This is a genomic window from Streptomyces sp. NPDC045287 (genome assembly GCF_056432325.1).
Window position 1 is genome coordinate 229,181 of record NZ_JBWKJG010000002.1, and the last position, 57,671, is coordinate 286,851.

General features: G+C 74.1%; 42 protein-coding genes (2 of these 42 running past the window's edge). 17 read left to right on the forward strand and 25 right to left on the reverse strand.

Going from position 1 to position 57,671, the window contains the following annotated elements; genetic code table 11:
* Positions 1–765, reverse strand: the 5' portion of a protein-coding gene (locus tag AC07D6_RS04270) for a beta-galactosidase (protein ID WP_479041840.1). It extends 1,272 nt beyond the left edge of the window; the window shows 765 of its 2,037 coding nt (coding positions 1–765); its start codon is at positions 763–765; its stop codon lies beyond the left edge, outside the window.
* 185 nt (positions 766–950) lie between these two features.
* Here AC07D6_RS04270 and AC07D6_RS04275 point away from each other — a divergent pair, with 185 nt between their 5' ends.
* The 4 genes from AC07D6_RS04275 to AC07D6_RS04290 are packed head-to-tail and all read left to right on the forward strand — an operon-like array spanning position 951 to position 5,186.
* Positions 951–2,276 carry an ABC transporter substrate-binding protein gene (locus AC07D6_RS04275; RefSeq protein ID WP_315878579.1) on the forward strand — a complete coding sequence of 442 codons (1,326 nt, stop codon included), beginning with the start codon at positions 951–953 and terminating at the stop codon, positions 2,274–2,276.
* Positions 2,273–3,232 carry a carbohydrate ABC transporter permease gene (locus tag AC07D6_RS04280; RefSeq protein ID WP_479041842.1) on the forward strand — a complete coding sequence of 320 codons (960 nt, stop codon included), beginning with the start codon at positions 2,273–2,275 and terminating at the stop codon, positions 3,230–3,232. The genes AC07D6_RS04275 and AC07D6_RS04280 overlap by 4 nt, the downstream gene beginning before the upstream one ends.
* Positions 3,229–4,158 carry a carbohydrate ABC transporter permease gene (locus AC07D6_RS04285; protein ID WP_315878581.1) on the forward strand — a complete coding sequence of 310 codons (930 nt, stop codon included), beginning with the start codon at positions 3,229–3,231 and terminating at the stop codon, positions 4,156–4,158. Before AC07D6_RS04280 ends, AC07D6_RS04285 begins: the two co-directional genes overlap by 4 nt.
* Positions 4,155–5,186, forward strand: coding sequence for a LacI family DNA-binding transcriptional regulator (locus AC07D6_RS04290; protein ID WP_315878582.1), 1,032 nt, complete (start codon positions 4,155–4,157; stop codon positions 5,184–5,186). Before AC07D6_RS04285 ends, AC07D6_RS04290 begins: the two co-directional genes overlap by 4 nt.
* 106 nt (positions 5,187–5,292) lie before the next feature.
* Here the strand turns inward: AC07D6_RS04290 and AC07D6_RS04295 are convergent, their stop codons facing one another.
* Together AC07D6_RS04295 and AC07D6_RS04300 are read right to left on the reverse strand one after the other, a co-directional pair.
* Entirely contained in the window at positions 5,293–7,236 is a 1,944-nt protein-coding gene (locus AC07D6_RS04295) for a rhamnogalacturonan lyase (RefSeq protein WP_479041844.1), read from the reverse strand.
* Between the two features lie 269 nt (positions 7,237–7,505).
* A complete protein-coding gene (locus AC07D6_RS04300) occupies positions 7,506–8,546 on the reverse strand; it encodes a DUF6777 domain-containing protein (RefSeq protein ID WP_479041846.1) in 1,041 nt (346 codons plus the stop codon).
* Positions 8,547–8,837: 291 nt separating this feature from the next.
* Between AC07D6_RS04300 and AC07D6_RS04305 the strand changes: the two genes are divergently transcribed.
* Positions 8,838–10,148 (forward strand): streptophobe family protein, encoded by a 1,311-nt coding sequence (locus tag AC07D6_RS04305; RefSeq protein WP_479041848.1) that lies wholly within the window; start codon positions 8,838–8,840, stop codon positions 10,146–10,148.
* A 95-nt stretch (positions 10,149–10,243) separates the two neighbouring features.
* Complete coding sequence (nadE, locus tag AC07D6_RS04310; RefSeq protein WP_315878585.1) at positions 10,244–11,074, forward strand: ammonia-dependent NAD(+) synthetase; 831 nt, start codon at positions 10,244–10,246, stop codon at positions 11,072–11,074.
* A 114-nt stretch (positions 11,075–11,188) separates the two neighbouring features.
* On the opposite strand, the gene AC07D6_RS04315 is transcribed toward nadE, so the two are convergent.
* From AC07D6_RS04315 to AC07D6_RS04325, 3 genes are read right to left on the reverse strand one after another with little or no spacing between them, the layout of a single operon-like run.
* Entirely contained in the window at positions 11,189–12,199 is a 1,011-nt protein-coding gene (locus AC07D6_RS04315; RefSeq protein WP_479041851.1) for a serine/threonine-protein kinase, read from the reverse strand.
* The gene (locus AC07D6_RS04320) at positions 12,196–13,095 is read right to left on the reverse strand and encodes an SH3 domain-containing protein (protein ID WP_479041852.1); all 900 of its coding nucleotides are present in this window, start codon (positions 13,093–13,095) and stop codon (positions 12,196–12,198) included. The genes AC07D6_RS04315 and AC07D6_RS04320 overlap by 4 nt, the downstream gene beginning before the upstream one ends.
* A gap of 6 nt (positions 13,096–13,101) precedes the next feature.
* Complete coding sequence (locus tag AC07D6_RS04325) at positions 13,102–15,573, reverse strand: FHA domain-containing protein (protein WP_479041854.1); 2,472 nt, start codon at positions 15,571–15,573, stop codon at positions 13,102–13,104.
* A 106-nt stretch (positions 15,574–15,679) separates the two neighbouring features.
* Here AC07D6_RS04325 and AC07D6_RS04330 point away from each other — a divergent pair, with 106 nt between their 5' ends.
* The gene (locus AC07D6_RS04330) at positions 15,680–16,567 is read left to right on the forward strand and encodes a glucose 1-dehydrogenase (RefSeq protein WP_479041857.1); all 888 of its coding nucleotides are present in this window, start codon (positions 15,680–15,682) and stop codon (positions 16,565–16,567) included.
* A gap of 60 nt (positions 16,568–16,627) precedes the next feature.
* Here the strand turns inward: AC07D6_RS04330 and AC07D6_RS04335 are convergent, their stop codons facing one another.
* Positions 16,628–17,614, reverse strand: a complete 987-nt coding sequence (locus tag AC07D6_RS04335; RefSeq protein WP_479041859.1) for a YihY/virulence factor BrkB family protein — start codon at positions 17,612–17,614, stop codon at positions 16,628–16,630.
* Positions 17,615–17,697: 83 nt separating this feature from the next.
* On the opposite strand from AC07D6_RS04335, the gene AC07D6_RS04340 reads away from it, so the two are divergent.
* A complete protein-coding gene (locus tag AC07D6_RS04340; RefSeq protein ID WP_315878591.1) occupies positions 17,698–19,089 on the forward strand; it encodes an NADP-dependent succinic semialdehyde dehydrogenase in 1,392 nt (463 codons plus the stop codon).
* A 69-nt stretch (positions 19,090–19,158) separates the two neighbouring features.
* On the opposite strand, the gene AC07D6_RS04345 is transcribed toward AC07D6_RS04340, so the two are convergent.
* A complete protein-coding gene (locus AC07D6_RS04345) occupies positions 19,159–20,142 on the reverse strand; it encodes a glutathione S-transferase family protein (protein WP_315878592.1) in 984 nt (327 codons plus the stop codon).
* 102 nt (positions 20,143–20,244) lie between these two features.
* Positions 20,245–21,066 carry an MmyB family transcriptional regulator gene (locus AC07D6_RS04350; RefSeq protein WP_315878593.1) on the reverse strand — a complete coding sequence of 274 codons (822 nt, stop codon included), beginning with the start codon at positions 21,064–21,066 and terminating at the stop codon, positions 20,245–20,247.
* 190 nt (positions 21,067–21,256) lie between these two features.
* On the opposite strand from AC07D6_RS04350, the gene AC07D6_RS04355 reads away from it, so the two are divergent.
* Complete coding sequence (locus AC07D6_RS04355) at positions 21,257–22,282, forward strand: TrmB family transcriptional regulator sugar-binding domain-containing protein (RefSeq protein ID WP_479041862.1); 1,026 nt, start codon at positions 21,257–21,259, stop codon at positions 22,280–22,282.
* 315 nt (positions 22,283–22,597) lie between these two features.
* On the opposite strand, the gene AC07D6_RS04360 is transcribed toward AC07D6_RS04355, so the two are convergent.
* A complete protein-coding gene (locus AC07D6_RS04360) occupies positions 22,598–24,670 on the reverse strand; it encodes a SpoIIE family protein phosphatase (RefSeq protein WP_315878595.1) in 2,073 nt (690 codons plus the stop codon).
* A gap of 354 nt (positions 24,671–25,024) precedes the next feature.
* Here AC07D6_RS04360 and AC07D6_RS04365 point away from each other — a divergent pair, with 354 nt between their 5' ends.
* Positions 25,025–27,571: an alpha-L-arabinofuranosidase C-terminal domain-containing protein gene (locus tag AC07D6_RS04365; protein ID WP_315878596.1), complete on the forward strand. Its 2,547-nt coding sequence runs from the start codon at positions 25,025–25,027 to the stop codon at positions 27,569–27,571.
* Positions 27,572–27,797: 226 nt separating this feature from the next.
* Entirely contained in the window at positions 27,798–28,823 is a 1,026-nt protein-coding gene (locus AC07D6_RS04370) for a LacI family DNA-binding transcriptional regulator (RefSeq protein WP_315878597.1), read from the forward strand.
* Here AC07D6_RS04370 and AC07D6_RS04375 read toward each other — a convergent pair.
* The 8 genes from AC07D6_RS04375 to AC07D6_RS04410 form a co-directional block, all read right to left on the reverse strand.
* Positions 28,810–29,562, reverse strand: coding sequence for a tyrosine-protein phosphatase (locus AC07D6_RS04375; protein ID WP_479041865.1), 753 nt, complete (start codon positions 29,560–29,562; stop codon positions 28,810–28,812). The genes AC07D6_RS04370 and AC07D6_RS04375 overlap by 14 nt on opposite strands.
* A 120-nt stretch (positions 29,563–29,682) precedes the next feature.
* The gene (locus AC07D6_RS04380; protein WP_315878599.1) at positions 29,683–30,411 is read right to left on the reverse strand and encodes a glycoside hydrolase family 12 protein; all 729 of its coding nucleotides are present in this window, start codon (positions 30,409–30,411) and stop codon (positions 29,683–29,685) included.
* 33 nt (positions 30,412–30,444) lie between these two features.
* The gene (locus tag AC07D6_RS04385; RefSeq protein WP_479041868.1) at positions 30,445–32,682 is read right to left on the reverse strand and encodes a glycosyl hydrolase family 95 catalytic domain-containing protein; all 2,238 of its coding nucleotides are present in this window, start codon (positions 32,680–32,682) and stop codon (positions 30,445–30,447) included.
* A complete protein-coding gene (locus AC07D6_RS04390) occupies positions 32,679–34,655 on the reverse strand; it encodes a beta-galactosidase (RefSeq protein ID WP_479041870.1) in 1,977 nt (658 codons plus the stop codon). Before AC07D6_RS04390 ends, AC07D6_RS04385 begins: the two co-directional genes overlap by 4 nt.
* Complete coding sequence (locus tag AC07D6_RS04395; protein WP_479041872.1) at positions 34,655–36,868, reverse strand: 1,4-beta-glucanase; 2,214 nt, start codon at positions 36,866–36,868, stop codon at positions 34,655–34,657. Before AC07D6_RS04395 ends, AC07D6_RS04390 begins: the two co-directional genes overlap by 1 nt.
* Positions 36,869–37,038: 170 nt before the next feature.
* Positions 37,039–37,956 (reverse strand): carbohydrate ABC transporter permease, encoded by a 918-nt coding sequence (locus AC07D6_RS04400; protein WP_479041874.1) that lies wholly within the window; start codon positions 37,954–37,956, stop codon positions 37,039–37,041.
* Complete coding sequence (locus tag AC07D6_RS04405; RefSeq protein ID WP_479041876.1) at positions 37,953–39,062, reverse strand: ABC transporter permease; 1,110 nt, start codon at positions 39,060–39,062, stop codon at positions 37,953–37,955. Before AC07D6_RS04405 ends, AC07D6_RS04400 begins: the two co-directional genes overlap by 4 nt.
* A 25-nt stretch (positions 39,063–39,087) precedes the next feature.
* On the reverse strand, positions 39,088–40,782 hold the full coding sequence (locus AC07D6_RS04410) for a type 2 periplasmic-binding domain-containing protein (protein WP_479041878.1): 1,695 nt from the start codon (positions 40,780–40,782) through the stop codon (positions 39,088–39,090).
* Between the two features lie 352 nt (positions 40,783–41,134).
* On the opposite strand from AC07D6_RS04410, the gene AC07D6_RS04415 reads away from it, so the two are divergent.
* Together AC07D6_RS04415 and AC07D6_RS04420 are read left to right on the forward strand one after the other, a co-directional pair.
* Positions 41,135–43,990, forward strand: a complete 2,856-nt coding sequence (locus AC07D6_RS04415; protein WP_479041880.1) for a glycoside hydrolase family 3 C-terminal domain-containing protein — start codon at positions 41,135–41,137, stop codon at positions 43,988–43,990.
* Positions 43,991–44,100: 110 nt separating this feature from the next.
* Positions 44,101–46,170, forward strand: coding sequence for a SpoIIE family protein phosphatase (locus AC07D6_RS04420; protein WP_479042334.1), 2,070 nt, complete (start codon positions 44,101–44,103; stop codon positions 46,168–46,170).
* Between the two features lie 102 nt (positions 46,171–46,272).
* Here the strand turns inward: AC07D6_RS04420 and AC07D6_RS04425 are convergent, their stop codons facing one another.
* From AC07D6_RS04425 to AC07D6_RS04455, 7 genes are all read right to left on the reverse strand, one after another.
* Positions 46,273–47,424 carry an aldose epimerase family protein gene (locus AC07D6_RS04425; RefSeq protein ID WP_479041882.1) on the reverse strand — a complete coding sequence of 384 codons (1,152 nt, stop codon included), beginning with the start codon at positions 47,422–47,424 and terminating at the stop codon, positions 46,273–46,275.
* Positions 47,425–47,465: 41 nt separating this feature from the next.
* Complete coding sequence (gene mmsB / locus AC07D6_RS04430) at positions 47,466–48,698, reverse strand: multiple monosaccharide ABC transporter permease (RefSeq protein WP_315878608.1); 1,233 nt, start codon at positions 48,696–48,698, stop codon at positions 47,466–47,468.
* Positions 48,699–48,707: 9 nt separating this feature from the next.
* Positions 48,708–50,270 carry a multiple monosaccharide ABC transporter ATP-binding protein gene (gene mmsA / locus AC07D6_RS04435; RefSeq protein WP_479041884.1) on the reverse strand — a complete coding sequence of 521 codons (1,563 nt, stop codon included), beginning with the start codon at positions 50,268–50,270 and terminating at the stop codon, positions 48,708–48,710.
* Complete coding sequence (gene chvE, locus AC07D6_RS04440; RefSeq protein ID WP_479041886.1) at positions 50,267–51,385, reverse strand: multiple monosaccharide ABC transporter substrate-binding protein; 1,119 nt, start codon at positions 51,383–51,385, stop codon at positions 50,267–50,269. Before chvE ends, mmsA begins: the two co-directional genes overlap by 4 nt.
* Before the next feature lie 3 nt (positions 51,386–51,388).
* Positions 51,389–52,357: a hypothetical protein gene (locus tag AC07D6_RS04445; RefSeq protein ID WP_479041888.1), complete on the reverse strand. Its 969-nt coding sequence runs from the start codon at positions 52,355–52,357 to the stop codon at positions 51,389–51,391.
* Positions 52,358–52,484: 127 nt separating this feature from the next.
* Positions 52,485–53,537, reverse strand: coding sequence for a zinc-dependent alcohol dehydrogenase (locus AC07D6_RS04450; RefSeq protein ID WP_315878612.1), 1,053 nt, complete (start codon positions 53,535–53,537; stop codon positions 52,485–52,487).
* Positions 53,534–54,697 carry a mandelate racemase/muconate lactonizing enzyme family protein gene (locus AC07D6_RS04455; RefSeq protein WP_479041890.1) on the reverse strand — a complete coding sequence of 388 codons (1,164 nt, stop codon included), beginning with the start codon at positions 54,695–54,697 and terminating at the stop codon, positions 53,534–53,536. Before AC07D6_RS04455 ends, AC07D6_RS04450 begins: the two co-directional genes overlap by 4 nt.
* A gap of 260 nt (positions 54,698–54,957) precedes the next feature.
* Here AC07D6_RS04455 and AC07D6_RS04460 point away from each other — a divergent pair, with 260 nt between their 5' ends.
* The 4 genes from AC07D6_RS04460 to AC07D6_RS04475 form a co-directional block, all read left to right on the forward strand.
* The gene (locus AC07D6_RS04460; protein WP_479041892.1) at positions 54,958–55,728 is read left to right on the forward strand and encodes an IclR family transcriptional regulator; all 771 of its coding nucleotides are present in this window, start codon (positions 54,958–54,960) and stop codon (positions 55,726–55,728) included.
* Positions 55,725–56,594 (forward strand): SMP-30/gluconolactonase/LRE family protein, encoded by an 870-nt coding sequence (locus AC07D6_RS04465; RefSeq protein WP_479041894.1) that lies wholly within the window; start codon positions 55,725–55,727, stop codon positions 56,592–56,594. Before AC07D6_RS04460 ends, AC07D6_RS04465 begins: the two co-directional genes overlap by 4 nt.
* A 121-nt stretch (positions 56,595–56,715) precedes the next feature.
* Positions 56,716–57,249 (forward strand): SigE family RNA polymerase sigma factor, encoded by a 534-nt coding sequence (locus AC07D6_RS04470; protein ID WP_479041896.1) that lies wholly within the window; start codon positions 56,716–56,718, stop codon positions 57,247–57,249.
* Positions 57,249–57,671, forward strand: the 5' portion of a protein-coding gene (locus AC07D6_RS04475) for a hypothetical protein (protein ID WP_479041898.1). Its footprint extends 288 nt past the window's final position; the window shows 423 of its 711 coding nt (coding positions 1–423); the start codon lies at positions 57,249–57,251; its stop codon lies off the right edge, out of view. The genes AC07D6_RS04470 and AC07D6_RS04475 overlap by 1 nt, the downstream gene beginning before the upstream one ends.

Here is a 57,671-nt window from a genome sequence, read left to right on the forward strand (position 1 = left end):
GGCGGTCATGAAGTTGGTGGTCACCGGGACGCCGGGGGCGAGGCGGTGCAGGATGTCGCGCTCGCGCACGAAGTTCTCCCGCATCGCGGCGTCGGCGAACCGCTGGTAGTCCAACTGCTGGGCCGGGTTGCACGCGGTGGGGGTGAGGCGCGGCGGGTCGATCTGGTCGAGGTCGCCGTAGCTCTGGCCCCAGAAGGCGGTGCCCCACGCCTCGTTGACGGCGTCGACGGAGCCGTACCGCTCGCCCAGCCAGACGCGGAACGCGGCGGCGCAGGTGTCGCAGTAGCAGGCCGAGACGGGCACGCCGTACTCGTTGTGGACGTGCCACAGGGCGAGCGCCGGGTGGTCGGCGTAGCGGCGGGCCAGCCGCTCGGTGATGTCGGCGGCGGCCGCCCGGTACGCCGGGGAGTTGTGGCAGATCGCGCCGCGCGATCCGAAGGCGAGGCGGACGCCCTCGCGGGTGACCGGCAGCGCCTCCGGGTGCTCGCGGTAGAACCAGGCGGGCGGGCAGACGGTGGGCGTGCCCAGGTCGGCGCGGATGCCGTTCTCGTGGAGCAGGTCGAGGACCCGGTCCAGCCAGCCGAAGTCGTGGACCCCCGGCTCGGGCTCCAGCAGCGCCCAGGAGAAGATCCCAACGCTGACCATCGTCACGCCGGCCTCCCGCATCAGTGCGATGTCCTCGTGCCAGACGCTTTCCGGCCACTGCTCGGGGTTGTAATCCGCGCCGAAGGCGAGTCGTGTCAGGCCCCGGGGTGTGTCCGGCATGGGCTTCTCTCCTGGAAGTTGTTTGGCTGGGAACGTTCACAGGCCCTCCTTCGAGGGTGGAGCCAACATAACCGCACAGCAACAACCATTGACAAGTGTCCTGAATGTTTCTCTACTGTGAACGCTCACAGAAGCATGGCAGGCCCCCGCGACTGTCGGAGGCCCCAGGTCAGGGAGAAACATCCATGCCGTTCACGCTGCGCCGCCGCCTCGTGGCCACAACCGTCGCCGGTCTCCTCGGCGCGACCGCCCTCACCGCCTGCGACTCGTCCGGCGACGAGTCCGCCGCCCCGGCGGAGGCGGGCCCCGCCGCCCTCACCTACTGGGCCTGGGCCCCCGGTATGGACAAGGTCGCGGACCTCTGGAACAAGGGCCCCGGCAAGGAGTCCGGGATCACCGTCACGGTGAAGAAGCAGGCGTCCGGCGACGACCTCGTCACCAAGATCCTCACCGCGGCCAAGGCGCACCAGGCCCCCGACCTGGTCCAGGCCGAGTACCAGGCGCTGCCCACCCTGGTCAGCAACGACGTCCTGGCCGACATATCCAAGGAGGTCGAGGGCGTCGAGGAGAAGTTCGCCCCCGGCGTCTGGCAGCAGGCGACCCTCGGCACGGACGCCGTCTACGCGATCCCGCAGGACTCCGGGCCGATGATGTTCTACTACCGGCAGGACCTCTTCAAGCAGTACGGCCTGACCGTCCCCACCACCTGGGACGAGTTCGCCGAGACCGCCCGCACCCTGAAGGAGAAGGCCCCCGACAAGGCCCTCACCACCTTCTCCGCCAACGACGCCGGCCTCTTCGCCGGCCTCGCCCAGCAGGCCGGCGCCCGCTGGTGGAGCACCGAGGGCGAGAAGTGGAAGGTCGGCATCGACGACGCCGCCACCCGCAAGGTCGCCACCTTCTGGGGCGGCCTCGTCAAGGAGGGCGTCATCGACAACCAGCCGATGTACACCCCCGCCTGGAACAAGGCCCTCAACACCGGCGAGCAGATCGCCTGGGTCAGCGCCGTCTGGGCCCCCGGCACCCTGACCACGGCCGCCCCCGACACGAAGGGCAAGTGGGCCATGGCCCCGCTCCCGCAGTGGTCCGGCGGCGCCCAGGCCACCGGTAGCTGGGGCGGCTCCTCCACCGCCGTCACCAACGACAGCAAGCACAAGGCTGCCGCCGCCAAGTTCGTCACCTGGCTCAACACCGACCCCACCGCCCTCGCCGCCCTGGTGAAGGAGAGCGGGATCTACCCGGCCGCCACGGCCGCGCAGACCGGCGGCGCCCTCTCCAAGGCGCCCGACTTCTTCTCCAACCAGCCGACGTTCTACGCGGAGGCCGCCGCGATCGCCAAGACGACGGCCCCCTCCGCCTGGGGCCCCAACGTCAACGTCGCCTACACGACCTTCCGCGACGCCTTCGCCCGCGCCGCCAAGGACAAGACGGACTTCGGCGCCGCGCTGCGCACCATGCACGACACCACCGTCGCCGACCTGAAGAAGCAGGGTTTCGGAGTCGCCGAGTGACCACCACCGCCCCCCGGGCGAACGCCACGGCCGCCGCCGTCCGCCGCTCCGGCGCACGGCGCGGCCGTAGCGCGCCGTTCGCCTTCCTCGCCCCCGCCGCCGTCCTCTTCGCGCTCTTCTTCGCCCTGCCCATCGGCTACGCGATCTGGCTCAGCCTCCACAAGGTCGAGGTCAAGGGCCTCGGCCTCGGCAAGGGCGCCCGCAGCGAAGTGTGGGCCGGCCTCACCAACTACACCGACGCGCTCACCGACTCCGAGCTCCTCGACGGCGCCCTGCGCGTCCTCGGGTACGGCGCCATCGTCGTGCCCACCATGCTCGGCCTCGCCCTGCTGTTCGCGCTGATGCTCGACGCCGACCGGGTCCGGCTCACGTCCGTCACCCGACTGGCGATCTTCCTCCCGTACGCGGTGCCCGGCGTCATCGCCGCCCTGCTGTGGGGATTCCTCTACCTGCCCGACGTCAGCCCGTTCTACTACGTCCTCGACGCGCTCGGCCTGCCGCAGCCCGACCTGCTCGACGGCGGACCGCTGTTCTTCTCGCTGTCGAACATCGCCGTCTGGGGCGGCACCGGCTTCAACATGATCGTCATCTACACCTCCCTGCGGTCCATCCCCGCCGAGGTGTACGAGGCGGCCCGGCTCGACGGCTGCTCGCAGCTCCAGATCGCGCTCCGCATCAAGATCCCGATGGTGGCGCCGTCGCTGGTCCTGACCTTCTTCTTCTCGATCATCGCGACGCTCCAGGTCTTCGCCGAGCCCACCACCCTCAAGCCGCTCACCAACTCCGTCTCCACCACCTGGAGCCCGCTGATGAAGGTCTACCAGGACGCCTTCGGCAACGGCGACCTCCACGCCGCCGCCGCCACCGCCGTGATCATCGCCGTGGTCACGCTCGCCCTGTCCTTCGGCTTCCTCCGCGCCGCCAACTCCCGCACCCAGCAGGGGGAACCCCGATGACCAGCATCACCGCACGCAAGTCCGCGCCCGCCGCGGGCACCACCCCCGGCGCCGCCCAGGCCCCGCCGCGGCCCGCCGCCGGGCGCCCGCCGCTGCGCCACCGGATCGCACTGCTGCCCACCGCCGCCCTGGTGCTGGGCGCCGTCTACTGCCTCCTGCCGGTCGCCTGGGTCCTGGTCGCCGCCACCAAGTCGGGCCGGGAGCTGTTCTCCACGTTCACCTTCCTGCCCGGCACCGGGTTCACCGAGAACATCGCCGACCTCCACGCGTACCGCGACGGCATCTACTGGCGCTGGATGGGCAACTCCGCCTTCTACGCCGGCTTCGGCGCCCTCCTGTCGACGGCCGTGTCCGCCGTCTCCGGCTACGCGCTCGCCCTGTACCGCTTCCCCGGCCGCGAAGCCGTCTTCAAGGTCCTCCTCGCCGGTGTCCTCATGCCGCCGGTGATCCTCGCCGTCCCGCAGTACCTGCTCCTCGCGAAGGTCGACCTCACCGACAGCTACCTGTCGGTCCTGCTGCCGCTGCTGCTCTCCCCGTACGGCGTGTACCTCGCCCGGATCTACGCCTCCGCGGCCGTCCCCGCCGACGTCGTCGAGGCGGCCCGCATGGACGGCGCGGGGGAGTGGAGGATCTTCACCCGCATCGGACTGCCGATGATGGTCCCCGGACTGGTGACGATCTTCCTCTTCCAGTTCGTCGCCATCTGGAACAACTTCCTCCTGCCGTACATCATGCTCGGCGACGACGAGAAGTTCCCGATGACGCTCGGCCTGTACACGCTCCTCGCCCAGGGCTCCAACACCCCCGCCCTGTACACGCTGGTCATCACGGGCGCCCTGCTGGCACTGCTCCCCCTGATCGCGCTCTTCCTGTTCATCCAGCGGTTCTGGAGCCTGGACCTGCTGTCGGGAGCCGTAAAGTCGTGACCATGAAGCACACGGGGGGGCGGCGCAAGCCGCCGACGATCCACGACGTGGCCCGCGAGGCCGGAGTGTCACGCGGCACCGTCTCGCGGGTCCTCAACGGCGGACACTACGTCAGTCCCGCCGCGCAGGAGGCCGTCAACGCGGCCATCCGCAAGACCGGGTACGTCGTCAACCGGCACGCCCGCTCCCTGATCACCGGCCGCTCCGACTCGGTGGGCTTCCTCCTCACCGAGCCGCAGGAGAGGTTCTTCGAGGACCCCAACTTCAACGTCCTCCTGCGCGGCTGCACCCAGGCGCTCGCCGCGCACGACATCCCCCTCCTGCTGATGATCGCCGGGACGGAGGCCGAACGCCGGCGCATCACCCGGTACATCACCGCCGGCCACGTCGACGGGGTGCTGCTGGTCTCCAGCCACTCCGGCGACCCCCTCGCCGAGCGGCTGCGCGACGCCGGGGTGCCGCTGGTGGCGTGCGGCAAGCCCATCGGCCACACCTCCAAGGTCAGTTACGTCGCCGCCGACGACCGCGACGGCGCCCGCGACATGGTCCGCCACCTGCTGGCGCTGGGCCGCCGCCGCATCGGCACGATCACCGGCCCGCTCGACACACCGGGCGGCGTCGAGCGGCTCGCCGGCTACCGGGAGGTCCTCGCCGAGGCGGGCGTCCCGTACGACGAGCGGCTCGTCGTCACCGGCGACTACAGCCACGCCGGCGGCGAGGCCGGCGCGGCCGAGCTCCTCCGCCGCGACCCCGGCCTGGACGCCCTGTTCGTCGCGTCGGACCTGATGGCCCAGGGCGCGCTGTCCGCCCTCCACCGGGCCGGGCGGCGCGTTCCGGAGGACATCGCGGTCGGCGGCTTCGACGACTCGCCCGCCGCGACGTCCACCGACCCGGCGCTCACCACGATCCGCCAGCCGTGGGACCGCATCAGCACCGAGATGGTCCGCGTCCTCCTCGCCCAGATCGGCGGGGAGGACCCGGCGGCGGTGATACTCCCGACCGAGCTGATCCGCCGCGCGTCCACCTGATCCCCGCCCCCTGCCCCGCCCCGCTGCTCCGCCCGCGCCGCCGGGGCAGCGGGCCGGAACCCGGCCGCCCCGGGCCGCCGCTGCCCCCGCCGGGGCGGGTCGGGTACTAGCTGGTGCCCAGGTAGTAGCCGACCTGCGGCGGCTGGTTGTAGCCGGTGTTCTGCCAGGCGACGCCCAGCCGGTACACCGGGTCGTGCATCAGCGTCGGCAGGCGGAAGTCCGTGGGGTGCGGGGTGGTGTACAGGCGCAGCGCCGTCGAGTCGGCGTCGCGCCAGATCATCTCCTCCCGCCAGTCCCCGAGGATGTCGGCGGACAGCGCCGGGTTGCCCTTGGTCCAGTTGTTGGACCGCGCGGCCGTGTCGTACCAGACGCGGGTCAGCTCGGTGGAGCCGGTGTACTTGAGCACCTGCCCGTAGCCGCTGCCGGCCGTCCCGGACCAGCGGTGGTCGAGCAGTTCGCGGTGCGCGTCGCCGTCCCACCAGATCGCGGAGTTGTACGAGGCGGCGCCGCCGAACGAGGGCACGGCGTCGCTGATCGGCGTGCCGTCCGCCGCGTGGAGGCCGCCGCCGCTGGACCAGCACTCGGCGCCCGCGTGGTCGCGGGTCAGGTCGGCGCAGAGGCCGCGGCCCACGTCCGTGCCGGTGCGCCGCCCCCACAGGACCTGGCCGGTGCGGGCGTCGTGCATCTCGTAGCCGTAGGCGGCGTCGGCGTGCTCGTGCACGTTGAACGACTCCAGGCCCGGCCGCGACGGCAGGAGGTCGCCCACGTGCAGGGCGTCGCCGTGGCCGAGCCCCGTCGTCCACAGGCCGGTCCCGTCGTCGTCGACCGCCATCGCCCCGTACAGGATCTCGTCCCGCCCGTCGGCGTCGACGTCCGCGACCGCCAGGTTGTGGTTGCCCTGCCGGTCGTAGCCCTTGCCGTGGTTGGTGGAGGCGTTCGTGTCGAACTTCCAGCGGCGGGTCAGGGACGTGCCGTCCCAGTCGTACGCGGCGAGGGCGATCCGCTCGTACACGCCCCGGCTGAACACCATGCTCGGCCGTGCGCCGTCCAGGTACGCGGTCGCCGAGAGCAGCCGCCCCTCCCGGTTGCCCCACGTGTCGCCCCAGTCCGCGACGGACCCGCGGGCCGGTTCGAACGGGGCGGAGGCCATGACGCGGCCGGTCCGCCCGTCGAAGACCGACAGGTACTCGGGGCCGCCGAGCACCGCGCAGTTCGCCGCGAGGTGCGAGGCGCCCGGGTCCCCGACGACCGTCCCGGCCGCGTCGCGGGTGCCGTCCGAGGTGCGCACGGCCATCTCGGCCCGGCCGTCGCGGTCGTAGTCGTACACCTGGAACGAGTCGTAGTGCGAGCCGCTGCGCACGTTCGTGCCGAGGTCCACCCGCCACAGGTGGGTGCCGTCGAGCTCGTAGGCGTCGAACAGGGTCGGCCCGGTGCACGTGCCGGAGTTGGCCACGTCCGTGGCGTTCGACGGCACCCACTTGAGGACGAGTTCGTACGCGCCGTCGCCGTCGAGGTCGCCGACGCTCGCGTCGTTCGCGGAGTACGTGTAGGCGACGCCGTCGCGGGTCGTGCCGCCCGGCGGCTTCCGCAGCGGGATGTCGAGCCGGCCGGAGCCCCAGACCGCCGCGTGGGCGGCGGGCTGCTCCACCCCGCCGACGACGGCCCGGAGCTCGTACGTGGAGGAGGCCGAGCCCCCGGTGTCCAGGTGGTTGGTCTTCCCCGTGGTGGCGATGAGCGCACCGTCGCGGTACAGCCGGAACGACACGCCGGACGGGTCGTCGCCGAACATGCGCCAGGTGACGAGGGTGCCGCCGGCCGCCGGGACGGCGACGAGGCCCCGGTCGAGCCGCTCCGCGACGCGCACGGCGGCGGTCGCCCGGACGGCCGCGTCCGGCGGGGCGGCGCCCGCGGCCGGCTGGGGGGCGAGGACGCCGCCGGTCCCGGCCGCGACGGCGGCGAGCAGCGCCCCCGCGACCCGGCCGGCACGGCGGTGCGGGCGGCGGGGCCGGTGGCGGAACGGGAGGTGCGGGGAGCGGGGGGAGGGGGACATCACGCGACCTCGTTGTCGGGAACGGGGGAGTACCCGGTGGTCGCCACCCGCCCCCGGAAGGTTGCCCGGTGAACGGCCCGCCCCAGCCGGCGCTGGAGCCGGGAACCCGGCGCCGAAGCCGTCGAGCACCGGGCCGTCCCCCTGCCGGCCGGCCCGCACGAGCGGATCGGCGACCTCCTGGAAGGCCGTACGGGCCGCCCCACCCCGGCGGGGGCGGGCCCCCGCTCTGGGGCCCCCGCTCTGGGGTCCCCGCTCTGGGGTCCCCGTTCCTAGGGAGCGACGGAGGAGAGGTTCCCGGAACCCGTGCCCGTGCCCGTGTCCGGGGCCGTGCCGCCGGGCGGGGTGTCCGTGTCCGTGTCCGGGGCCGTGCCGCCGGGCGGGGTGTCCGGGTCCGTGCCCGTGGGGGAGCCGTACTGCGGCGGCGTGTCCGGGGACGTCTGCCCGGGGGACTCCTCCGGGGTCGTCCCGCCGTCCGTCGTACCGTCCGTGCCCCGGTCGGTCGGCGTGTCGGTCGGCGTGTCGGTGGGCCTGTCGGTCGGGGTGCCCGGCGGTGCGGTCGTGGACGTGTCCGGCGACACGGGTGGTTTCGTGGTGGCCGGCGACGTGCCGTCCGTCGGCGTCGCCGCGGGAGAGGTCCGTCCGGGGTGCGGGCGCTCGACGCGCTTGCCGGTCTCCACGTCGACGACGGTGAACGTCGGCACGGGCGTCGGCGCGGGCACCACGACCACGACCTCCTCCGCCTGGAAGCCCGGCCAGGTCCGCCCGACCACCTTCTCCGGCCGCTCCACCTGGGGCCGGTCCAGCGGATTGCCGCAGGCGCAGCGCACCCGGGGCACGCCGTACTCGTCGATGAGCACGGCCGTACCGGCCTGGAGCACCGCCTGGTACGGGACCGCCCTGCCGTCCTCGTAGCCGTGGTTCGTCACCAGCGTGTCGAGGCGCAGCTGCACCGACGTCAGGCCGCGCAGGTACGCGGGCAGGCCCTCCGGGGAGGTGCGCAGCACCGACGCGAAGGCGCTCGCCTTGGACCGGTCCCCGTTCAGGTAAGCGATCTGCTTCTCGACGTCGCACACGGCGCGGTCGCCGCTGCCCCCGTACAGCTCGGGCACCGACCCGGCGTACCGGTGGCGCTCCTGCGCGGGCAGCCGCTTCACGGCCTGGTCCTCCGGCGTGGCCGTGCTGGGCGTGAAGCTGTTCGGGGGGCGGTACGAGACGCTCTCCGCGCGCACCGCCTCCGCCTCGCCGGGGCGCGACAGCACCACGGCCAGCGCCACCGCCGCGACGAGGACGCCGACGAGGGAGGCGATCACCGGAACGGACCGCCACCAGGGGCGCCCGCCGCCCGCGCGGTGCGAACCGCCGCCCGCGCCTCCGCCCCCGCCGCCTCCGCCCGGGGGCGGCGGGGGAGCGGCGGGGGGTTGCCCGGGGCCGGTGCGGTCCGGCGCGGGGTGCGAGAGCGGGCCCGACGGGGGGCCCGTGGGGCGGCCGGACGCGGGGTCGGAAGTCACATGCGTACCTTTCTTCCGTTCCGTGCCTATTGTGTGCTCCGTCCGGGCGTCGCCCGCAAGCCGGGAGGCCGGGTCCGCGCCTAGCGTGGCACCGTGAGCAGTCACAGCGCCGCGCAGCGCGGCACCGCGCACGGCCCCCGCCACGCCGTGCGGGCCTGGCTCGACGCCCTCGCCGCGGTGCTCGCCGCGCTCGCCGCGATGGCGGCGACCGCCGCCCTCGGACTGTGGGCGGCGGGCGCGGCGGACCTGCCCGGCGGGGCGTTCCCCCGCGTCGTCGCCGCCGTCGTCGTCATGGCGGCGGGCGGCGACGTCGAGCTGGCGGGCGGCGCGGGCGACCTCGCCCGGACGGACGCCGAACTGACCGCCATGCCGCTGTCCGTGACCCTCGCCGGAGCCCTCGTCCTCGCCGCCGGCTTCCTGAGGCCCCTGCGCCACCGCGCCGTCGCCTCGACGGGCGAACTCCTCGCCCGCGTCGCCCGCACGGCCGCCCTCTGGCTCGCCGCCCTCGCCGTCCTCGCGGCCCTGGCCCGCCACACCTTCACCGACCTACTGCCCGCCGACTCGCCCGCCGACCTGCTCGGGGACCTCCTGGACGCCTCGCCCAGCCTCGGCTTCCGCGCGGACACCGGGGGCACGCTCCTGTACGGCCTGCTGTGGGTCCTCGGCGTCCTCGCCCTGACCCTGCTGGTCTCCCGCGGCGCCCCGCTCCCGGTCCGGTTCGTGCGCTACCAGGAGCCCGTACGGCCGGCCGCGTCCGCCATGCTGTTCCTGCTCCTCGCGTACGTCGTCCTCGGCCTGGCCGCCGGCCTCGTCGTGGCCGCCACGCGCGGCCGCCCGGCGGACACGTTCGCCGTGCTGCTGCTGGGCCTTCCCAACCTGGTGTGGCTCGCCCTGGGGCTCGGTATCGGCGCCTCCTGGGAGGGGCGGGTCGACGGCCCGTTCGGGCTGCCCGTGCCGCGCGTCCTCGACCAGGTCCTGCGCGGGCCCGACGACACGACCCTCGACGTGCGGGCCCTCGCGGCCCACGACGACCGCGCCTGGTGGCTGGTCCCCGTCGCGGCGGTGCTGCTGCTGGCCGCCGCGTTCGTGGCGGCGGTCCGTTCGCCGGCCCGCACCCGCCCGTGGCGGCAGGCCCTCCACCTGGGCGTGGCGTTCGCCCTCACCCTGCTCGTCGTGGCGCCGCTGACCCGCCTCGACGCGCGCCTCGGGCTGTCGCTGCTCGGCATCTTCGAGGTCGACGCCCTCGGCGGGCGGGTCGGCCTCCGCCCCCACCCGTGGACGGCCGCCGGCCTCGCCCTCCTGTGGGGCGCCGCCGCCGGGCTCCTCGGCGGCCTCCTCGCCCGCCGGGTCCGCCACCGCGGCGAGGCCGACGACGGCGCCGACGCCGAGCGGCCCACCGGCTGAGGGGCTTCCCCGGGCGACCGCCGCCCCGATCCGGCGGAGACCCACTGGGTAGGGTGGGCGCGACACCACACCGCGAACCGGAACGAGGAGCAGTCGTGAGCGAGTCGGCGTCCACCGCCCTGCAGCAGGAGATAGCCCGGGAACTCCAGGTCGCCGAGACCTTCGACGCGGAGCGGGAGATCGAACGCCGGGTGGCCTTCCTCGCCGAGCGGCTGACCTCCACCGGTCTGCGCTCGCTCGTGCTCGGCATCAGCGGCGGCGTCGACTCCACCACCGCGGGCCGGCTGTGCCAGCTCGCCGTCGAGCGGGCCCGGGCCGCCGGGCACGAGGCGCGGTTCCACGCGATGCGGCTGCCCTACGGGGTCCAGGCCGACGAGCACGACGCCCAGCTCGCGCTCTCCTTCATCCGGGCCGACCACGTGCTGACCGTGGACATCAAGCCCGCGAGCGACGCCGCGCTCGCGGCCGTACTGGCCGCCGGCGTGAGCTTCCGCGACGCCCACCACCAGGACTTCGTGCACGGCAACATCAAGGCCCGGCAGCGCATGATCGCCCAGTACGCGGTGGCCGGCGCGCACGACGGCCTGGTCGTCGGCACGGACCACGCCGCCGAGGCGGTCTCGGGCTTCTTCACCAAGTTCGGCGACGGCGCCGCCGACCTGGTCCCGCTGACCGGCCTGACCAAGCGCCGGGTGCGGGCCGTCGCGGCCGCGCTGGGCGCGCCCACCGAGCTCGTGTGGAAGACCCCGACGGCCGACCTGGAGACCCTCGACCCGGGCAAGGCCGACGAGGACGCGCTCGGAGTCACCTACGACGACATCGACGACTTCCTGGAGGGCAAGCCGGTGGACGAGCGGGCCTTCGGAACGATCGTCGACCGCTACCGCCGCACCGACCACAAGCGCCGACTGCCCATCGCCCCCTGAGAGGGGGCGCCGCGCGCCCGTCGCCCCCGGGAGGGGAGGGCCGCGGCGGAGGACCACCGTCCCGGCACGGCCGTGACGGGACGCGGCGCACCCGCCCGCGCCCGGTCGCGCGCGTCACGGCGGGGGCCGGCCGCCCCGGAAGACGGGCAGCGCCCACGGCGGGGGAGCGGGCGGCGGGGGCGGAGGCCCGGCGGGCGGGGGAGGCCCGTCCACCCGGACGCCGCCGCGCCCGCCGTCCTCCGCCCCCGCCGTCGCCGCCCGCCGCAGCTCGGTCACGAACGCCATGCACGAGTCGAACCGGTGCTCCGGAGCCTTCGCCAGCGCCTTCGCCAGCACCCCGTCCATCCCCGGCGGCAGCTCCGGCCGCACGTCGCTCAGTGGGGGCGGGGGATCGTACTGGTGCGCCCACAGCAGGGCCATGTCGTCGTCCCGGCGGAACGGCGGCGCGCCGGCCAGCGTCTCGTACACGACGCACCCCAGGCTGTACACGTCGCACCGGCCGTCCACGGGCCGTCCCGAGATCTGCTCCGGCGCCACGTAGTCGAGGGTCCCCACGAACTGGCCGACGCTCGTGAAGCCGGTCAGGGACAGGGACTTCTTCGTCAGCCCGAAGTCCGTCAGGTAGACGTGCTCGGGCCGGTCGCTGTCCGTGCCCTCGGCGACGAGGACGTTGCCCGGCTTCACGTCCCGGTGCACCAGGTCGTGGGCGTGCGCCGCGTCCAGCGCCGACGCGACCTGCACGGCGATCCGCACCGCCGTGGCGGGGGGCAGCGGACCGGTGCGGTCCAGCAGCGCCCGCAGGTCCTGCCCGGGCACGTACCGCATGGCGATGTACAGGAGCCCCTCGGTCTCCCCCGCCTCGAAGACCGGCACGATGTTCGGGTGGTCGATCGCGGCGGCGACCCGCGACTCGTGCGCGAACCGCTTCCGGAACGTGTCGTTGCGGGCCAGCTCCGGCGCCAGGAGCTTCAGCGCCACGGTGCGGCCGAGCCGCAGGTCCGTCGCCCGGTACACGACCGCCATGCCGCCGCGGCCGATCTCGGCGTCGATCCGGTAGTGCGCGACGTCCCGCCCCACCAGGCCCGACGGCCGTCCGGCGGGCAGGTCGGCAGCCGGCCCGGTCATCCGCCACCCGCCCGGCCGTCCGCCGGGCCGCCCCGGTCGTCCGCCGGGCCGCCCCGGCCGGCCCCGGGAACGTCGACCACCCGCGTGGGCTCCGCGGCGGCGGGCCGCTCCGGGGTGCCGGGCGGACGCGCACCGGTCCCGGCTCCGCCGTCGGTACCGTCCCCGCCCCCGTCCCCGTCCCCGTCCCCGTCCTCCGCCGCCGGTGCGGCCCGCGCCGGTCCGGGGCCGCCGGTGGTGACGACGCGGGTGGGCTCGTGCCCGGGGGCGGGCGGCGGCGCGCCGGCGCCGGGTACGTGCTCCCCGCCGGAGGCGTCCGGCGGCGGTACGGCGTCCGCCGGGCCGGACGGCTCCCGGCCGCCGGCCCCGCGGGGCGGCGCCCCCGCCGACGGCGCCGACGTCGAGGCGTACGCGGCCAGGCGGGTGCCGTCGCAGTACAGCCAGCGCTCGTGCTCGGCGTCGTACAGCCACATCGCCTCGCCCTCGACGACGACGCCCAGCCGCAGTCCGCCGGTGCTCCGCCGGAACCCCTCGCCGTCCGTCCGGCCCGCCGCCAGGTCCTCCGCCGCCTGCCGGTACCGGGCCAGCGACGCCTCCGCCCGCGCCAGCAGCGGCCGCGGGTCGGCGGTCCGCGCCATGTCCCGCGCCGCGGCCGGCGGGTCCTCCGGCACGGACACCAGCAGCCGCCCGTCCACCCAGGCCGACCAGCCGTTCGAGCACAGGATCCGCGCCCAGTCGCCCGTCCGCTCCAGCAGCCGCACCGGCAGGAAGGGGTCCAGCGGCACCGTCGGCCTGGCCGTGCCCGGCGTCTCCCACGCGGGCATGCCGTGGCGCGGTACGACATGGGTGGGCCGGAAGTCGTCGGGGGCCGGGCCGTCGGCCGGGAGGGCGGAGGTCACGGGCGCCTACTTCCGCATGATCACCGGCTCGTGGCGGCGCAGCAGTCGCGCCACCACGAAACCGAGGCCGACGGCGAGCGCCAGCAACACGCCCATGTCGAGCAGCCACGTCGGCAGGTCGTGCGCGAACAGCGGGTCCCGGGACCGCTCGCCCGGCACCGTGGCGCCGAGGTCCACGGTCGCGGCCATCGCGGCGAACGCCCACCGGGACGGCACCAGCCACGCCAGCTGCTCCAGCACCGGCGTCCCCCGCACGGACAGCAGCGCCCCGCAGAACACCACCTGCACGACCGCGAGGAGCACCAGCAGCGGCATGGTGACCTCCTCCTTGCGCACCAGCGCGGACACGAACAGGCCCAGCACCATCGCCGTGAACGCCAGCGCCGCCACCGCCAGCGCCACCTCCGCGAGCGGTGGCAGCAGCACGCCCCGCCCGCCCGGCACGCCCATCGGCACCCCGACCAGCGCGACCAGCGTGAGCACGACCGCCTGCACGACCGTGACCGCGCCCAGAACGGCCACCTTCGACATCAGGTACGCCGACCTGGACAGGCCCACCGCCCGCTCCCTCCGGTAGATGGTCCGCTCCTTCACCAGCTCCCGCACTGCGTTGGCCGCGCCCGTCAGGACCCCGCCCACGCAGAGGATCAGCAGCACGTTCAGCGTCGACTCCGGACCCAGCCTCCCCTCCGACAGGGCCCGCGCCATCGCGCCCATCACGAACGGCAGCGCCACCATGATCGCCAGGAAGGTCCGGTCGGCGCTCAGTGCCGCCGCGTACCGGCGTACGAGGGTGCGGAGCTGGGAGCCCCAGCTCTGCGCCTTCGGCGGCGGGGGCGGCGGGGAGGCCGCAGTGCCCGCCGCGGGCTCGGCGGGGCGCCGCATCGCGGCCTCGATGTACCGCTCGTGGTACTCCGAGTCGCGGAACCGGCCCGCCCAGTCCCGCTCCCGGTCGTTCTCGAACGCCTCGAACGCCTCCGGCCACTGCGCGCAGCCGAAGAAGCCGAGCGCCTCCCCGGGCGGCCCGTAGTAGGCGATCCGACCGCCCGGCGCGAGGACCAGGAGCCGGTCGCACACGTCGAGGCTGAGCACGCTGTGGGTGACGACGACGACGGTGCGCCCGTCGTCCGCGAGCCCGCGCAGCATGTGCATCACCGACCGGTCCATGCCCGGGTCCAGGCCGGACGTCGGCTCGTCGAGGAACAGCAGCGACGGCTTCGTCAGCAGCTCCAGGGCGACGCTGACGCGCTTGCGCTGCCCGCCCGAAAGGCTGTGGACGGGCTGGTCGGCGCGCTGCTCCAGGCCCAGCTCCCGCATCACCTCGTCGACGCGCGCCCGGCGTTCCGCCTTCCGGGTGTCCTCGGGGAAGCGCAGCTCGGCGGCGTACCCGAGGGCGCGGCGCACCGTCAGCTGGAGGTGCAGGATGTCGTCCTGCGGCACGAGCCCGATGCGCTGGCGCAGCTCCGCGTACTGCCGGTACAGGTCGCGCCCGTCGTACAGGACGGTGCCGCGGTCGGCGGGCCGCAGCCCCGTCAGGGCGTTCAGCAGCGTCGACTTGCCGGCGCCGCTGGGGCCGACGACGCCGAGGAGCGCCTTCTCGCCCACGGGGAACGTCACCCCGTCGAGGAGGGTCCTGCGGCCGCCGTCCACCGTGACGGTGAGCCCCTGCACGTCGAGGGAGACCTCGCCCGTGTCGGTGTACTCGACGAGGCGCCCCGCGACGACGCGGTACGCGCGGTGGCCGATGCCGATGATGTCCTCGGGGCCCACGCGGGCCTCGTCGACCGGGTGGCCGTTGAGGAACGTGCCGTTGTGGCTGCCGAGGTCGTGGATCCGGTACGTGCCGTCGGGGTGGGACAGCAGCTCGGCGTGGCGCCGGGAGACCACGAGGTCGTCGACGACCACGTCGTTGTCCGCGGCGCGGCCGATGCGGACGGTCCGGGTCGGCAGGGGGCGTACGGAGGTGGGGCGGCGGAAGGCGCCGGTCGCGTCGGGCAGCGACACGGACGACGGCCGCGGCCCGGGGTCCGGAGCGACGCCGGGCACCGGGGCGGTCCCGGGGTCCGGGGCGGCGCCGGGTGCGGGCGGCCACCCGTCCGCCGGCCCGGGGCCGGGGGGAAGACCGGTGGCGGGCCGGTCCGTGCCGGGCGGCGGCGCGGCGGCGTCCGACAGGACCGCGGCCGGGCCGTCCTCCGGATGGCCGAAGCGCAGCACCGTACCGGCGCGCACGTCCCGGGCGGCGACGCGCAGCCCGTCCGCGTACGTGCCGTTCGTACTGCCCTCGTCCCGGACCGTCCAGCGGCCGTCCTCCTCGCGGAACACCGCGTGGTGCCACGAGACCCGGGCGTCGGCGAGCGGGATGTCGCTCGCCGGGTCGCGCCCGACGCGGTAGACGTGGCTCGGACGCAGCACCGTGGAGTGCCCGTCGACATCGACGACCAGCTCGGGTGCGGTAGGCACGACGGGCCGCTCTCCCATGAGGGAATTTTATCTTTTTGCGTAGAAATGTGCCTGATAGGTGGAGTGTGCTCCCCGGACGGAGGGGAACGCGGAAACGGACCCGAGAGACCGACAGGAGGTCCCCATGACGCCTGACCACGCACCCGAGAACCCCACGACCGCCCACCCGCGGCCGGACTTCCCCGAGCAGGAACAGTCGCACCCCGGCCGGACCGATGACATGAGCCCCCGCCCCGACCACGGCGAGGAGTCGTACCGGGGGAGCGGCCTGCTGCGGGACCGTGCCGCCGTCGTCACGGGCGGCGACTCCGGGATCGGCCGCGCGGTCTGCCTGGCCTACGCGCGCGAGGGCGCCGACGTGCTGTTCGCCCACCTCCCCGAGGAGGCCGACGACGCCCGCGAGACCGTGCGCCTCGTCGAGGACGCCGGTCGCAAGGCCGTCGCCGTGCCGTGCGACATCCGCGACGAGGAGGCGTGCCGGGCCCTCGTCGAGCGGGCCGTGGCCGAGTTCGGCCGCATCGACGTGCTCGTGAACAACGCCGCCTTCCAGATGGCCCAGAGCGACGGCTTCGAGGCCATCACGACCGAGCAGTTCGACCGGGTGATGAAGACCAACCTGTACGGCATGTTCTGGATCACCAAGGCCGCGCTCCCGCACATCCCGGAGGGCGGCTGCATCGTCAACAGCGCCTCCGTGCAGGCGTACAAGCCCAGCCCGCCACTGCTCGACTACGCCATGACCAAGGGCGCCATCGTCACCTTCACCCAGGGGCTCGCGCAGGACCTCGCCCCGCGCGGCATCCGCGTCAACGCCGTGGCCCCCGGGCCGGTGTGGACGCCGCTGATCCCGGCGACCATGCCGGAGACGGCCGAGTTCGGCAAGCAGTCGCCGCTCGGGCGACCCGCCCAGCCGGCGGAGATGGCCCCCGCGTACGTCTTCCTCGCCTCGTCCGCCGCGAGCTACATCACCGGCGAGATCATGAACGCCACGGGCGGCACGCCGCTGCCCTGACGGCGGCCCCGGCCGGGCGCGGCCACGTCCCCGGCCGGGACGTGGCCGCGCCCGGCTCCGTCACCGCGTCTCGCGGCGGAGCCGGTGCGCCCGCCGGGAGACGCGGCCCCGGAGCACCGGCGGCCACTTCCTGGTGTCCCGCGGCTCCACGTACGGCTCCTCCGTGGGGGGCAGGCCCGCCCGGATCGCCCGCTGGCGGGCCAGTTCCGCGTTCAGCTCCAGGCCCAGCAGCACCGCCAGGTTGGTCAGCCACAGCCAGATCAGGAAGACCACGACACCGGCCAGCGTCCCGTACGTCTTGTTGTACGAGCCGAAGTTCGCCACGTACAGCGCGAACCCGCCCGACGCCAGCAGCCACAGCAGCACCGCCGTCACGCTGCCCGGGCTCAGCCAGCGGAAACCCGGCCCGCGCACGTTGGGCGCCCGCCAGTACAGCAGTGCCACCATGAACATCACGAGGAGCACCAGCAGCGGCCACTTGGCGATGCCCCACGCCGTCACGGCCGCCCCTCCGGCGCCGACCGCCTCCCCGGCGCGCCGCGCGAGCGGCCCGGTGAACACCACGATCACGGAGCTGACCGCCAGCAGCACCATCATCAGCAGCGTCAGCCCGATCCGCAGCGGCGTCAGCTTCCACACCGGGCGGCCCTCCGGCAGGTCGTACACGGCGTTCGCCGCCCGGATGAACGCCGCCACGTAACCGGACGCCGACCAGACGGCGGCGACCAGACCGACCACCGCCATCAGCCCGCTCGCCGCGCCGGCCCCCCGCAACTGGCGCACCGCGTCGCTCAGCAGGTCCCGCACGGGGCCGGGGGCGAGCTGCCCGAGGCTGTCCAGCAGGGAGCGGATCGCCGAGTCGCCGACCACGCCGAGCAGCGCCACCATGACCAGGAGGGCCGGGAACACGGACAGGACCCCGTAATAGGTGAGCGTGGCGGCCCGGTCCGGAAGCTCGTCGTCGAGGGCCTCCTTGGCCGTGCGCCGCACCACGGTTCGCCAGGACCGGGCGGACAGGTCCGCCGGTCCGTCGTCATGATTCGCCATGCCCCCACGGGTTACCCGGTACGGGCATCCCAACCAGGCGTGCGGCCGGTGCCGCGCGCCCGCACCCCGAGGAGGGACAGCCCATGCCCATCGCGACGGTGAACCCCGCGACCGGCGAGACGCTCAAGACGTTCCGGCCGTTCGGCCCGGACGAGGTCGAAGAGCGCGTGGAAGCCGCCTACCGGGCGTTCCACCACTACCGCACGACCGGCTTCCCCGAGCGGGCCGCGCTGCTGCGGCGCGCCGCCGACCTGTTGGAAGAGGAACTGCCGGAGATCGCCCGGACCATCACCACGGAGATGGGCAAGCCCCTCACCGCGGCCCGCGCCGAGGCCGCCAAGTGCGTGAAGGCCATGCGCTGGTACGCCGGGAACGCCGAGGCGCTGCTCGCCGACGAACGGCCCTCCGACGCCGACGTGCGGGACTCCGGTGCCGCCACCGCCCGCGTCCACTACCGGCCGCTCGGCCCCGTCCTGGCCGTCATGCCCTGGAACTTCCCGCTGTGGCAGGTCGTGCGGTTCGCGGCGCCCGCCCTCATGGCCGGCAACACCGGCCTGCTCAAGCACGCGTCGAACGTCCCGCAGACCGCCCTCTACCTGGAGGACCTGTTCCGCCGGGCGGGCTACCCGGACGGCGTCTTCCAGACCCTCCTGACCGGTTCCGACGCCGTCGAGGGCATCCTGCGCGACCCGCGCGTCGCCGCCGCCACCCTCACCGGCAGCGAGGCCGCCGGCCGGTCCGTCGCCGCGGTCGCGGGCGACGAGGTGAAGAAGACCGTCCTCGAACTGGGCGGCAGCGACCCGTACCTCGTCCTGCCCTCCGCCGACCTGGAACGGGCCGCCGCGACCGCGGTGACCGCCCGTACCCAGAACAACGGCCAGTCGTGCATCGCGGCCAAGCGGTTCATCGTCCACGCGGACGTCTACGACGACTTCGTGGAACGGTTCACCGCCGGGATGGCCGCGCTGCGGGTGGGCGACCCGATGGACGAGTCCACCGACGTGGGGCCGCTCGCCTCCGAACGGGGCCGCGCCGACCTGGAGGAACTCGTCGACGACGCCGTGGAGCGCGGCGCCGACGTTCGCTGCGGGGGCCGCCGGCCCGAGGGCCTCGACCGGGGCTGGTACTACGAGCCGACCGTCCTCACCGGGGTGACGCCCGCCATGCGCCTGCACCGCGAGGAGGCGTTCGGCCCGGTCGCCGCCGTCTACCGGGCGGCCGACCTGGACGAGGCGCTGGAGATCGCCAACGACTCGCCGTTCGGCCTGAGCTCCAACGTCTGGACGCGCGACGAGGCGGAGGTGGAGCGCTGCGTACGGGACCTGGAGGCGGGCGGCGTGTACGTCAACGGGATGACCGCCTCGCACCCGGCGCTGCCGTTCGGCGGCGTCAAGCGGTCCGGGTACGGGCGGGAGCTGTCGGGCCACGGCATCAAGGAGTTCTGCAACGCCACCACGGTCTGGCGGGCCGCCTGACGGCCGGCCCCGGGGGAGGGGCCCGTCGGGGGAGAGGGGCCGGTCGGAGGGGCTGATCGGCGGGGCCCGTCAGAGGGGGACGACGACCTCGTCCTCGGGCGGCGGTCCGGGCGGCGTCCCGTCCCCGAACGGGCGCCCGCCCAGCTCCTCGCGGTGGTGCGGCGACCGCCAGCCGCGCAGGTCCGGGCCGCGCGGCACGATCCGTGTCGGGTTGATGTGCCCGTGCACCAGGTAGTAGTGGCGCTTGATGTGGTCGAAGTCCACCGTGTCGCCGAACCCCGGGGTCTGGAACAGGTCCCGCGCGTACGCCCACAGGACCCGGTCCTCGGTCAGCTTGTTGCGGTTGCACTTGAAGTGGCCGTGGTACACGGCGTCGAACCGCACCAGCGTGGTGAACAGCCGCACGTCGGCCTCGGTGATCGTGTCGCCCACCAGGTAGCGCCGCCCCGCCAGATGCTCCGACACCTGGTCGAGCCGGGCGAACAGCCGCCCGTACGCCTCGTCGTACGCTCCCTGCGAGGTGGCGAAGCCGGCCTCGTAGACGCCGTTGTTGACGTCCCGGAAGATGCCGTCCATCCGCTCGTCGATCTCGTCGCGCAGGTGCTCGGGGTACAGGTCGGGGGCGCCGGGCCGGTGCAGCCGCGTCCACTCGGTCTCCAGGTCGAGGGTGATCCGCTGGTAGTCGTTGGTGACCAGCCGGCCGCTCGGCACGTCGACGACCGCCGGCACGCTCACCCCGCCCGGCTGCCCCGGCTCGCGCGCCTCGTACGCCTCGGACAGGAACCGGATGCCCAGCACCGGGTCGCGGCCGTCCGGGTCGAGCGTGAACCGCCAGCTCCGCTCGTCCTGCACGGGGTCGGCCACGGCCAGCGACAGGGCCCCCTCCAGCCCCAGCAGCCGCCGCACCACCAGGGAGCGGCTCGCCCACGGGCAGGCCCTGCTCACCACCAGCCGGTACCGTCCGGCCTCCACCGGCCAGCCGTCCCGGCCGTCCTCGGTGATCCGGTCGGTGAACCGGCCGGACGCCCGCTGGAACCGTCCCTCGTCGCTCATGCGCCCCCGGGTACCCACCCCCGCCCGCCCGATGCCGCCCGCCCGGCGTCACCCGCCCGGCCGGTACGGCCGCCCGATGCCGTCCGCCCGGTGCCGTCCCGCCTACCCGTGGGCCCGCAGCGGCCGAGGCCGCGCCGGGCGCCGCTCGCCCGGGTGGAACGGCAGGATCAGCAGCCGGGCCCGGGGCGCGGCCATCGGCTGCGCCGCGCACACGGTGATCCAGCCCGGCCCGTGCTCCGCGTGGTGCACCGGCCGGTCGCCCCCGTCGGGGTGGACGTACGCGCTCGCCGACTCGTAGACGCGGGCCGCCAGCGGGTCGTCCAGCACCTCCTTCTCGATGCCGCACAGCGTCGGGTCCTCCGGGTCCGCCGCGAGGGCCGCCCGCAGCTGCGGCAGGACCAGGGGCGCCCACGCCGTCTCCCACTGCCGCAGCACCGCCCGGGCCTCCGGCTCCACCGTCATCCACCGCATCGTGTTCGGCGGCACCCGGCGGTCCGGGAAGAGCGCGGCGAACGGCTCGTTGTGCGCCAGCAGGTTCCACGAGCGGTCGCTGATGTACGCCATGTGGGAGATCCCGTCCAGCGCCAGCTGCCACGTCCCCGGAACCGCCTCCCCGGCCCGCGCGTTCAGCGGGTGCGGCGGGTCCTGGCCGAGTGCGTACCGCCACAGCGCCACCCACTCCTGCTCGTTCATGCCCAGCAGCCGCGCCACGTCCTCCAGCAGGTCGACCGGCGGGTTCGGGTAGCGGCCCGACTCCAGCCGGCCGTACGTGTCGGGCGCCCGGTGCAGCAACTGGTCGATCTGCGCCTGTGAGAGCCCCGGCGCCCGCCTGCCCTGCCGGGTCGGGCGCGACAGCCCGTGGCTCTCCGGCGCGATCAGGGCACGGCGCTCCCTCAGGAGGTAGCGCAGGGCGACCTTGTCCATGTGGGTGTCCCTCCCCCAGAGGAACGGCCGTCGAGGGTGGTCGGTCCGCCGGCGGCCGTCGCGGTGAAACGGTGGCGCGGGCCGAGAGCAGCCGCACCGGTACGCTGTCCCAGCGTGCGCCGGCGATCAAGTACCCGAGCGGTGCGTACCTGCGCACGGCGCACACACGCAGTCGCGAACAGGGGCGGAGATGACCGAAAGGGACGGCTCGGCGCGCTCGGCGGCCCCGCTGTCGGGGGCGGCCAGGGCGCTGTACGCCCGGATCACCCGGGGCGAGCCCGTCGGGCCCGACGACACCGGCGCGCTCGGTGAACTCGTCGACTGGCGCCTCGTCACCGTCGACCCCGACCGGCCCGCCGTGCCGATCGCCCTCGACCCGCAGGAGGCGGGGCGCCGCCGCCTCGCCGACGAACTGCGCGACATGGCCGCCCGCGCCGCCCGGATCGCCGCCATCCCCGACCTCGGGGACGAGCTCGGGCTCCACTTCGAGCGCGCCAAGTGGCGCTCCGGCTCCGGCAGCGAGTTCCTCGCCGGCCGCGAGCAGGTCACCGCCCGCATCGGGGAGGCCGTCGACCGCGCCGAGACCGAGGTCCTCACCGCCCTGCCCGCCGGCCCCGCCTGCGAGGAACTCCTCGGCGAGACCACCGACCGGGACTCCCGGGCCCTCGCCCGCGGCGTGCGGCTGCGCACCCTCTTCGGGGACGGCGTCCGCGACGACGCGGCGGCCCGCGAGTGGGTGACGGTCATGTCCGCCCGGGGCACCCGGTTCCGTACGCTCCTCGCCCCGTTCCAGCGGTGCGTCGTCGTCGACCGCCGCCAGGCGTTCATCTCCGACCACGTCGTCGGCGGCGACCCCGACCGGACCGCGTGGCACGTCATGGACCGGGCCTTCGTCGCCTTCGTCGCCGAGGGGTTCGAGGACGCCTGGCGCCGCGCCGACGTCTGGTACGGCGACCCGCGCCGCGCCGTGCCCGACGACGAGGCCGGCAGGCTGACCGACCGCCAGCGCGAGATCCTCATCGACACGGCCGCCGGCGTCGACCAGCGCATCACCGCCCGCCGCCTCAACATCGGGCTGCGCACCCTCACCAAGGAGCTCGCCCAGCTCCGCGCCCGCTGGGGCGTGTCCACCCTCGCCGCCCTCGCCTACCAGTGGGCCCTCTCGCCGGAACGGCAGCGGACCACCGGCCGTACGGGCGGGGGAGCCCCGGCCTGAGGTGCGCGCTCCGTTTTTCCACTGAAAAAGCATCAGAGGAAAAACGCTCCGGGACTGTTGCATGCTGAAGGAGGTCGGGAGGTCAACCGGCCCTTCGAGGAGCGCCGATACTCCGCGAAGCCGCTATTACGGGGGCCGTTATCCGCGCCTCATGCCAGAACCGGGCAGCGCAGGGCACGGGCAGCGTGTCTTGCCGGGCATCGCGCGGATACCGCAAGGTCACTGCCAGGGCCTTCCGGACGCAAAACCGAATCCTCGGTACGTCCCCCGTGATACGGCTCCTCCCGTTCCCCGCCCGACGGCCCGCCCGGGCCGTCACGCCCGCGCCGCCGGGCCGATCTCGCACCACACGGCCTTCCCCTCGCCGCGCGGCTCGACCCCCCAGCGCGCCGCCAGCGCGTCCAGGAGCAGCAGCCCCCGCCCCGAGGTCGCCGCCTCGCCCGGGGTACGGCGCCGGGGCCACGCGCTCGACCGGTCCTGCACCGTGAGCCGCACCCGCCGCACCGGCTCCGGCAGCACCTCCAGCGTCAGCACCGCCCCGCCTTCCGTGTGCAGCAGCACGTTGCCCAGCAGCTCCCCGGTGAGCAGCTCGGCGTCGTCCGCGCTCTCCCGCATCCCCCAGTCGCGCAGCGCCCGCCGCACCACCGCCCGCGCCTCCGACAGCCCCTCCGGGTCCGCCTGGTGGACGTACTGGTGGATGCGCGGCGCCCGCGTCGTGCCCGGATCCGGGCTGCGCCGCAGCACCAGCAGTGCCACGTCGTCACCGGCGCCCCACCGCTCCCAGAACCGCTGCGACAGGTGGTCGGCGAGCGCCTCCGCGCCCGGCGGGCCCGCGGCGATCGCCTCGGCCAGTGCCCCCACACCCCGCCCGATGTCCGCGCCCGGCTCCTCGACGAGGCCGTCCGTGCACATCACCAGCGTCTCGCCGGGCACCAGGTCCAGCCGCGTCTCCGGGTACTCCTCGTCCCCGAACACCGACGCGAGGCCCAGCGGCAGCCCGCCCGGCAGCTTCGGCGCCCCCACCCGCCCGTCCGTGTGCCGGATCAGCGGCCCCAGGTGCCCCGCCCGCACCGCCCGCGCCGTGCCCGTACCCAGGTCGACCTGGGCGTACGTGCAGGTCGCGAACCGCTCCGTGTCCAGCTCGGCCAGGAACCGCGACGCCCGGGCCAGTACCGTCGACGGGGCGTGGCCCTCGCCCGCGTACGCGCGCAGGGCGATGCGGAGCTGCCCCATGACCGCGGCGGCGTGCGTGTCGTGCCCCTCCACGTCGCCGACGACGACCCCGACGCGGCCCCGCGGCAGCGGGATCACGTCGTACCAGTCGCCGCCGACCTGCCGGCCGCTCCACGCCGCGTGGTAGCGCACGGCGACCTCGCCGCCGTCGATCCTCGGGATGCGGCGCGGCAGCATGGTCGCCTGGAGGTCCGTGGCCAGCTCCCGCTCCTCGTCGAAGAGGATCGCCCGCTGGAGGGACTGCGCGACGATCGCCGCGAGGCCCAGCGCCAGGTTCCGCTCGTCCGCGCTGAACGCCGTGCGGCGCCGGTAGAACAGCGCCATGCCGCCCAGCGTCCGCGCCTGCGCGACCAGCGGCAGGTACGCCGCCGACCGGAACGGCAGCCGGCCCGCGAGCGGGGCGAGCAGCGGGTGGTTCCCGGCCAGATCCTGGAATGACTCGGCGAACAGCGGTTGCCCGCTCAGCACCGTCCCGTGCAGCGGCAGCCCGCTCTCCAGCCGCCGCACCCGCAGGTCGTCCAGCACCTCCAGGGACTCGCCGCTCAACGCGATGATGTTCAGCGAACCGTTCTCCACCAGGCCCAGCGCCAGCCCGTCGGCGCCGAGCCGGGCGAGACCGCCGGGGCCGGTCAGCGCCTCCGTCACGTCGTCCACGGTCACCGCCCGCGCCATGGCCCGCGTCGACCGCTCCACCATGTCGGTCTGGCGCCGCCGGCGCCGCTCCAGCTCCATGACGAACTCGGAGTGCGTCACCTCGGAGGTCGCGTCGCGGACGATCCCGACGATCCGGTGCGCCCGGCCGTCGCGGTCCCGCAGGACGCGCGCCTGCACGTGCGTCCACTGCTCGGAGCCGTCGTCCCGCTCCAGCCGGAAGTGCGCCGCGTACGAGGACCGGCCGCCGGCCAGCGCGTCCCGGACCACGCCCTCCAGCCGCTCCCGTTCCGCCCGGTCGAGCCGCCCCACCAGCGTCGCGGGCCGTGCGTCGAAGGCGGCGGGGTCCTGTCCGAACACCAGCAGCCCGGCCACGTCGACGTCGATCGTGCCGGAGGCGAGGTCCCAATCGAAGCTGCCGGTGCGGTTCATGGCGAGCCGCTCGGCCGGCCCGATCTCGCCGCCGTGCTCCCGCTCCGTGCCGAGCGCCCGGTTCTCCGTCATCCCCCTCATTGTCGAGCCCGCCGGCGGGGAACGCCAAGGCGTCGGGGCGGGCCGCCCGGCGAAGGCCGCCCGCCCGGTCCGGCACGGGGGACCGGCGCGCGGCGGGACGGGAGGCCCCGGCGCGCCGGGAGGAGCCGCCGGCCCTCCCGGCGGGGGCCACGGCGGCACCCGGCCGGCGGTGCGCCGGCCCCGCCGCGACCGCCGGCGCACCGTCGCAGGCGTCCCCTCCGGCCGCGACCGTCCCCGATGACCCTGTCGCAACCGTTGACGCGCCAATCCGCCCTGCCTATCTTCCTGTTCGAAGTCCTGGTCAATGTCCGATATACCGAACAATAGAGTTCCAGGAGCACCCACATGGCATCCATACGGCCGAGGCTCGTCCTCGCGCTGGCGGCCGCGCTCGTGGGGACGGTGCTCGCCGCCCCCACCCGGGCCGACGACACCCCCGCGGCCGAGCCCGCCGACTACACCCTCGCCGTCCACCCGGACCGCGAGGGCCCCGCGATCGACCCCACCATGTACGGCGTCTTCTTCGAGGACATCAACAACGCCGCCGACGGCGGCCTCTACGCCGAGCTGGTGCGCAACCGGTCCTTCGAGTTCTCGCCCGTCGACAACGCCGCCTACACCCCGCTCACCGGTTGGCAGACGACCGCGCACGGCGGCGCCACCGGCACCGTCCGCGCCGTCGACGACGCCGACCGCCTCAACGAGCGCAACCGCACCTACCTGCGCGTCGACCTCTCCGGCCACGGAGCCCCCGGCTCCGGCTACGGCGTCGTCAACTCCGGCCACGGCTCCGGCGTCGCCGTGCGCGCCGGCGCCCGCTACGACTTCTCCGTCTGGGCCCGCACCGACCAGCGCCGCGGCACCCGGCTCACCGCCCGCCTGCGGGACGCGGACGGCGCCGCCCTGTCCGCCCCGCTCACCGCCACCGTCCGCGGCGACCGCTGGACCAAGTACAGCGGCACGCTCACCGCCACCGCGACCACCTCCGGCGCGCGCCTCGCCGTCACCGCCGAGGGCGGCGGAGTCCTCCGCCTCGACATGGTCTCCCTCTTCCCCCGCGACACGTACAAGGGCCGGAAGAACGGCCTGCGCAAGGACCTCGCCGAGAAGATCGCCGCGCTCAAGCCCGGCTTCCTCCGCTTCCCCGGCGGCTGCCTCGTCAACACCGGCTCCCACCAGGCGTACGAGGCCCCGAACTGGGAGCGCGAGCGCTCCTACCAGTGGAAGGACACGATCGGCCCGGTCGAGCAGCGCGCCGTCAACGCCAACTTCTGGGGCTACCACCAGAGCTACGGGCTCGGCTACTACGAGTACTTCCAGTTCGCCGAGGACATCGGCGCCATGCCGCTGCCCGTCGTGCCCGCCCTCGTCACCGGCTGCGGACAGAACCGGGCCACCGACGACCCGGCCCTGCTGCGCCGCCACATCCAGGACACCCTCGACCTGATCGAGTTTGCCAACGGACCCGTGACCTCGACGTGGGGCCGCAAGCGCGCCGAGATGGGCCACCCGAAGCCGTTCGGGCTCACCCACCTCGCCGTGGGCAACGAGGAGAACCTCCCGGACGCGTTCTTCGAGCGCTTCCAGCAGTTCCGCGCCGCCATCGCGGCCGAGTACCCCGGCATCACGGTCGTCGGCAACTCCGGCCCCGACGACACCGGCGCCACCTTCGACCGGCTCTGGGAGCTCAACCGCCGGGCCGGAGTCGCCATGGTCGACGAGCACTACTACAACAGCCCGCAGTGGTTCCTGGAGAACAACGAGCGCTACGACTCCTACGACCGCCGGGGCCCGAAGGTCTTCCTCGGCGAGTACGCCTCCCTCGACAACCGCTTCGCCAACGCCCTGTCCGAGGCCGCCTTCATGACCGGCCTGGAGCGCAACGCCGACGTGGTCAAGCTCGCCTCGTACGCCCCGCTCCTCGCCGACGTGCGCGAGAACCAGTGGCGGCCCGACATGATCTGGTTCGACTCCACCCGCTCCTGGGGGTCGACCAGCTACGAGGTCCAGAAGCTGTTCATGAACAACACCGGCGACCGGGTCGTGCCCAGCGAGGCGTCCGGCACCCCGCAGCTCTCCGCCCCGATCACCGGCGCGGTCGGCCTGTCCACCTGGGCGACCTCCGCCGCCTACGACGACGTGCGGGTCACCGCCGAGGACGGCACCGTCCTGCTCGACGACGACTTCTCGGCCGGCGACGGGCGGTGGACCCGCGCCGCGGGACGCGGCACGTGGGCCGTCCAGGACGGGGCGTTCGTCCAGTCCGACCAGGCAGCCCAGGACACCCTCGTCACCGCCGGCGACCCGGCCTGGCGCAACTACGACCTGAGGGTCAAGGCCACCAAGAAGGCGGGCAGCGAGGGCTTCCTCGTCGCCTTCGGCGTCCGCGACACCGGCAACCACTACTGGTGGAACCTCGGAGGCTGGAACAACACCCGCTCCGCCGTGGAGAAGTCCGTCGGCGGCGCCAAGCAGACGCTGGTGGAGAACGCCACGACCGTCGAGACCGGCCGCACCTACGACCTCCACGTCCAGGTCCGCGGTCGCCAGGTCACCCTCTACCTCGACGGGGTGAAGTGGGGCGGCTTCACCGACGACAGCCGCGCCGAGCCGTTCCGCCAGGTCGTCACCCGCGACGCCGCCACCGGCGAGCTGATCGTCAAGGTCGTCAACGCCCAGGCGGCACCGGCCCGCACCCGGATCGACCTCGGCGCCGCACCGGCCTCGTCGACCGCCCGCGTGACCACGCTCCAGGGTGCCCCGGACGCCGTGAACACGGCGGAGGACCAGCCGGTCAGGCCCGTCGAGTCCACCCTGACCGGGGTGGCGCGGACCTTCACCCACACCTTCCCGCCGCACTCCGTGACGTTCCTGCGCGTCGCGACCGGGTAGGGGCCCGCGCACGGACCCTGCACGGGGCCGGGACCTTCACTACGCTGGGCCGGGGAGCGCGCGACGCGCGCTCCCCGGCCCTTCCGGTGTGGATCGCCCCGCCGTACCGGAATTTGTCGAAGCGCTTCGACGCTTTCTCTGGACAGGTCTCAGAGGTCCCTCTAATGTTCGGAGCGATACCAATCGAAGCGCTTCACTTCACCTGTCCTACCGTCCGGGAGAGCCGATGGTCACCCTTGCCGATGTCGCTCAGCATGCCGGAGTCTCCGCCAGCACGGTGAGCTATGTCCTGAGCGGCAAGCGGTCCATCTCCGCCTCCACCCGTGCCCGTGTCGAGCGGAGCATCGCCCAGCTCGGCTACCACCCCAACGCGGGCGCCCGCGCCCTGGCCAGCAGCCGGTCGAACATCATCGCACTGATGATCCCCCTGCGGACCGACATGTACGTCCCGGTGATGATGGAGATCGCCATCGCGGTCGCCACCACCGCCCGCGGCCACGGCTACGACGTCCTCCTCCTCACCGGGGAGGAGGGCCCGGCGGCCGTCCGCCGCATCGAGGGCAGCGCCCTCGCCGACGCCATGATCCTCATGGACGTCGAGCTGGAGGACGACCGGCTGCCGCTGCTGCGCGAGGCGACCCGCCCCGGCGTCCTCATCGGCCTGCCCGCCGACCCGTCCGGCCTCAGCTGCGTCGACCTCGACTTCGAGGCCGCCGGCGCGCTCTGCGCCGAGCACCTCGCCGGGCTCGGCCACCGCGAGATCGCCGTCATCGGCGAGGCCGCCGCCGTCTACGAACGCCACACCGGCTTCGCCGAACGCACCCTGAACGGCCTGCGGGAGCGCAGCGGCGAACTCGGCGTCCGCCTCCTGCACCGGCCCTGCGAGGGCAGCTACGCCGGGGTCGCCGCCACCCTCGCCCGGGTCTACGACGAGCGGCCCGGGACCACCGCGTTCGTCGTCCAGAACGAGGCCGCCACCGACCCGCTGCTCGCCCTGCTGCGCCAGCAGGGCCGCGCCGTGCCGGAGGACGTGTCGGTGATGGCCATCTGCCCCGACCAGCTCGCCGCGCACGCCTCCGTACCCCTCACCTCCGTCAGGGTGCCCGCGCAGGACATGGGCCGCCACGCCGTCGAGCAGGTCGTCGCGAAACTGGAGGGGCGCGCCACGGACGGCGTGGTCCTGCTGGCGCCGGAGCTCACCGTCCGCGAGAGCACCGGCCCGCGCCCGGTGCTCCCCGTCAGCCCCCGCTGACGGCCGCGGCGGGTTCCAGGAGGCTTCGCCGCAGGGCGCCCACCAGGGCGCCGTCCACGCCGAGCCGCTCGGCCGCGTAGCCGGCCGTCGACCCGTACCGGTCCGCGAGCCCGTCCAGGAAGAGGCGCATCACCTCGCCGGGCGCCCGTCCGAAGTGGGGCCAGGTCAGCTCGCGGCCCGGGTCGCTCGCCAGCCAGTCGGCCACCAGCCGCTCCGTGGCCAGCTCCGTCAGGGCGAAGTCCGCCACGACGGTGTCGTCGTCCACCCCGATCAGCCCCAGCACCAGCGCGGCCAACAGCCCCGTGCGGTCCTTCCCGGACGCGCAGTGGAAGACCAGCGGGCCGCTGCCGTCGGCGGCGATCAGCTCCAGCGCCCGGCGCAGCTCCTCGACGCCGTCCTCCGCGACCTCCAGGTACCGCTCGGCCAGGTACGATCCGGCCTCGACGTCGGGGGCGAGGGCCGCCTGGTCGTACGGCCGGTGCTCGATGCTCAGGTTGTGGTACGCGAACGACGGGTGCTCCGGTACGCGGCCCCGCCACTCGACCTCCCACGGGTGGCGCAGGTCGACGACCGTCCGCACGCCCAGGGCGAGGAACCGCTCCCAGTCGTCCCCGCCCAGCTTGCCCAGCGAGTCGGAGCGGTACAGCCGCCCCCACCGCACCGTTGACCCGTCTTCGGCCGCGTACCCGCCCAAGTCGCGGAAGTTGTGCAGCCGTTGGAACGCCACGTGTCTCTCCATGCGCCGATCATGGCATCCGGCGGGCCGGGCCGTCCGGCGGCCCGGCCCCGCCGGACGCGGGCGCAGAGGAACCGCCGCCGCGCGCCCCCCTCTTGGACGCGCGGCGGCGGGGTCGTGCGGCTAGCCCGCCGAGACCGTCAGGTTCTCCGTGGTGAAGTCCAGGCCGCCCGCCGACGAGGTGATCTCGAAGCCGAACTGCACGTCACCGATGGTCTCGTTGCCCCACCAGCCCTTGGTGTCCTTGATCCACTTGAGGATCGGCAGGATGTTCACCGTGCCGGACGTCGAGTCCGAGGTGCGCAGGAACGAGAACACCTCGTGGTACGACCCGTCCGCGTTGGTGACCCGGCCCTTGTACACGTTCCAGCTGTGGCCGCCGAGGGTGACGCTGCCCTGCGCGGTGCCCAGCGGGCCGACGGGGCCGTTGTAGTTCATCCAGAGCATGACCTCGTAGTCGTAGTCCGTGTCCCAGATGTCGTACGCCGTGTTGTACGCGCCGGAGGTCGGGACCTTCACCCGGTAGCTGCTGGTCAGCGAGGACATCCCGGTGATCGTCTTGTTGACCACCTTCTTCGCGTTCGGGTACGACTTGATGCCGCCCGTGTTGGGGTGGTCGGCCCACACGCCCCAGTTCGTCCCGGAGTTGGCCCAGGTGCACTGGGCGCCCGCGCCCTGGCCCCAGATGTTGTTGTAGAGGGTGTAGCCGTTCAGCGTGGTGTTGCCCCACTGCTCGCAGGTGTTCCAGACGGCGGCCTGCGCGGGGGCGGCGGCCAGCCCCAGGGTCGCGCCGAACGCCAGCACGGGGGCGAGGAAGGCCGTGCGGAGCCGGCCGAGGGTACGTCGTGCCATGGTGTCCCTTCCATGGGTGGGGGGGATGGGGGGTTACCCGGTGCCCAGCGTGAGCACCAGGTCCTCGCCGGCGGTCAGTTCCAGCGGCCCGCCGCCGGCGGGGGTCCTGAGGTCGATCCGCGCCGTCCTCGACGGCCGGACCGTGGCGGTGCAGCTCCCGTCGCGCCACTCCAGGTCGACGCACGCCCCGAACCGGGTCCGCACGCCGCGCAGCGCGCCGCGCGTCCACGCCGCCGGGAGCGCCGGCAGCAGCACGAGGCGGTCCGGCGCCGACTGCACCAGCAGTTCGATCAGCAGCGCCGGCAGGGTGTGCGCGGCGTCCGCGTTGTACACGTCGCGCCCCGGGTAGTGGGCGCTCATCAGCGACGCGTGGAAGAAGTCCCCGTCCAGCACCCGCCGCAGCGCGCCCGCCGCCCGCTCCCCGTCCCGCAGCCGCGCCGCGACCAGCGCGTGGTGCAGGTGGCCGTGGGCCGAGTCGTTCTCCGTGCCCCGCAGCTCCAGCGCGCGGTGCGCCGCACGCGCCAGCTCCGGGGTGTCGTACGGGTTGATCTCGCCCAGCGGCCACACCGGGTACAGGTGGCTCAGGTGGCGGTGGTCGTACGTGTCGGCCAGGCCCGGCCACGCCCACTCGGCCAGCGCCCCGTCGTCGTTGACCCGGTAGTCGGGCAGCCGGGCGGCCAGCGCCAGCAGCCGCTCCGCGTCCCCGGGCAGGTGCGCCGCCGCCGTGGTCAGCGCGTGGCGGGCGGCCGCGATGTCCATCGTCGCGTTGAGGGTGCCCCAACTCGCGTTGGCGGGCCGGTTCTCCGGCGAGTACGACGGGACGATCACGATCCGCCCGTCGGGTCCCGTCCGGGTCAGGAAGTCCTCGTAGAACCGGGCGACCTCGGCGAGCGCCGACACGAGCCGCGGATCGGTCTCGCCGCTCGTCTCGGCGTGCTCCACCAGCGGCAGCAGCAGCCAGTCCGCGCCCGCCGTCCACAGGTGCAGCGGGTAGGCGCGCTGGAAGTGGTACGTGTGCCCCGACACGCCGTCCGTGTGGGACGGCGCGACCACGCCGCGCGCGCCGAATACGGCCCGCGCGTTGTCCCGCCAGTCCGGCAGCTGCCCGTACACGAGCGCCGCGTGGGCCTCCGTGACCTCCGGCAGCGCGCCGGCCGCGGCCGAGGCGGTCTGCAGGTTCAGGTTGGCGTTGGTGGTGAACGCCCCGGACCAGGCCGTGTCCCAGTCCCCGGTCCACAACCCCACCAGCCGCGGCGGCAGCATCCCGCTCGCCGACAGCAGGTGGTACCGGCCGGCCGCGAACAGCCGCTCCAGCAGCGCCGCGCCGCCCGGCCGGGCCAGCAGCGCGCTCCCCGGCAGCGCCCGCTCGGCCGGGTCCCCGCCGAGGTCCAGGGCCACCCGCTCGTACGCGGTCCGGTGCGGGGCCTCGTGCCGGGCGAGGAGCCGCGCGTACCCCCGCGAGGGCGTGCCCTGCCCGTCGAGCAGGGCGCGCAACCCGGCCGCCTCCGCCCGGACGTCCAGTTCGCCGGTGTGCCGGCGCACCCGTGTCAGCAGCAGCACCTCGCGGGCGCCCGTCAGCCGCACCCCGTCGCCCGCCACCGCGGCCGTGCCGCCCGCCGCGACGACGAGCGTCACCCCGGTGAAGGCCGTGTCGCCGCCCGGGTAGCGGGCCCGCAGCGTGAGCAGCGCGCCCTCGGGGGTCAGGGCGGTGCCCCGGCCCACGGCCAGCCCGGCCGGCGCGCCGGGCAGCCGCGGGTCCAACGCGATCCCCGCGTCGACCGGGCCGCCCGTGACGTACTGGACGACCACGTCGTCGGCGCGCGAGACGAACACCCGGCTCTCGTGGCCCGCGCACACGGCCCGCACCACCCCGGTCGCGAAGTCCACCTCCCGCCGGTAGCCCGGCGCGGCCCCGCCGGGCCCGGACGCGCCGTCCCGGCGCAGGCGCACCGCGCACGCCGGGTGGAACGCGCCCACCCAGCGCAGCGCGCGCCCGTCGGTGAACCCCTCCGCCGCCGCGGTGTCCCCGGCCAGCAGCCGGTCCTGGAGCCCGGTCAGCCCCTCCGCCAGCCGGGGCGGCAGCGTGTCCGCGGCCGGTACGGGACGGACCAGCGTGTGATGGGTGACGATCACCCGGTCGTCGTCCGGGTCGCCGAACACGAGGGCGCCGTGGCGGCCGTTGCCGCTCAGGAACGCGTCCTCCCACCGCGCCGCCGGTTCCGCCTCCCACGTCCCGTGCACCGGACCGGCCGACGAACGGGCCGGCGTCACGGCGCCGCCTCCCGCAGCACCGCCACCCCGTACCGCTCCAACGCCAGCGACCCGGCCACCGCCGCGCCCGTCAGCACGTCCCGGTACGTCCCGGGCACCGCCACCTCGGCCGGCGCCCGCCCGTGGTTCAGCACGAACAGCAGCTCACCGCGGCGCACCGCCTCCACGTCCGCCGGCAGCCCCTCCAGCACCGGCCGCGCGCCCGCGGCGGCGGCGGCCCGTCCCAGCAACTCCCGCAGCCCGGCCGGCTCCGGGAGGGTCGACACGTACCAGGCGCGGCCCCGGCGCAGCACCGCCGGCATGCCCGCCAGCTCCCCGTCCCGGTACGCGGCCACGACCTCGGCGTCCGACGCCTGGAGCTCCTCCGACCACAGCGTGCCGGCGAAGCCGTCGCACGCGACCGTCTCGCCCCGGTCCAGTGGCCACCACTCGTGGAGGACGTCGATCCCGAACAGGGCGCGCAGCCGCCCGTCCATGCCGCCCGGCCGGATCCGGTCGTCCTCGTCGGCGACGCCGGTCAGGAACCCGGACACCAGGGTGCCGCCGCCCGCCACGTACGCCACGAGGTTGTTCACCGCCGCGTCCGACAGCAGGTACAACTGCGGCACCACCACCATCCGGTAGCCGCCCAGGTCGTGCTCCGGGTGGGCGAACGCCGTGGTGAGGCCGCCCTCCCACAGCGCCCGGTGCCACGCCCTGACCAGCTCCGGGTACTCGACCTCCTGCGAGAGCCGCCCCTCCTGCTGCGCGGCCCACCAGGCGTGCCAGTCGTGCAGCACCGCCACGTCCGCCGCCACCCGCGTGCCCGCCACCTCGGGCCCGAGCACGGCGAGTTCGGCGCCGATCCGCTTGACCTCCTGGAAGGTGCGGCCGTGCTCGCCGGCGTGCGACACCATCCCGGAGTGGAACTTCTCCGCGCCCTGCCGGGACTGCCGCCACTGGAAGTAGCAGACGGCGTCCGCGCCGTGCGCCACGGACTGCAGGGACAGCAGCCGGTTGAGCCCCTTCGGCTTGGGGTGGTTGACGCTCCGCCAGTTCACCGAGCCGGCGGCCTGCTCCATCAGCATCCACGGGCCGCCGCCCGCCTGCGACCGGGTCATGTCCCCGATCAGCGCGTTGTACTGGCCGCCCAGCGGGTCCCTGGGGTCCGGGTAGACGTCGACGGAGACGACGTCCTCCTGCGCGGCCCACGCCCAGGCGTCCTGCCCCGACCAGAACGGCATGAAGTTCGTCGTGACGGGGACGTGCGGGGTGTGCCGGGCGACGATGTCCCGCTCCGCCGCGTAGCACTCCAGCAGTGCGTCCGAGGTGAACCGCCGGAAGTCCAGCAGGTGCGCCGGATTGCGGATGTACTGGGCGCGGCGCGGCGGGAGGACCTCGTCCCACGCGTCGTACCGCTGCGACCAGAACGCCGTGCCCCACGCCTCGTTGAGCGCCTCGACGGTGCCGTACCGGGCGGCCAGCCAGCGGCGGAAGTGCCGGGCCGTCTCGTCGCACCAGCAGGACGTGCAGTACTCGTTGTTGACGTGCCACATCGTCAGCGCCGGGTGCCCGGCGTAGCGGGCGGCGAGGTCCTCCGTGATCGCCGCCGCGTACGACCGGTACGTGGGCGAGCTGGCGCAGAAGTGCTGGCGGGAGCCCCACCAGACGGTCCGCCCGTTCTCGTCGCGCGGCAGCGTCTCGGGGTGCCGGGCGCCCATCCACGGCGGCGGCGAGGAGGTCGGAGTGGCCAGCACCACGCCGATGCCGTGCGCGTGCGCCAGGTCCATCACCCGGTCCAGCCAGCCGAAGTCGCGGGCGCCGGGGCGCGGTTCGATCCGCGCCCAGGAGAACACCCCGACCGTGACCGAGTTGACGCCGGCGTCCTTCATCAGCCGCACGTCCTCGGCCCAGGTCTCCTCGGGCCACTGCTCCGGGTTGTAGTCGCCGCCGAAGAGGATCCGGCCCCGGGCGGCGTCGCCGAGCGCCGGCATCAGACCGGGTCCCCGTACTGGATGCCGCGGCCGTTGGTGCCGAGGTAGACCCGGCCGTGGATCCGCGGGTCACCGGTGATCACCTCGCCCGTCCAGCCCCACTGGTGGGCGTCGTCGTTGATCCGCACCCAGGTGCGCCCGGCGTCGTCCGACCGGTACACGCCGGTGAAGTCCTCCACGGCCCCGGTCTGGAAGACCGCCGGGTAGCCGCTCCCGCCGGGCGCCGCCTTGCCGAAGCCGAGGGCGTACGACGCCCAGCAACTGGTCACCTTGGTGAAGGTGCGACCTCCGTCCGTGGACCTGAACAGGCCGTTCCACTTGGCGGAGAGCCACAGGTCGCCGCTGTGGCCGGGCGCCGCCGCGATCCGGAACTGCACGTCGCCGGAGGGCAGCCCGGTCGCGCCGGCGGTGAAGGTGGCGCCGCCGTCGGTGCTGGTGTACACCGTGCCCTCGGCCGTGTCGTACGCGTAGAAGCGCTTCGGGTCGACCGGGTCGGCGACCGGGGCGGCACCCTTGGGGAAGGTGGCGACCTCGGTCCAGCGGGCGCCGTTGTCGGTGGAGCGGTGGGTGGCGTGGCGGGTGCCGTCCCAGTGCACGAACGACCACAGCAGCACACGGCCGTCGGCGCTGGTGGCGATGGGGCCGGGGGCGTCCTTGGCGAGGGCGGGCTGGGTGGCGAACGGCGCCCACGTCCGGCCGCCGTCCGTCGAGTACGCGCCGTTGCCCTGGTCGCCCCAGCCGGTCCGCACCACGTACCGCGGCTTGAGGGGGGCCAGGGACAGCCCGGTCGCCGTGCCGAACACCGGGTTCGCGGCCATGCCCCGCGAGGGGGAGGACGTCAGCCGCTCGTGGTACATCACCCCGATGTCGCCGAGCCCGCTCAGCAGGTGCGCCCGCCCGGTGGGGGGCGACACGAGCTGGCGGACGGAGCTCTCCTCCAGCCCGCGGATCTCCGGCGCCCACCGGCGCAGGTCCCGCGTGCCGTACAGCGTCGCGCCCGTGCCGAACACGACGTGCCGCGAGTCGAACGGGTCGAGCGCCAGCGCCTGGATCCACCAGCCGAACTTGGGCTCGTCCCCGCCCCACTTCAGGTACGGCGTCTCGGACACGTCCAGGACGGCCGTGTCCTTCAGGGAGGTCCAGGTGGCGCCGCCGTCCGTCGACCGGAACAGCGTGTCGACCTGCCCCCACCGGTTGTTGGTGGACACGACGACCGCGCCGGGGCGGCGCGGGTCGGTCGCCACACCGCCGTACCCGAACGTGTCCCCGGGGCCCGGCCGGACCGGGGTCACGTCGCTCCACGTGCCGGTCACCGTGTCCAGCCGGTGCACGGAGCCGTCCGACTGGCCGTTGGGGCCCGGGGCGTCCGCGTACGTCACGTACAGGGCGCGGGCCCCGGCGTCGTACGCCGCGCGGATCGGCACCCTCGCGGACGCGCCGCCCGGCCGGCCCGGCACGGCCTCCCAGCCGCCGCCGGCCGTCGTCCGGTACAGGGCGCCGTCGCCGTCGCCCCAGCCCGCGTACACGGTCCGCCCCGCGGCGACCAGCAGCGTGACGCCCTGGCCCGTAGCGGACGGCGTGGCGGGGAAGGGCGCCGCGCTCCAGGTGGCGCCCCGGTCGCGGGAGACCAGCAGGCCGTCGTGGCGGGTGCCCAGCCACAGGGTGGCGGAGTCGCGCGGGTCGACCAGCAGCCGCTCGCCGGTGCCCCGGCCGTCCTCGTTGGCGCCCAGCTTCACCTCCAGGTCGGTGCGGGCCCAGGTGGCGCCCCGGTCGTCGGAGCGCAGCACCGCGCCGTTGCCGGACCACGGCTGGCTGTACGTGCCGAGCGCCAGGTACAGCCGGTCCGGGTGGGCGGGGTCGACGGCCATCGCCTCGACGCCCAGCAGGTTCCAGTCGTCCCAGCCCAGGTGGTCGGTGAGCGGCGTCCAGCGGGCCGCGCGGTCGTCCCACCGGTAGGCGCCGCCGATGTCCGTACGGGCGTAGGCGAGGCCCCGCACCCCCGGGTGGAACAGCACGCCGGTGATGAAGCCGGTGCCGCCGATCACGGCGGTCCGCCAGCGGTAGGGCGCTCCCTTGGCCGCCGCTCCCGCCGCGCGGGCGGCGCCCGGGGCGGGCGCGGCGTGGGCGGCGTGGGCGACGGAGACGGTGGCGAGCGCCGCGGTGGCGGCGCCACCGGCGAGGACGGACCGTCGGCTCAGCGGAGAGGGACGCATGACATGCCTCGTTCTCTGGGGGGTGGGAAGGGGCGGGGGCCGGGGAGGACACGGCCGGGTGGGACGGGGAGGCCACGGCTGGGTGGGCGTCTGCCGGGACGGGGGGGGGGGGGTTCACACCCCGGCAGACGCCGGTACGGGTGGGGGAGCGGGGCTGGGGCGGGCCCGGATCAGCCCTTGACCGCGCCGGTCAGCATCCCCTTCTTGAAGTGCTTCTGCACGAACGGCGAGGCGATCGCGACCGGGACCAGCGCCAGCACCATGACGGCCATCTGGACGGAGAGCGGCGACAACTGGTTGGTCCTGATCATCTGGGCCAGGCCGGTCGGCGGCTCCTGCTTCTGCACGATCTGGATCATGACGTTCTGCAGCGGCATCATGTCCTGGTCCGTGAGGTAGATCGAGGCGTTGAACCACGCGCTCCAGTACCCGACCGCGTAGAACAGCGCGATCACCGCGATCACCGCGCGGGACAGCGGCATGACGATCTGCCAGAGGATCCGGAAGTCGCCGGCGCCGTCGATCCGCGCACTGTCGATCAGCTCCTGCGAGATGTTCATGAAGAACGCCCGCAGCACCAGGATGTTGAAGACGCTCACCGCGCTCGGCAGGATCAGCGCCAGGTACGTGTCGGTCAGCCCCAGCGCCTGCACCAGCAGGTACGTCGGGATCAACCCGGCGCCGAAGAACATCGTCGCCAGCAGCGTCATCAGGATCCAGCGGTGCCCCGTCGTCCCGGACCGCGACAGGCCGTAGGCGCACAGCACCGACACGGCCATGCTGAACAGCGTGCCGACCACGGTCACGCCCACGCTGATCAGCGCCGCCCGCTGCACCTGGCCGCCGCTCAACAGCTCCTGGTACGCGACGAAGGTGATGTCCTTCGGGATCACGACGAGGCCGCCGGCCTCGGTGATCGCCTGACGGGAGGAGAGGCTCGTGACGATCACGATCCACAGCGGGAACAGGATCGCCAGGCAGGCCCCGGCGAGCACGATCCCCTTGGCGGCGAGCCCCGCCTTGCGGGGCTCCTCCTCCCACACGGGGCGGGGCGGGGCCGCCCATCCCCTGCGCAGTGCCGACGTCACTTCTTGTACACCCCCTGCTCGCCCATGAGATGGGCGACCTTGTTCGCCGCGAGGACCAGCCCCAGGCCGACGACACCCTTCACGAGGCCCGCCGCGGCGGCGTAGCCGAAGTCCTGGTTGCGGATGCCGTTCCACCACACGTAGGTGTCCAGCACCTCCGCCGCGTCCGGCCCGACCGCGTCCCGTTGCAGCAGCAGCTGCTCGAAGCCCACGGTCAGCGCGTCGCCGACGCGCAGCACCAGCAGCAGGGCGATCACCGGGCGCAGCGCGGGCAGCGTCACGTGCCACATCCGCCGCCAGCGCCCGGCGCCGTCCATCGCCGCCGCCTCGTACAGGTCCTGGCTGACCGCGGACAGCGCGGCGAGGAACACGATGATGCCCCAGCCGGCGTCCTTCCAGATGCCCTCGGAGGTGACCAGGAACTTGAAGATCCCCGGGTCGGTCATCAGGTCGAAGCCCTCGATGCCGTGCTGCCGCAGCGTCTGCGCGATGATGCCCGCGCCGCCGAAGATCTGCTGGAAGACGGTGATGACCAGGACCCACGAGAAGAAGTGCGGGAGGTACATGATCGCCTGGGCGACCGCCCGCACCCGCGGCCGGATGATGCTGTTGATCAGCAGCGCCAGCACGATCGGCACCGGGAAGAACAGCACCAACTGGAGGAGGAACAGCACCAGGGTGTTCTCCACCGCCCGCCAGAACGCCGAGTCGGAGAAGATCCGCTCGAAGTTCTCGAACCCGATCCACGGGCTCTCCAGCATGGCGACGAAGCCGTTGTCGCTGAGGTACGGGTCGTAGTCCTGGAACGCGACCACGTTGCCCAGGACGGGCACGTAGTTGAAGACCAGGACCAGCAGCAGCGCCGGCAGCGTCATCAGGACGAGCGTCCGGTCCCGCCGGAACCTGATCCGCAGGCTCACCTTCCCTCCCCCGCCGCCGGTCGCCTTCCCGGCGGCGCGGCGCTTCCCCGGCGGGGCTCCGACGGTCCCGGCCTCCGCCGCCCCGGCGGAACCGGAGCCGGGGACGGCGCCGCGGGGCGGCGCCCCTTCCTGTGCGGCGCCGTCCGGGGCGGGCTGGGCGCCCGGTACCGTGCTGTGCTGCGACACGGTTCTCTCCTTGCGTGTCGACGTGTCAGTTCGAGGCGGAGCCCGCGTCGTCGAGCAGCTTGCGGTACCAGTCGCGCAGCTTGTCGCCGCCGCCGCTCCGCCACTCCGACACGGCCTGCTGGACGTCGCTGATCTTCTTGCGACCGCGCACGACGTCGTCCTCCAACTGCTCGAAGTCGTCCGCGAGGTTGGTCCAGCGGCTGGGCTCGGTGACCGTCAGCCCGTAGAACGCGGTCTTCTTCGTGAAGGCGCCCATCCGCTGCTGCCACTCGACCTCCGCCTTGACGAGGTCGGGGCGGTCCGGGTGCGCCCGGTACGGAGCCGGGTCGCCGACCAGGTCGAACGCGCCCGTCACCTGGAGGTGGCCGGTGTCGTTCTTGACCGGCATGCCCTTCTGCACCGTGTGGTGGGTCCCCTCGACGCCGTAGTCGGTGAGCAGGCGCTCCTTCGTGCCGTACGGCGCCGCGCAGAAGTTGGCGATGGCCAGGAAGTCCCGGACGACCGCCTCGGACGCCTTCTTGCTGACGAAGGCGAAGATGTTCGCCGGCTGCTGGGCGTAGAGCTTCGGTGCCGACCCGTCGTGGCCGAAGATGTCCATCGCGCCCATCGCGAAGTCGGGGTTCTGCTGGGCCTGCTCGATGCTCTTGACGTACCAGTGGGAGAGGTCGTTGTTGTAGACGAGGACCTGGCCGGCGGTGAACCGGTTGCCGGAGTCGCCCTGGTTCTGCGCCTTGGCGTCGGGGTGCACGACGTTCGCCGCGTACAGCTTCCGGACCCACTCCAGCGCCTCGAGGTACTGCTCGGTCTCGATCCGGTTGACGAGCTTGCCGTCGACCATGTCCCACCACAGCGCCTTGTCGCTGCCGGGGAAGACCCCGAAGGAGTTGAAGGCGGTCCACTTCATGTCGTCGCAGGCCCACACCTTCGCCTTGGCGCTGGTGGCCTCCTTCGCCCAGGCGAGGAACTCGTCGGCGCTCTTGGGCACCTGGTAGCCGCGCTTCTCGAAGACGTCCCGCCGGTAGAACGGCACGATGTTGATCACGTACGAGGCGGGCATCGGGATGCCGCGCAGCGCGCCGCCGAAGATCGACCGCTGCCAGGCGTCGGTGGGGACGGCGGCCAGGTTCGGGAAGTCCTTCACCTTGTCGCCCGACAGGTGCGGGCCGAGGTCGGCGAACTTGGCGTTGACCGCGCTGGGGATCTTGCCGGTGAGGTTCCAGCCCGGCACGACCACGACGTCGGGTATCTCGCTGGAGGCGAGCACGGCACCGAGCTTCTCGTCGTACGTGTTGCCGTCCTGGTTCTGCCACTGCGTCTTGACGCCGATGGACTCGTCCATCGCGCGGTACCAGGGGTTGTCGCTCTTCGGGGGCGAGCCCCACATCGGCGCCATGATCCTGACGGTGCTGCCCTTGCCGAGCTTCTCCGGCACCGAGGTCTTCAGCTGCGCCGCCGCGATGGCGGTGGTGAAGCCGGCGGCGGAACCGTTCTTCGCCGGGATGTCGGGCTTGACGATGTCCTGGGGCACGTACGTCGGGAGGATCTTGGCGGCGTCCTTGCCCGAGGTGGCGCCGTCCTTCCGCTCGCTCTGCCCGCTTCCTCCGCAGGCGGCGAGGAGGGGCACCCCGCCCGCCACCGCGGCGGCGGCGACCGCCGTCGAGGCCAGGAAGCTCCTCCGGCTGGGGCCGGAGGTGCGGGGTGAGGGGGAGTTCGGCGTCATTGCGTCAACCCTTCGTGGCGCGCCAGGACACCCGGCGTGTCCGCCGGTCGGCTGCGGTGTCTGAGACGGGACGTACGGCACTGGCTGATTCGAAGCGTTCGCCGCACACGGCCGGTGCAGGCTGCGCTTTTAGTCGAAGCGCTTCGATGTTGCTGCGAGGTTAAGTGAACGCAACCGGGCGCACAAGGGTGGTCGGCAAGATTCCTCGGAGCAGCGGATTCCTTATGAGTGCTGAGGTACAGGGACGCAATCGAGATGTTGTCACGGTGTGTCTTGACACTCGCAGTGAACGCAACCGAGCATCGAAGCGCTTCGAAAGATCGCTCAAGAACATCCACAAGGGGAACCCCACGTGACCGCAGACCGGCTGCCCTTCCGCGACCCGCGGCTGCCCTTCGGCAAGCGCGTCGACGACCTGCTCGGGCGGCTCACGCTCGACGAGCGCGTCGCGCTGCTCCACCAGTTCGCGCCCGCCGTGGACCGCCTGGGCGTGCCCGCGTTCCGCACCGGCCAGGAGGCCCTCCACGGCGTCGCCTGGATGGGCCCCGCCACCGTCTTCCCCCAGGCCGTCGGCCTCGGCGCCACCTGGAACGAGGACCTCGTCCGCCGTGTCGGCGAAGCCGTCTCCACCGAGGTCCGGGCGATGCGCGCCCGGGACGAGCGCGTCGGCCTCAACGTCTGGGCGCCCACCGTCAACCTCCTGCGCAACCCCCTGTGGGGCCGCGGCGAGGAGGGCTACTCCGAGGACCCCACCCTGACCTCGGCCATCGCCACCGCCTACACGCGCGGCCTGCGCGGCGACCACCCCGTGTACTGGCGCACCGCCCCGGTCCTCAAGCACTGGCTCGCCCACAACAACGAGACCGACCGCGACACGAGCTCCGCCTCCGTGCGCCCCCGCGTCCTGCACGAGTACGACCTGCGGGCCTTCCGCACCGCCGTCGAGGCGGGCGCCGTCGCCGGCGTCATGCCCGCCTACAACCTGGTCAACGGCCGCCCCAACCACGTCTCGCCCTATCTGCGCGAGCACCTGCGCACCTGGACCGACCAGGAGCTCCTCGTCTGCTCCGACGCGGGCGCGCCCAGCAACCTCGTCGACTCCGAGCACTACTTCGACACCCACGAGGAGGCCACCGCCGCCGCCCTGCGCGCCGGCGTCGACAGCTTCACCGACCACGGCACCGACGGCTCGAAGATCACCGCCCGGGTGCGCGGCGCTCTCGACCGCGGCCTCCTCGACGCGTCCGACATCGACGCCGCCGTACGCCGCCAGCTCCACGTCCGCTTCGCGCTCGGCGAGTTCGACCCCGACCTCGACCCGTACGCCGACACCGACGCCTTCGACACCGCCGAGCACCGCGCCCTGGCCCTGGAGGCCGCGGAGCAGGCCGTCGTCCTCCTCACCAACGACGGCCTCCTGCCCCTCGACCCGACCGCCGGGCAGCGCGTCGCCGTCGTCGGCCCGCTCGCCGACGAGTGCAAGCTCGACTGGTACAGCGGCACCCTCATCCACCGCTCCAGCCCCTTCGACGGGATCCGCGACCGCTTCGGCGCCGACCGGGTCACCCACGCCGAGGGCGCCGACGTGGTGCGCCTCCGCTGCGCCGCCGGCCTCCTGCGCGTGCCCGAGGCGGGCGGGACCGCCCAGACGGCCGCGCGCGGCGCCGAGGGCGCCCTCGACCCGGCCCTGCTCGCCGGGCGCACCGACCTGCCGCCGCTCACCGCCGACGCCGAGGGCACCGAGTTCGCCCTCACCGACTGGGGCGGCGGCGTCCTCACGCTGCGCGCCCCCGGCGGCCTCTACCTCTCCGTCGCCGACGACCGCCGCGTACGGGCCTCCGCGGACCAGCCCGGCGGCTGGGTCGTCCAGGAGACGTTCCGGCTCGAACCGCACGGCGACGGCCACCTCCTTCGGCACATCGGAACGGGGGGTCACGTCTCCGTCGCCGCCGACGGCGCGAAGGTTGCCGCCGAAGGCGAGGAAACCCCGACCGTCTTCACCGTCGAGACCGTCCGCCGCGGCGTGGACGAGGTCACCGCCGCCGCCGAGGCCGCCGACGTCGTCATCGTCGTCGCCGGCAACGACCCGCACATCAACGGCCGCGAGACCGAGGACCGCACCACCCTCGCCCTGCCCGGGGCGCAGGACCGGCTCTGGCGCGCCGCCCGCGCCGCCAACCCGCGCACCGTCCTGGTCCTCTCCTCCTCCTACCCGTACGCGGTCCCGGACGCCGCCGCCGAGCTGCCCGCCCTGCTGTGGACCGCCCACGGCGGACAGGCCGCCGGCACCGCGCTGGCCCGCGTCCTCGCCGGCGACGTCTCCCCGGCCGGCCGGCTGCCCCAGACCTGGTACGCCGCCGACGCCGACCTGCCGGACCTGTTCGACTACGACGTCATCGGCGGTCGCCAGACGTACCTCTACTTCGACGGCCGCCCGCTGTTCCCCTTCGGCCACGGCCTGACGTACACGACGTTCGCCTACGCGGACCTCACCGCGGAGCGCCGAGGCGACACGGTCCACGTGGCGTTCACCGTCACCAACACCGGCCCCGTCGCCTCCGACGAGGTCGCCCAGGTGTACGTCCGCGCCGTCGACCCGACCGTCCCGCGACCGCACCGCGAGCTCGTCGCCCACCGCCGCCTCCACCTCGCGCCCGGCGCCGGGCGGCGGCTGGAGTTCGAGGTGCCGGTCCTTGCGCTGGGCTTCTGGGACGTCGCCCACGGCCGCTGGACGGTGGAGCCCGGCACGTACGCCTTCCTGGCCGGCGCGTCCAGCGCGGACCTCCGCCTGGAGACCGGACTGCGGGTCGACGGCCCGCCCCCCGCCCCCCGCCCGGTCCTGGAGCGCGGCCTGGCCGCCGCCGACTACGACGAGCAGCGCGGCACCGTGATCGCCGACCGCGCCAAGGACTCCGGCGACTGCGTCACCCCCGACGACGGGGGAGCGGGCGAGTTGCTCTACCGCCGCTGCGACCTCGGCGCCGGGGTGCGCGCGGCCACCCTGGAGGTCTCCGGCACGGGCACGGTCGCCCTGGCCCTCGCGGACGGCACCGAACTCGGCCGCGTCGACGCGGCGGTGCCGGGCGGCCCGTACGCCTACGCCGACCTGGAGACGTCCGTCGACGCGCGCGGCGTCCAGGACCTCCGGGTCACCCTGACCGGCACCGTCCGCCTCGCCGGGCTGCGGTTCGTCCCGGCCGCCGGCTGACCGCCCCGCCCCGCCGGACTGCGCCCCGCGGCCCGGCGGGGCACGCTGGAGGCGTGGAGCGTAGCGTGCGGCCGGAGACACGGGAGCTGGGCGCAGGCCTGGCGGCCCTCATGGAGGACACCGGTGCCTCCGTCGGCATGCTCTACCTGCTGTCCCCGGACGACCGGGCGCTGCGCCTCACCGTCCTGAGCGGCGTGCCCCTGGACATCGCCGTGCCGTGGACCCGGGTGGCGCTCGACGACCCCGTCCCCGTCGCGGACGCCGTGTCCCGGGGCCGCCTGGTGTGGCTGGGCGACCAGGAGGAGATGGCCCGCCGCTACCCCCGGCCGGGGCTGGTCCTGCCGTACCGGTTCTCCCTGGCCGCCGTCCCCGTCACCACCGGCGACCCGGTCCGGGGCGGGCTCGTCATGCTGTGGCCGGCCTCCCACCCGCCGACGCTCACCGGGGACGAGGCGCGGGCCCTGCGGGAGGGCGCCGAGCGGATGGCCGCCGTCCTCGACGGGGCCGCCCGCGCGGGCCGCCCCGTGCAGCCGGCCCTCCGGCCCCTCGTGGTCCACCCCCGCGGCGCCCCGCCCGTCACCGACCGGGCCACCGCCGCCCTGGCCTTCGCCGACCGGCTGCCCGGCGGGAGCTGCGCCCTCGACCTCGACGGCCGTATCACCTTCGTCACCCGGGCCGGCGCCGACCTCCTCGGCCTGCCCGCGGCGGACCTCCTCGGCGCCCTGCCGTGGGAGGCGCTGCCCTGGCTGGACGACGCCGTGGTGGAGGACCGCTACCGGGCCGCGCTCATCAGCCGGGAGACCACCGCGTTCACCGCCGTGCGCCCGCCCGGCCACCGCCTGCGCTTCCGCCTCCACCCGGACGCCACCGGCATCAGCGTCCGCATCACCCCGCTGCCCGGCACCCCGGCCGCCCCGCCCGGCGCCGCGCGGGACGCCGAGGCGCCGGGCCGGAACGCCCCGGCGCCCGTGGTCACCGGCCGGGCCGGCGGCCTCTACCACCTGATGCACCTGGCGGCCCTGTTCACCGAGGCCGTGGGCGTCAAGGACGTCGCCGAGCAGACCGTCGAGCAGCTCACCCCCGCCCTCGGCGCCGAGGCGCTCGCCCTGCTCGCCGCGGAGGACGGCCGGCTGCGGCTGGTCGGGCACGGCGGACGCGATCCCACGCTCGCCGAGGCGCTGCACTCCGTCCCGCTCAGCGCGGACACCCCCGAGGTGCGGGCGTTCACCACCGGTACGGCGCTGTTCTTCCGCAACGCCGGGGAACTGCGCGCCGCCCACCCCCGCGCGCGCCACCAGACGCCGGAGGGCGCCTGGGCGTACGTCCCCCTCATCGCGTCCGGCCGGCCCGTCGGGGCGCTCGTCCTCGGCTACGGCAGGCCCCGCCCGTTCCACTCCCCGGAGCGCGCCGTCCTCACCTCCCTGGCCGGCCTGATCGCGCAGGCCCTCGACCGGGCCCGGCTGTACGACGCCAAGAACGACCTCGCCCACCGCCTCCAGGCCGGTCTCCTCCCGCACAGCCTGCCGAGCGTCCCCGGCCTGGGCGTGGCCGCCCGCTACCTGCCCGCCGCCGTCGGCATGGGCATCGGCGGCGACTTCTACGACGTGATCCGGCTCGGCGACACCGCCGCCGCGGTCACCATCGGCGACGTCCAGGGCCACAACGTCGACGCGGCAGCCCTCATGGGCCAGGTCCGCACCGCCGTCCACGCGACGGCGGGCGCGGCGCCCGGCGAGGTCCTGGCCCGCACCAACCGGCTCATCCTCGACCTGGACCCGGGCCTGTTCACCAGCTGCCTCTACGCGCACCTGGACCTGACCCGGCGCCGCGCCGTCCTCGCCACGGCCGGGCACCCCCCGCCGCTGTGCCGGCACGCCGACGGCACCACCGGGGTCCTGGAGGTACCGCCCGGACTGCTCCTCGGCATCGACCCCGGCGCCGCGTACCCGGAGACGGAGGTCCCGCTTCCCCCCGGGGCGCTCCTCGCGCTCTACACCGACGGGCTGGTCGAGGTGCCCGGGGTGAGCCTCGACGAGACCACCGCCGACCTCGCCGCCCGGCTCTCCCGGGGCGCCCCGGACGACCTGGACGCGCTCGCCGACGCCCTCGTCGACCACGCCCGCCGCACCGCGCCCCGCGACGACGACATGGCCCTCGTCCTGCTGCGCACCCGCTCCTGACGCGCGCCTCCCGGCCGCCGGCCCGCCCGCACCGGCGCACGCACGGCACGGCGCGGCGCGGGCACCGCCGCACGTGCCCGCGCCGCCTTCACCGCGCCGCCCTCACCGCGCGGAGAAGCGGTGCACCGTCGCCGAGCGGTACGTCTCGCCGGGCCGCAGCACCGTCGACGGGAACTCCGGCCTGTTCGGCGAGTCCGGGAAGTGCTGGGTCTCCAGGCACAGCCCGTCGCCCTGCCGGTAGGTGCGCCCCGACGGCCCGGACAGCGTGCCGTCGAGGAAGTTCCCCGAGTAGAACTGCAGGCCCGGCTCGGTCGTCGTGATCCGCAGGGTCCGGCCCGACCCGGGGTCGCGCAGCGTCGCCGCGTACCCGGGGGCGCGGGTGGCGCCCTTGTCGAGGACCCAGTTGTGGTCGTACCCCTGCGCGCCGATCAGTTGCGGGTGCGCCGTGCGGATGTCGCGGCCGATCGGCTTGCCCTGCCGGAAGTCGAACGGCGTGCCCGCCACCTTCGCCAGCTCCCCGGTCGGGATCAGCGTCGTGTCGGTGGGCGTGTAGCGGGACGCGGCGATCCGCAGCTCGTGGCCGAGGACGTCGCCGGAGCCCTCGCCGGCGAGGTTGAAGTACGTGTGGTTGGTCAGGTTGACGACGGTGGGCCGGTCGGTGGTGGCCGCGTAGTCGATCCGCCAGTCGCCCTCCCCGGTCAGGGTGTACGTGACGGTCGTGTCGAGCCGGCCCGGGTGGCCCATCTCGCCGTCGGCGCTCACGTACCGCAGCACCAGGCCGACCCCGGCGGGGGAGCGGAACGGCTCCACGTCCCACACCCGCTTGTCGAAGCCGGCCGCCCCGCCGTGCAGGCTGTTGGGCCCGTCGTTCACCGACAGCCGGTACTCGCGCCCGTCCAGGGTGTAGCGGCCGCCGCCGATCCGGTTGCCGTACCGGCCGATGAGCGCCCCGAAGTACGGGCTGGACGCCACGTACTCCTCGAGCCGGTCGAAGCCCAGCGACACGTTGGCGTACCGGCCGCGCCGGTCCGGCACCTCCAGCGACTGGACGATGCCGCCGTACGACAGCACCCGCATGCGGGTGCCGCCGTTCTCCAGCGTCCAGCGGTGGACCCGGGTGCCGTCGGCGAGGGTGCCGAAGTGCTCTCTCACGGGTGTCCTGCCTTCCTGCGCGTGGGCGGTGCCCGGGGCGGCGACCGCGGTGAGGCCCGCGGCGGCGGCCGCCGCCAGGACGGTGCGTCTGCTCGTTTCCATTGCGGCTCCTTGAGGGGGAGGGGAAACCGGTGAAGGGGGAGTCACTTGCCGGCCCTGCGCTTGTTCCAGACGTCGAAACCGACCGCGGCCAACAGCACCAGGCCCTTGATGACCTGCTGGTAGTCCGTGCCGATGCCGACCAGGGACATGCCGTTGTTGAGCACGCCCAGCACCAGTCCGCCGATGACGGCGCCCATCACCGTGCCGACGCCGCCGCTCATGGACGCGCCGCCGATGAACGCCGCGGCGATGGCCTCCAGTTCGAAGTTGAGGCCGGCCTGCGGGGTGCCCGCGTTGAGCCGTGCCGCGTACACGCACCCCGCCAGGGCGGCCAGCACGCCCATGTTGACGAAGACGAGGAACGTGACCCGCTTGTCCTTGACGCCGGACAGCTTCGCGGCGGCCTTGTTGCCGCCGAGCGCGTACACGTGGCGGCCGACGACGGCGTTGCGCATCACGTACCCGAGGCCGATGAGCAGCACGCACATGATGAGCATCACGACCGGCACGCCGTGGAACGACGCCAGCGTCAGCGTGAACGCCGTCACGGCGGCGGTGATCGCCACGCACTTCAGCACCCACACCCCGGTCGGCGCCACGTCCAGCTCGTAGGCGAGCTGCCGCCGGCGGTCCCGCCACTCCCGCAGCAGCAGGAACACGACGGCGACCAGCCCGAGGAGCAGCGTCGGGTTGTGGTACTGCGTGTACGGGCCCATCTCCGGGATGAACCCCTTGGCGAGGTTCTGGAAGCCCTCCGGGAACGGCGCGATCGACTGGCCCTCCAGCACGATCTGCGTCAGTCCGCGGAACAGCAGCATGCCCGCGAGCGTCACGATGAACGAGGGGATGCCGAGGTACGCGATGAAGTACCCCTGCCAGGCGCCCGCGAGCGCGCCGACGAGCAGCGAGAGGATCAGCGCCGGCACCCACGGGATGTCGTGCTTGACCATCATCACCGCCGACAGGGCCCCCACGAAGGCGACGAGCGAGCCGACGGACAGGTCGATGTGCCCGGCGATGATGACGATCATCATGCCCATGGCAAGGATGAGGATGTAGCTGTTCTGCTGGATCAGGTTGGAGACGTTGTTCGGCAGCAGCAGCGTGCCGTCGGTCCACACCTGGAACAGCACGACGATGAACGCGAGCGCGATCAGCATGCCGTACTGCCGCATGTTGCCGCGCAGCCCCCGCAGGAGCACCTCGCGCGTCGACGGCCGCGCGGACGACGGTCCGGACGCCGCGCCCTTCGGGGAAGTGGTCGTGGTGGTCATGGCGGGGCCTCAGCTTCTGTTCATGGTCATCTGTCGCATCAGGACTTCCTGGGTGGCGTGGGCGCGGTCGACCTCACCGGTCAGCCGGCCTTCGGCCATCGTGTAGATCCGGTCGCACATCCCGAGCAGTTCCGGCAGTTCGGAGGAGATGAAGAGCACCGCCTTGCCCTGTGCCGCCAGCCGGTCGATGACGGTGTAGATCTCGTACTTGGCGCCGACGTCGATGCCGCGCGTCGGCTCGTCGAGGATCAGCACCTCGGGGTCGGCGTGGATCCACTTGCTGAGGACGACCTTCTGCTGGTTGCCGCCGGACAACCGCCCCACCTGCTCGAACACCGTCGGCGTCTTGATGTTCATCGTGGTGCGGTACCGCTCCGCGACCCGCCGCTCGTGGTGCTCGTCGACGACGCCGCGCCGCCGCATCCCGGTCAGCGACGCCAGGGAGATGTTGCGGTTGACGTTGTCGATGAGGTTGAGGCCGTACTGCTTGCGGTCCTCCGTGACGTACGCGATGCCGGCGGCGATCGCCTCGGGCACCGTCCGCGTCGCCACCTCCCGGCCGTCGACCTCCACGGTGCCGGAGACGTACCGCCCGTAGGAGCGGCCGAACACGGACATCGCCAGCTCGGTGCGGCCCGCGCCCATCAGCCCGGCGATGCCCACGATCTCCCCGCGCCGCACCGTCAGCGACACGTCGTCGACGACCGTCCGCTGCTGGTCCACCGGGTGCCGCACCGTCCACCCGCGCACCGCGAGCGCGACCTGCCCCGCGTCCTCGCCGGTGTACCCGGTCCGCTCGGGGAACCGCTGGTCGAGGTCGCGGCCGACCATGCCGCGGATGATCCGGTCCTCCGAGAGCTCCGGCTCGTCCTGCGGCGTCCCGCGCACGGTCAGGGTCTCGATGGTGCGCCCGTCGCGCAGGATCGTCACCGCGTCCGCGATCCGCCGCACCTCGTTCAGCTTGTGCGAGATGATGATGCTCGCGATGCCCTGCTCCCGCAGCTCCAGGATGAGCTCCAGCAGCTTGGCGCTGTCCTCGTCGTTCAGCGCGGCCGTCGGCTCGTCCAGGATGAGCAGCCGCACCTCCTTCGACAGCGCCTTGGCGATCTCCACGAGCTGCTGCTTGCCGACGCCCAGCTCCGAGACCGGCGTCTGCGGGTTCTCGGCCAGACCCACCCGCTTCAGCAGCCGGCCCGCCTCGCGCAGCGTCTCGTTCCAGTCGACGATCCCGCGGGCGGCGCGCTCGTTGCCGAGGAAGATGTTCTCGGCGATCGACAGGTACGGCACCAGCGCCAGCTCCTGGTGGATGATGACGACGCCGCGCCGCTCGCTGGCCCGGATGTCCTTGAACGCCACCGGCTCGCCCTCGAAGAGGATCTCCCCCTCGTACGTGCCGTGCGGGTGGACACCGCTGAGGACCTTCATCAGCGTCGACTTGCCGGCGCCGTTCTCACCGCAGACGGCGTGGATCTCCCCGGCCCGCACCGTCAGGTTCACCTCGGAGAGCGCGGTGACGCCGGGGAACGTCTTGGTGATCCCGCGCACCTCCAGGACCGGTCGGGCGGCGCTCACTTCAGCTGCCCGGCGGTGAAGTAGCCCTCGTCGACGAGGAGCTCGGTGTTGGTCTTGTCGATGCTGACCGGGTTCAGGAGGAAGGACGGCACGGCCTTCTTGCCGTTGTGGTAGTCCTTCGTGTTGTTGACCTTGGGCTTGCGCCCGTTCAGCACCGCGTCGCCCATCTCCACGGCCTTCGCGGCGAGTTCGCGGGTGTCCTTGAACACCGTCTGCGTCTGCTCGCCCCGGATGATGGACTTCACCGACGCCAGCTCCGCGTCCTGCCCCGTGACCACCGGCAACGGCTGGTCCGCCGTGCCGTACCCGGCGCTCTTGAGGGCGGAGATGATGCCGATCGAGATCCCGTCGTAGGGGGAGAGCACCGCGTCGACCCGCGCGTCGCCGTAGTTCTTGCTGATCAGGTCGTCCATGCGCTTCTGCGCCGTGCCGCCGTCCCAGCGCAGCGTCGTCACCTGGTTCAGCCGGGTCTGCCCGCTGCGGACCACCAGTTGCCCGCTGTCCAGGTAGGGCTTCAGCACCTTGACGGCGCCGTTCCAGAAGTACTTGGTGTTGTTGTCGTCCGGGGAGCCGGCGAACAGCTCGATGTTGTACGGGCGGCCCGCGCCCTTCGCCGGCTCGCCCAGCTTCAGCTTGTCGACGATGTAGCGGGCCTGGAGCTCGCCCACCCGCTCGTTGTCGAACGAGGCGTAGTAGTCGACGTGCTCGCTGCCCATGATCAGCCGGTCGTAGGAGATCACCGGGATCCCGGCGTCCTCCGCCCGCTGGAGGACCTCGGTGAGCGCCGAACCGTCGATGGCGGCGACCACCAGCAGCCGCCGCCCCTTGGTGATCATGTTCTCGATCTGGGCGATCTGGTTCTCGACCTTGTCGTCGCCGTACTGCAGGTCGGTCTCGTACCCGGCCTTGCGGAACTGCTCCGCCATGTTCCGACCGTCGGCCACCCACCGCTCCGACGCCTTGGTCGGCATGGCCAGGCCGATGGTGCCGCCCTTTCCGGCCGGCGGCTTGTAGCGGCTGCCGCCCCGGGCCTCCTGGCCGCAGGCGGTGAGCGAGACGGTGAGCAGGGCCGCCGCGAGGGCGGCGCCCGCGACGCGGGCTGTGCGGGTGCGCATGGGTCAGTCGCCTTCCGGGACGGGGAAACGCCGCAGGTCGCCCGGGAGCCGCGAACCGAGCGGCGACATGCCGCCGTCCGCGCCGTGGCGGGCCAGCAGGTCGAGGACCAGACGCCCGCGCCGGACCCGCTCCCGCGCGGTGGCGAGCGTCGTGTCGCGGAGCTGGGCGCCGTACGGGTAGATGCCGGGGGACCGGCTCAGCCCGAACTTCAGGTACAGCGGCGCGCCGCGCCGGATCAGCTCGGCCGCCTCGTACATCCGGATGTAGCCGCCGAGGTCGTCGGGGGCCTCCACGTACATGTCCATCGGGGCGCGGCTGACGCGGCGTATCTCGGTCAGGTGCGCGAGCGTCAGGTCCGACGGCACGTTGAGGGAGTCGGCGCCCAGCCGCTCGTACACGGCGTACGAGGCCGGGTTGACCGGACCGATCAACGCGGACAGCTTGAACGTGGTGTCCGCCGGCAGCGTGCCGGCCGCGCGCAGCCGGTGCAGCGTCCACAGCACGCCCTCGTCGGCGACGAGCAGGCAGCGCACGCCCAGCTCGGTGGCGCGCAGCGCGTCCTCCACGCACCCGGCGAGCCCGTCGTGGCCGCGGGCGCGCAGCCCTGCGCCGCCCGAGTCGGTACGGGTGGCCGCGCCGATGTCCCAGGTGCCGCGCGGCCCGGTGAACAGGCACAGCTCGATGTCCCGTTCCGCGCAGGACTCCACCATCTCGGTGATCTCGGCGTCGGTGAGCATCCACACGCCGCTGCCCTGGCTGATCCGGTGAACGGGCACGTCGAGGCGGGAGCTCTCCTTCAGGACGACCGCGAGCGCCTCCGGGCCCTCGACGGACGGGATCTCGGTGCGCCACACCCCGCCGTCGGGGAAGGCGTGCGGGGAGGCGTCGGCCGGGTCGGGCTCGGGGGCGGGGTGGCCGATGCGGGCGAGGGCATCGGCACCCGGGCGACGGGGTGCGGGCGGGGAGGTCACAGGACTCCTCTGGGGTCGGTCGAAACCACAGGTGTTCGATATTTCGGTCGTTATTCGGATCTTGCGGGGTGCGGCGGCGCGGGGGCCGTTGGGCGCTCCCCGCGCCGCCGCACGTCTCGGGGGCCGGTCAGGGCCGCAACAGCACCTTCCCGGTCGTCGGGTCACCGCTCCCCACCAGCGCGATCGCGTCGGCGAACCGCTCCAGCGGGAACTCGTGGGTGACGAGCGGCGCCGGGTCCAGCAGACCGAGCGCGAAGGCCCGTACCGCGTCCGCCCACGCCTCCGCCGACGCGCCGAAGACGCTGCGGACCTCCAGTTGGCTCACCGACAGGTGCACGGGGTCGATCCCGGTCGCGCCCGCCGTGAACATCCCGGTCAGCACCACCCGCCCGCCCCGCCGCGCCAGCAGGCACGACGACGCCGCCGTGGACGGCGCCCCGGCCGTCTCCACGACCAGGTCGAACCGCCCGCGCAGCGCCTCGCCGCCCTCCGGCGTCAACGCGCCGGTGGCCCCGAACCGCAGCGCCGCCTCGGCGCGCGCGACCCGCGGATCGATCACGACCAGCTCCGCCGGCGACGACGCGGCCAGCAGCTGCACGGCCAGCAGCCCCAGGGTCCCCGCGCCCACCACCGCCACGCGCTCGGTGGGGCGCGGCCGACCCGCGCGTACCGCCGCCGCGATCACCGCGGCCGGCTCCAGCAGCGCCGCCGCCCGCAGGTCGGCGTCGTCGGGCAGCGGGTGCAGCAGCCGCGCGGGCACCGTCAGGTGGTCGGCGAACGCGCCCGGCTCGGTGAACCCGGTCTCGGCGTACCCGCCGGTGCACAGGCTCGTCTCCCCGCACCGGCACCGCTCGCAGACCCCGCACGAGCGGAACCCCTCGGCGACCGTCCGCCGGCCCACCAGTGCGGGGTCCACCCCGTCGCCCACGGCCTCCACGGTCCCGGCCCACTCGTGACCCGGTGTCACCGGGTAGCGGACGTAGCCGGGGGCGCGCTGGCCGTCGAGCACCTCGCGGTCGCTCATGCAGATCCCGGCGGCCGCGACCCGGACCAGCACCTCGCCGGGCCGCGGCGCCGGAACCTCCCGCTCGACCAGCCGGTGGGCACCCGGCCGGTCGATGACCACGGACCGGCTGACAGCCGCCGCCGGCCGGTCCGTGGCGTCTGGTACCGGACTCACCTGGTGCCCTTCGGGGCGCGCTTCTCCCAGCCCTCGGCCCACAGGTCGAACCGGGCCTGCTGCTGCGGGAACTCCGCCGCCGCGTCCACGTCGAGCTCCACGCCGAGGCCCGGCGCGTGCGACACCTCGAAGCAGCCCGTCTCGGGGTCCACCTGGGGGGCGCCCTTGACCACCTTCTTGATCTCCGCGTCCGCGAAGTCGTTGAAGTGCTCCAGGATCTTGAAGTTGGGGGTGCAGGCGGCCAGTTGGAGCGAGGCCGCGGTCAGCACGCTGCCGCCCACGTTGTGCGGGGCGACCAGCATGTAGTGCGTCTCGGCGGTCGCCGCCAGCTTGCGGGTCTCCAGGATGCCGCCGATGTGCCCCAGGTCCGGCTGGATGATGTCGACGGCCTGCGACTCGAACAGCTCGCGGAACTCGATCCGGTCGTGGATCCGCTCGCCCGTCGCCACCGGCAGGTCCACCTTGTCGGCGAACTTCTTCAGCGCCTTCAGGTTCTCCGGCGGCACCGGCTCCTCCAGCCACGCCGGGCGGTACGGCGCCAGCTCCCGCGCCAGGCGCACGGCGGTGGCCGGGCTGAACCGGCCGTGCATCTCCAGCATCAGCTCGGCGTCCGGGCCGATCGCGTCGCGCACCGCCTCGATCAGCGCCACCGCGTACCGGGTCTGCTCGGCGTCCAGCTCGAAGTGGCCGGTGCCGAACGGGTCGATCTTCAGCGCCCGGTAGCCGCGCGCCACGACCTCCTGGGCGGCCTTGTGGTACGCCTCGGGGGTCCGCTCGGTCGTGTACCAGCCGTTCGCGTACGCCTTGACCCGGTCCGTGACCTTGCCGCCCAGCAGCTGCCAGACCGGGACGCCCAGGGCCTTGCCCTTGATGTCCCAACAGGCCATCTCCACGACGGCGATGCCGGACATGACGATCTCACCGGCCCGGCCGTAGTCGCCGTACTTCATCCGCCGTACGAGGTCCTCCACGGCGAACGGGTCGGAACCCGCGATGTGGTTGACCTCCGCCTCCCGCAGGTAGCCGATGAGCGCGTCCGTGTGGCCCAACATGCGGGTCTCGCCGACGCCGGTCAGGCCCTCGTCGGTGTGGACGAGCACGTAGGTGAGGTTGCGCCAGGGGGTCCCGACGACATGAGTGCTGATTCCCGTGATGCGCACGGTAGTTGCCCCTAGAGTCCGTTCGATACGTTGGCTGTGTTCGACATTTCGTCACACGTTCGAAATCGTGGCGTGACCGTAATCAGCCCCCGGGCGGGGTGTCAATGGTTCGCGCACCTCCCGCTCGGCGGAGTGCGGCGCACGGGGGGCGCGATCCGGCGGTCCCGCCCCGGCCGTTGCCCGCGGAGGCGTCACTGAGTAGCCTGTGTTCGTCATACCGGTCACTGGCCGGGGTTTCGAACGAAGGGGTGGGTGGCCTCATGGGACGGCTTGTTCCCGCGGTGACCAGGGCGCTCGACATTCTGGAGCTGTTCCTCGACGGAGACGGCACGCTCTCCGCACCGGAGATCACCCGCAGGCTCCAACTGCCCCGCACCACCGTGCACGAGCTCGTCACCACGCTCGCCGCCCGCTCCTACCTCGTGCCCCTCCCCGAGCAGCCCGGCCGCTACCGCCTCGGCGTCCGGGCGTACCAGCTCGGCAGCCGGTACGCCGAGCAGCTCGACCTCGCCGCCGAGGGCCAGCGCGTCGCCCGCGAGGTCGCCGAGACGTGCGACGAGACCGTCCACGTCGCCATCCTGGAGGACCTGGACGTCATCTACATCGCCAAGGTCGACTCCACGCACGCCGTGCGCATGGTGTCCGCCGCCGGCCGCAGGCTCCCCGCCCACTGCACCTCCGTCGGCAAGATGCTGCTCGCCTCGCTCCCCCCGCACGAGCTCGACGCCCGGATCGACGGACGCGAACTCACCGCCATGACCCCCAGCAGCCTCACCGACCCCGACGAACTGCGCGCCGCACTCGCCGTCGTCCGGGAGCGCGGCGTCGCCACCGAGCACCGCGAGTCCAACCCCGACGTCAGCTGCGTCGCCGCGCCCGTGCGCGACAGCGCCGGACGGGTCGTCGCCGCCCTGTCCATCTCCGTCCCCATGATCCGCTGGAGCGAGGAGCGCGAGGCCGAACTGGCCGAGCTGGCCGCCAAGGGCGCCGCCGACCTCTCCATCCGCCTCGGCCACCGGGGCACCCGGTGACCCCGCCGGCCGCGCCCCGCCCCGGCCGCGTCGAGGTCGCCGTACGGGAGACCGCGCAGCTCGGCGAGGGGCCCACCTGGGACCCGGCCACCGGCCGCCTCGTCTGGGTCGACATCCTCGGCTCCCGCGTCCACACCTACGCCCCCGCCGACGGCCGCCGCACGGTCGTGCTCACCCCCCAGCACGTCGGCGCCGCCAAGCCCCGCGCCGGAGGCGGACACGTCGTCAACCTCCGCGACGGCATCGGCCTGTACGACCCCGACGGCACGTTCCGCTGGCTCCTGCACGACCCCGTCGACGGCCGCCGCGGCAACGACGCCGCGGTCGCCCCCGACGGCAGCCTGTGGGCCGGCACCATGCGCTACGACGAGGCGCCCGGCGGGGGCACCCTCACCCGGATCGCCCCGGACGGCACCGCCACCACGCTCCTGCCCGACGTGACCGTCAGCAACGGCACCGACTGGAGCCCCGACGGAGGCCTCGTCTACTACGTCGACACCCCCACGCGCCGCATCGACGTCCTGCGCACCGACGGCGGGCACGTCGTCGACCGCCGCCCGCTGGCCACCGTGGAACCCGGCGCCGGCTTCCCCGACGGACTCACCGTCGACGCGGACGGCTGCGTCTGGGTCGCCCTCTGGGACGGCGCCGCCCTCCGCCGCTACACCCCCGACGGCCGGCTCGACCGGACCGTCCCCCTGCCCGTACGCCGCCCCACCGCCTGCGCCTTCGGCGGCCCGGACCTGCGGGACCTGTACGTCACGACCGCCCGCACCGGCCTCGACCGCCCGCACCCGCTGAGCGGTTCGCTGCTCGTCCTGCCGGACGCCGGACAGGGCCGCGAGGGCCGCGCGTTCGCAGGGTGACCTGGGCTTGCTACTATCGCCCGCCATCTCGACGCCACAGGTACGGGGGCAGTTCGAGCACATCAGCACCGACAGCACGACCATCGAAGCAGCGCGACGAAGCGCAGGGGAGAGGCCGCCCGTGGGCACATCCGCCGATGACGCCGCCACGGAGTTCCACGAGTTCTTCGAGCGCCACTACGCCGAACTCGCCCGCCTCGCCCACCTGCTCACGGGCGAGGCGGACGCGGCCGACGACCTCGCCGCCGACGCCCTCCTGGCCCTGTGGCACCGCTGGGACCGCGTCCGCGCCGCCCAGCACCCCGCCGCCTACGCCCGGGGCGTCGTCGCGAACCTCGCCCGCAGCCGCATCCGCAGCGCCGTGCGGGAGCGCCGCCGCATCGCCCTGTTCTGGTCGCAGCGCGCCGAGTACACCGAAGGACCCGACGTACCCGCCGTCGTCGACGTGCAGGGCGCCCTGCGCCGGCTGCCGTTCCGCAAACGGGCGTGCGTCGTGCTGCGCCACGCCTTCGACCTGTCCGAGCGGGAGACCGCCCTCACCCTCGGCATATCCGTGGGTACGGTGAAGAGCCAGACATCGAAGGCCATGGTGCAGCTGCAACAGCTGCTCGGCACCCGCGCTGCCGCGTCGGAGCTGGTCGGAGGAAGGAACTAGTGGACGAGCTGCAGCGAGCGCTCCGGGACGCCGCCCGGTCGCACCACCCCGACCGGGCGCGGATCCTCGCGCGCGTGGAGCGGGGGATGGACCGGCCGGCCCCCGCCCCGCGGCGCCACCACCGGCCGCCCGCCCCCCGGTGGCCGCGCGTCGCCCTGGCCGCCGCCGCCGTCGCCGGCGTCCTCGTGGTCGGCGGTCTCGGCGCGCGGGCCGTACTCCACGAGGACGCCCCGGCCCCCGCCCGGGTCGCCGACCCGCCGCCGGCCACCCCCACCGCCCCGGCCCCCACGAGCGCCGTGGACGGCTTCCTGCGCGCCCGGGGCGACGTCGACCCGCACAGCAACCGCTTCTGGGCCCAGTCGAACATCACCTTCAACACCGCCACCGCCCTCACGGGGCTCACCGTCGAGCTGCGCGTCGCC

What these genes read in the sequence shown, in the direction of transcription:
- AC07D6_RS04460 (WP_479041892.1), top strand. Translation starts at nt 54,958, where the DNA reads ATGGGACGGCTTGTTCCCGCGGTGACCAGGGCGCTCGACATTCTGGAG.
- AC07D6_RS04355 (WP_479041862.1), top strand. Translation starts at nt 21,257, where the DNA reads ATGACCGAAAGGGACGGCTCGGCGCGCTCGGCGGCCCCGCTGTCGGGG.
- AC07D6_RS04275 (WP_315878579.1), top strand. Translation starts at nt 951, where the DNA reads ATGCCGTTCACGCTGCGCCGCCGCCTCGTGGCCACAACCGTCGCCGGT.
- AC07D6_RS04335 (WP_479041859.1), bottom strand. Translation starts at nt 17,614, where the DNA reads ATGGCGAATCATGACGACGGACCGGCGGACCTGTCCGCCCGGTCCTGG.
- mmsB (WP_315878608.1), bottom strand. Translation starts at nt 48,698, where the DNA reads ATGACCACCACGACCACTTCCCCGAAGGGCGCGGCGTCCGGACCGTCG.
- AC07D6_RS04340 (WP_315878591.1), top strand. Translation starts at nt 17,698, where the DNA reads ATGCCCATCGCGACGGTGAACCCCGCGACCGGCGAGACGCTCAAGACG.
- AC07D6_RS04365 (WP_315878596.1), top strand. Translation starts at nt 25,025, where the DNA reads ATGGCATCCATACGGCCGAGGCTCGTCCTCGCGCTGGCGGCCGCGCTC.
- AC07D6_RS04350 (WP_315878593.1), bottom strand. Translation starts at nt 21,066, where the DNA reads ATGGACAAGGTCGCCCTGCGCTACCTCCTGAGGGAGCGCCGTGCCCTG.
- AC07D6_RS04420 (WP_479042334.1), top strand. Translation starts at nt 44,101, where the DNA reads ATGGAGGACACCGGTGCCTCCGTCGGCATGCTCTACCTGCTGTCCCCG.
- AC07D6_RS04315 (WP_479041851.1), bottom strand. Translation starts at nt 12,199, where the DNA reads ATGACCGGGCCGGCTGCCGACCTGCCCGCCGGACGGCCGTCGGGCCTG.
- AC07D6_RS04285 (WP_315878581.1), top strand. Translation starts at nt 3,229, where the DNA reads ATGACCAGCATCACCGCACGCAAGTCCGCGCCCGCCGCGGGCACCACC.
- AC07D6_RS04390 (WP_479041870.1), bottom strand. Translation starts at nt 34,655, where the DNA reads ATGCCGGCGCTCGGCGACGCCGCCCGGGGCCGGATCCTCTTCGGCGGC.
- AC07D6_RS04375 (WP_479041865.1), bottom strand. Translation starts at nt 29,562, where the DNA reads ATGGAGAGACACGTGGCGTTCCAACGGCTGCACAACTTCCGCGACTTG.
- chvE (WP_479041886.1), bottom strand. Translation starts at nt 51,385, where the DNA reads ATGCGCACCCGCACAGCCCGCGTCGCGGGCGCCGCCCTCGCGGCGGCC.
- AC07D6_RS04295 (WP_479041844.1), bottom strand. Translation starts at nt 7,236, where the DNA reads ATGTCCCCCTCCCCCCGCTCCCCGCACCTCCCGTTCCGCCACCGGCCC.
- AC07D6_RS04345 (WP_315878592.1), bottom strand. Translation starts at nt 20,142, where the DNA reads ATGAGCGACGAGGGACGGTTCCAGCGGGCGTCCGGCCGGTTCACCGAC.
- AC07D6_RS04395 (WP_479041872.1), bottom strand. Translation starts at nt 36,868, where the DNA reads ATGCGTCCCTCTCCGCTGAGCCGACGGTCCGTCCTCGCCGGTGGCGCC.
- AC07D6_RS04360 (WP_315878595.1), bottom strand. Translation starts at nt 24,670, where the DNA reads ATGACGGAGAACCGGGCGCTCGGCACGGAGCGGGAGCACGGCGGCGAG.
- AC07D6_RS04325 (WP_479041854.1), bottom strand. Translation starts at nt 15,573, where the DNA reads ATGGGAGAGCGGCCCGTCGTGCCTACCGCACCCGAGCTGGTCGTCGAT.
- AC07D6_RS04380 (WP_315878599.1), bottom strand. Translation starts at nt 30,411, where the DNA reads ATGGCACGACGTACCCTCGGCCGGCTCCGCACGGCCTTCCTCGCCCCC.
- AC07D6_RS04370 (WP_315878597.1), top strand. Translation starts at nt 27,798, where the DNA reads ATGGTCACCCTTGCCGATGTCGCTCAGCATGCCGGAGTCTCCGCCAGC.
- AC07D6_RS04330 (WP_479041857.1), top strand. Translation starts at nt 15,680, where the DNA reads ATGACGCCTGACCACGCACCCGAGAACCCCACGACCGCCCACCCGCGG.
- AC07D6_RS04425 (WP_479041882.1), bottom strand. Translation starts at nt 47,424, where the DNA reads ATGGAAACGAGCAGACGCACCGTCCTGGCGGCGGCCGCCGCCGCGGGC.
- AC07D6_RS04410 (WP_479041878.1), bottom strand. Translation starts at nt 40,782, where the DNA reads ATGACGCCGAACTCCCCCTCACCCCGCACCTCCGGCCCCAGCCGGAGG.